General features: G+C 71.3%; 52 protein-coding genes and 1 pseudogene (2 of these 53 only partly in view). 22 read left to right on the top strand and 31 right to left on the bottom strand.

Features of this window, described 5'->3' with window-relative positions; genetic code table 11:
- Positions 1 to 99: the end of a peptide deformylase gene (gene def, locus ACFY3D_RS25570; protein ID WP_389983453.1), read on the top strand. The gene continues 378 nt to the left of window position 1, outside the view; only the last 99 of its 477 coding nucleotides appear in the window; the start codon falls outside the window, past its left edge; it ends in the stop codon at positions 97 to 99.
- Between the two features lie 215 nt (positions 100 to 314).
- Positions 315 to 518: a cold-shock protein gene (locus tag ACFY3D_RS25565; RefSeq protein ID WP_344903117.1), complete on the top strand. Its 204-nt coding sequence runs from the start codon at positions 315 to 317 to the stop codon at positions 516 to 518.
- Positions 519 to 709: 191 nt separating this feature from the next.
- Here ACFY3D_RS25565 and mshC read toward each other — a convergent pair whose 3' ends face one another.
- From mshC to ACFY3D_RS25540, 5 genes are all read right to left on the bottom strand, one after another.
- A complete protein-coding gene (mshC, locus tag ACFY3D_RS25560) occupies positions 710 to 1,933 on the bottom strand; it encodes a cysteine--1-D-myo-inosityl 2-amino-2-deoxy-alpha-D-glucopyranoside ligase (RefSeq protein WP_389983450.1) in 1,224 nt (407 codons plus the stop codon).
- A 92-nt stretch (positions 1,934 to 2,025) separates the two neighbouring features.
- Positions 2,026 to 2,754, bottom strand: a complete 729-nt coding sequence (locus ACFY3D_RS25555) for an NRDE family protein (RefSeq protein ID WP_362922687.1) — start codon at positions 2,752 to 2,754, stop codon at positions 2,026 to 2,028.
- A gap of 148 nt (positions 2,755 to 2,902) precedes the next feature.
- Complete coding sequence (locus tag ACFY3D_RS25550) at positions 2,903 to 3,664, bottom strand: SCO1664 family protein (RefSeq protein WP_350947681.1); 762 nt, start codon at positions 3,662 to 3,664, stop codon at positions 2,903 to 2,905.
- Positions 3,661 to 4,236, bottom strand: coding sequence for a DUF3090 domain-containing protein (locus ACFY3D_RS25545; RefSeq protein WP_350947682.1), 576 nt, complete (start codon positions 4,234 to 4,236; stop codon positions 3,661 to 3,663). Before ACFY3D_RS25545 ends, ACFY3D_RS25550 begins: the two co-directional genes overlap by 4 nt.
- A gap of 9 nt (positions 4,237 to 4,245) precedes the next feature.
- Positions 4,246 to 4,947: a histidine phosphatase family protein gene (locus ACFY3D_RS25540; protein WP_389983446.1), complete on the bottom strand. Its 702-nt coding sequence runs from the start codon at positions 4,945 to 4,947 to the stop codon at positions 4,246 to 4,248.
- A 65-nt stretch (positions 4,948 to 5,012) separates the two neighbouring features.
- Here ACFY3D_RS25540 and ACFY3D_RS25535 point away from each other — a divergent pair, with 65 nt between their 5' ends.
- Together ACFY3D_RS25535 and ACFY3D_RS25530 are read left to right on the top strand one after the other, a co-directional pair.
- A complete protein-coding gene (locus ACFY3D_RS25535; RefSeq protein WP_389983443.1) occupies positions 5,013 to 5,957 on the top strand; it encodes an aldo/keto reductase in 945 nt (314 codons plus the stop codon).
- A 195-nt stretch (positions 5,958 to 6,152) separates the two neighbouring features.
- Positions 6,153 to 7,127, top strand: coding sequence for a hypothetical protein (locus ACFY3D_RS25530; RefSeq protein ID WP_389983440.1), 975 nt, complete (start codon positions 6,153 to 6,155; stop codon positions 7,125 to 7,127).
- Between the two features lie 151 nt (positions 7,128 to 7,278).
- Here the strand turns inward: ACFY3D_RS25530 and fabI are convergent, their stop codons facing one another.
- Positions 7,279 to 8,043, bottom strand: a complete 765-nt coding sequence (gene fabI, locus ACFY3D_RS25525) for an enoyl-ACP reductase FabI (RefSeq protein ID WP_350947686.1) — start codon at positions 8,041 to 8,043, stop codon at positions 7,279 to 7,281.
- 1 nt (position 8,044) lies between these two features.
- Entirely contained in the window at positions 8,045 to 8,749 is a 705-nt protein-coding gene (locus ACFY3D_RS25520; RefSeq protein ID WP_350947687.1) for a beta-ketoacyl-ACP reductase, read from the bottom strand.
- 76 nt (positions 8,750 to 8,825) lie between these two features.
- On the opposite strand from ACFY3D_RS25520, the gene ACFY3D_RS25515 reads away from it, so the two are divergent.
- Positions 8,826 to 10,325, top strand: a complete 1,500-nt coding sequence (locus ACFY3D_RS25515; protein ID WP_389983437.1) for a TldD/PmbA family protein — start codon at positions 8,826 to 8,828, stop codon at positions 10,323 to 10,325.
- A gap of 62 nt (positions 10,326 to 10,387) precedes the next feature.
- Positions 10,388 to 11,755 (top strand): metallopeptidase TldD-related protein, encoded by a 1,368-nt coding sequence (locus tag ACFY3D_RS25510; RefSeq protein ID WP_389983434.1) that lies wholly within the window; start codon positions 10,388 to 10,390, stop codon positions 11,753 to 11,755.
- A gap of 44 nt (positions 11,756 to 11,799) precedes the next feature.
- On the opposite strand, the gene ACFY3D_RS25505 is transcribed toward ACFY3D_RS25510, so the two are convergent.
- Both ACFY3D_RS25505 and ACFY3D_RS25500 read right to left on the bottom strand, forming a co-directional pair.
- A complete protein-coding gene (locus ACFY3D_RS25505; RefSeq protein ID WP_389983431.1) occupies positions 11,800 to 12,873 on the bottom strand; it encodes a linear amide C-N hydrolase in 1,074 nt (357 codons plus the stop codon).
- A 38-nt stretch (positions 12,874 to 12,911) separates the two neighbouring features.
- Complete coding sequence (locus ACFY3D_RS25500) at positions 12,912 to 13,124, bottom strand: dodecin (RefSeq protein WP_350947691.1); 213 nt, start codon at positions 13,122 to 13,124, stop codon at positions 12,912 to 12,914.
- A gap of 75 nt (positions 13,125 to 13,199) precedes the next feature.
- Here ACFY3D_RS25500 and ACFY3D_RS25495 point away from each other — a divergent pair, with 75 nt between their 5' ends.
- The gene (locus tag ACFY3D_RS25495; protein ID WP_362897280.1) at positions 13,200 to 13,511 is read left to right on the top strand and encodes a DUF3099 domain-containing protein; all 312 of its coding nucleotides are present in this window, start codon (positions 13,200 to 13,202) and stop codon (positions 13,509 to 13,511) included.
- A 195-nt stretch (positions 13,512 to 13,706) separates the two neighbouring features.
- Here ACFY3D_RS25495 and ACFY3D_RS25490 read toward each other — a convergent pair whose 3' ends face one another.
- From ACFY3D_RS25490 to ACFY3D_RS25465, 6 genes are all read right to left on the bottom strand, one after another.
- Positions 13,707 to 13,958 carry a DUF6457 domain-containing protein gene (locus tag ACFY3D_RS25490; RefSeq protein WP_389983677.1) on the bottom strand — a complete coding sequence of 84 codons (252 nt, stop codon included), beginning with the start codon at positions 13,956 to 13,958 and terminating at the stop codon, positions 13,707 to 13,709.
- 2 nt (positions 13,959 to 13,960) lie between these two features.
- Positions 13,961 to 14,623, bottom strand: a complete 663-nt coding sequence (locus ACFY3D_RS25485; RefSeq protein WP_389983428.1) for a molybdenum cofactor guanylyltransferase — start codon at positions 14,621 to 14,623, stop codon at positions 13,961 to 13,963.
- Positions 14,624 to 14,653: 30 nt separating this feature from the next.
- Positions 14,654 to 15,643, bottom strand: a complete 990-nt coding sequence (gene moaA, locus ACFY3D_RS25480; RefSeq protein ID WP_362897282.1) for a GTP 3',8-cyclase MoaA — start codon at positions 15,641 to 15,643, stop codon at positions 14,654 to 14,656.
- 162 nt (positions 15,644 to 15,805) lie between these two features.
- Positions 15,806 to 16,993 (bottom strand): RtcB family protein, encoded by a 1,188-nt coding sequence (locus ACFY3D_RS25475; RefSeq protein ID WP_389983425.1) that lies wholly within the window; start codon positions 16,991 to 16,993, stop codon positions 15,806 to 15,808.
- 191 nt (positions 16,994 to 17,184) lie between these two features.
- Positions 17,185 to 17,916 carry a hypothetical protein gene (locus ACFY3D_RS25470; RefSeq protein WP_389983422.1) on the bottom strand — a complete coding sequence of 244 codons (732 nt, stop codon included), beginning with the start codon at positions 17,914 to 17,916 and terminating at the stop codon, positions 17,185 to 17,187.
- 185 nt (positions 17,917 to 18,101) lie between these two features.
- The gene (locus ACFY3D_RS25465; RefSeq protein ID WP_389983419.1) at positions 18,102 to 18,671 is read right to left on the bottom strand and encodes a helix-turn-helix transcriptional regulator; all 570 of its coding nucleotides are present in this window, start codon (positions 18,669 to 18,671) and stop codon (positions 18,102 to 18,104) included.
- Positions 18,672 to 18,724: 53 nt separating this feature from the next.
- Between ACFY3D_RS25465 and ACFY3D_RS25460 the strand changes: the two genes are divergently transcribed.
- Entirely contained in the window at positions 18,725 to 19,915 is a 1,191-nt protein-coding gene (locus ACFY3D_RS25460; protein WP_389983416.1) for an FAD-dependent oxidoreductase, read from the top strand.
- 103 nt (positions 19,916 to 20,018) lie between these two features.
- Here ACFY3D_RS25460 and ACFY3D_RS25455 read toward each other — a convergent pair whose 3' ends face one another.
- Positions 20,019 to 20,888 (bottom strand): UbiA family prenyltransferase, encoded by an 870-nt coding sequence (locus tag ACFY3D_RS25455; RefSeq protein ID WP_389983413.1) that lies wholly within the window; start codon positions 20,886 to 20,888, stop codon positions 20,019 to 20,021.
- A gap of 158 nt (positions 20,889 to 21,046) precedes the next feature.
- Here ACFY3D_RS25455 and ACFY3D_RS25450 point away from each other — a divergent pair, with 158 nt between their 5' ends.
- From ACFY3D_RS25450 to ACFY3D_RS25440, 3 genes are read left to right on the top strand one after another with little or no spacing between them, the layout of a single operon-like run.
- Entirely contained in the window at positions 21,047 to 22,360 is a 1,314-nt protein-coding gene (locus ACFY3D_RS25450) for a type III polyketide synthase (protein ID WP_389983410.1), read from the top strand.
- Positions 22,361 to 22,367: 7 nt separating this feature from the next.
- A complete protein-coding gene (locus ACFY3D_RS25445) occupies positions 22,368 to 23,024 on the top strand; it encodes an isoprenylcysteine carboxyl methyltransferase family protein (protein WP_389983408.1) in 657 nt (218 codons plus the stop codon).
- The gene (locus ACFY3D_RS25440; RefSeq protein WP_350947703.1) at positions 23,021 to 24,034 is read left to right on the top strand and encodes an NAD(P)/FAD-dependent oxidoreductase; all 1,014 of its coding nucleotides are present in this window, start codon (positions 23,021 to 23,023) and stop codon (positions 24,032 to 24,034) included. The genes ACFY3D_RS25445 and ACFY3D_RS25440 overlap by 4 nt, the downstream gene beginning before the upstream one ends.
- 32 nt (positions 24,035 to 24,066) lie before the next feature.
- Here the strand turns inward: ACFY3D_RS25440 and ACFY3D_RS25435 are convergent, their stop codons facing one another.
- Entirely contained in the window at positions 24,067 to 24,924 is an 858-nt protein-coding gene (locus ACFY3D_RS25435) for a hypothetical protein (protein ID WP_389983404.1), read from the bottom strand.
- A gap of 172 nt (positions 24,925 to 25,096) precedes the next feature.
- Entirely contained in the window at positions 25,097 to 26,932 is a 1,836-nt protein-coding gene (locus tag ACFY3D_RS25430) for an AMP-dependent synthetase/ligase (protein WP_389983401.1), read from the bottom strand.
- 179 nt (positions 26,933 to 27,111) lie between these two features.
- Here ACFY3D_RS25430 and ACFY3D_RS25425 point away from each other — a divergent pair, with 179 nt between their 5' ends.
- Positions 27,112 to 28,611 carry a peptide MFS transporter gene (locus tag ACFY3D_RS25425; RefSeq protein ID WP_389983398.1) on the top strand — a complete coding sequence of 500 codons (1,500 nt, stop codon included), beginning with the start codon at positions 27,112 to 27,114 and terminating at the stop codon, positions 28,609 to 28,611.
- Positions 28,612 to 28,672: 61 nt separating this feature from the next.
- Positions 28,673 to 29,278 carry a trimeric intracellular cation channel family protein gene (locus ACFY3D_RS25420; protein WP_350947707.1) on the top strand — a complete coding sequence of 202 codons (606 nt, stop codon included), beginning with the start codon at positions 28,673 to 28,675 and terminating at the stop codon, positions 29,276 to 29,278.
- 84 nt (positions 29,279 to 29,362) lie between these two features.
- Here ACFY3D_RS25420 and ACFY3D_RS25415 read toward each other — a convergent pair whose 3' ends face one another.
- Complete coding sequence (locus ACFY3D_RS25415) at positions 29,363 to 30,799, bottom strand: PLP-dependent aminotransferase family protein (protein WP_389983395.1); 1,437 nt, start codon at positions 30,797 to 30,799, stop codon at positions 29,363 to 29,365.
- A 75-nt stretch (positions 30,800 to 30,874) separates the two neighbouring features.
- Between ACFY3D_RS25415 and ACFY3D_RS25410 the strand changes: the two genes are divergently transcribed.
- The 5 genes from ACFY3D_RS25410 (at position 30,875) to ACFY3D_RS25390 (ending at position 37,766) form a co-directional block, all read left to right on the top strand.
- A complete protein-coding gene (locus ACFY3D_RS25410; RefSeq protein WP_389983392.1) occupies positions 30,875 to 31,519 on the top strand; it encodes a YitT family protein in 645 nt (214 codons plus the stop codon).
- Positions 31,520 to 31,528: 9 nt separating this feature from the next.
- Complete coding sequence (locus ACFY3D_RS25405) at positions 31,529 to 33,289, top strand: glycoside hydrolase family 15 protein (RefSeq protein ID WP_350947709.1); 1,761 nt, start codon at positions 31,529 to 31,531, stop codon at positions 33,287 to 33,289.
- Positions 33,290 to 33,459: 170 nt separating this feature from the next.
- Entirely contained in the window at positions 33,460 to 33,714 is a 255-nt protein-coding gene (locus ACFY3D_RS25400) for a hypothetical protein (RefSeq protein WP_386208001.1), read from the top strand.
- 181 nt (positions 33,715 to 33,895) lie between these two features.
- The gene (locus tag ACFY3D_RS25395; RefSeq protein ID WP_389983388.1) at positions 33,896 to 35,782 is read left to right on the top strand and encodes a dynamin family protein; all 1,887 of its coding nucleotides are present in this window, start codon (positions 33,896 to 33,898) and stop codon (positions 35,780 to 35,782) included.
- A 58-nt stretch (positions 35,783 to 35,840) separates the two neighbouring features.
- On the top strand, positions 35,841 to 37,766 hold the full coding sequence (locus ACFY3D_RS25390; RefSeq protein ID WP_389983385.1) for a dynamin family protein: 1,926 nt from the start codon (positions 35,841 to 35,843) through the stop codon (positions 37,764 to 37,766).
- A 128-nt stretch (positions 37,767 to 37,894) separates the two neighbouring features.
- Here ACFY3D_RS25390 and ACFY3D_RS25385 read toward each other — a convergent pair whose 3' ends face one another.
- The 3 genes from ACFY3D_RS25385 to ACFY3D_RS25375 form a co-directional block, all read right to left on the bottom strand.
- Positions 37,895 to 40,570, bottom strand: coding sequence for an Hsp70 family protein (locus ACFY3D_RS25385; protein ID WP_389983382.1), 2,676 nt, complete (start codon positions 40,568 to 40,570; stop codon positions 37,895 to 37,897).
- A 346-nt stretch (positions 40,571 to 40,916) separates the two neighbouring features.
- The gene (locus tag ACFY3D_RS25380; protein WP_350947714.1) at positions 40,917 to 41,846 is read right to left on the bottom strand and encodes a hypothetical protein; all 930 of its coding nucleotides are present in this window, start codon (positions 41,844 to 41,846) and stop codon (positions 40,917 to 40,919) included.
- Between the two features lie 39 nt (positions 41,847 to 41,885).
- Positions 41,886 to 42,812, bottom strand: coding sequence for an LD-carboxypeptidase (locus ACFY3D_RS25375; protein WP_350947715.1), 927 nt, complete (start codon positions 42,810 to 42,812; stop codon positions 41,886 to 41,888).
- Between the two features lie 30 nt (positions 42,813 to 42,842).
- On the opposite strand from ACFY3D_RS25375, the gene ACFY3D_RS25370 reads away from it, so the two are divergent.
- The gene (locus ACFY3D_RS25370; protein WP_362897298.1) at positions 42,843 to 43,730 is read left to right on the top strand and encodes a sulfotransferase; all 888 of its coding nucleotides are present in this window, start codon (positions 42,843 to 42,845) and stop codon (positions 43,728 to 43,730) included.
- Positions 43,731 to 43,993: 263 nt separating this feature from the next.
- On the opposite strand, the pseudogene ACFY3D_RS25365 reads toward ACFY3D_RS25370, so the two are convergent.
- From ACFY3D_RS25365 to ACFY3D_RS25340, 6 genes and pseudogenes are all read right to left on the bottom strand, one after another.
- Positions 43,994 to 44,272: pseudogene (locus ACFY3D_RS25365) on the bottom strand (transposase); the annotation flags it as partial.
- Between the two features lie 39 nt (positions 44,273 to 44,311).
- Positions 44,312 to 46,186, bottom strand: a complete 1,875-nt coding sequence (locus ACFY3D_RS25360; RefSeq protein ID WP_389983378.1) for an ABC transporter ATP-binding protein — start codon at positions 46,184 to 46,186, stop codon at positions 44,312 to 44,314.
- A gap of 307 nt (positions 46,187 to 46,493) precedes the next feature.
- Positions 46,494 to 47,297 (bottom strand): enoyl-CoA hydratase/isomerase family protein, encoded by an 804-nt coding sequence (locus ACFY3D_RS25355; protein WP_389983375.1) that lies wholly within the window; start codon positions 47,295 to 47,297, stop codon positions 46,494 to 46,496.
- Positions 47,298 to 47,428: 131 nt separating this feature from the next.
- On the bottom strand, positions 47,429 to 47,644 hold the full coding sequence (locus ACFY3D_RS25350) for a helix-turn-helix domain-containing protein (protein WP_030904785.1): 216 nt from the start codon (positions 47,642 to 47,644) through the stop codon (positions 47,429 to 47,431).
- A 114-nt stretch (positions 47,645 to 47,758) separates the two neighbouring features.
- Entirely contained in the window at positions 47,759 to 49,357 is a 1,599-nt protein-coding gene (locus tag ACFY3D_RS25345) for an ABC-F family ATP-binding cassette domain-containing protein (protein WP_362897301.1), read from the bottom strand.
- A gap of 358 nt (positions 49,358 to 49,715) precedes the next feature.
- Complete coding sequence (locus ACFY3D_RS25340; RefSeq protein ID WP_389983372.1) at positions 49,716 to 50,372, bottom strand: acVLRF1 family peptidyl-tRNA hydrolase; 657 nt, start codon at positions 50,370 to 50,372, stop codon at positions 49,716 to 49,718.
- A 131-nt stretch (positions 50,373 to 50,503) separates the two neighbouring features.
- Here ACFY3D_RS25340 and ACFY3D_RS25335 point away from each other — a divergent pair, with 131 nt between their 5' ends.
- From ACFY3D_RS25335 to ACFY3D_RS25325, 3 genes are all read left to right on the top strand, one after another.
- On the top strand, positions 50,504 to 51,601 hold the full coding sequence (locus tag ACFY3D_RS25335) for an EAL domain-containing protein (RefSeq protein ID WP_350947722.1): 1,098 nt from the start codon (positions 50,504 to 50,506) through the stop codon (positions 51,599 to 51,601).
- Positions 51,602 to 51,750: 149 nt separating this feature from the next.
- Positions 51,751 to 53,079 (top strand): aminotransferase class V-fold PLP-dependent enzyme, encoded by a 1,329-nt coding sequence (locus ACFY3D_RS25330; protein ID WP_389983367.1) that lies wholly within the window; start codon positions 51,751 to 51,753, stop codon positions 53,077 to 53,079.
- Positions 53,080 to 53,129: 50 nt separating this feature from the next.
- Complete coding sequence (locus tag ACFY3D_RS25325) at positions 53,130 to 53,978, top strand: siderophore-interacting protein (RefSeq protein ID WP_389983364.1); 849 nt, start codon at positions 53,130 to 53,132, stop codon at positions 53,976 to 53,978.
- Positions 53,979 to 53,985: 7 nt separating this feature from the next.
- Here the strand turns inward: ACFY3D_RS25325 and ACFY3D_RS25320 are convergent, their stop codons facing one another.
- The 3 genes in view from ACFY3D_RS25320 to ACFY3D_RS25310 are tightly spaced (each overlapping or abutting the next) and all read right to left on the bottom strand, a layout consistent with a single transcriptional unit that may run on beyond the window.
- Positions 53,986 to 54,591: a response regulator transcription factor gene (locus tag ACFY3D_RS25320; RefSeq protein ID WP_350947725.1), complete on the bottom strand. Its 606-nt coding sequence runs from the start codon at positions 54,589 to 54,591 to the stop codon at positions 53,986 to 53,988.
- Positions 54,588 to 55,748 carry a sensor histidine kinase gene (locus ACFY3D_RS25315; RefSeq protein WP_389983360.1) on the bottom strand — a complete coding sequence of 387 codons (1,161 nt, stop codon included), beginning with the start codon at positions 55,746 to 55,748 and terminating at the stop codon, positions 54,588 to 54,590. The genes ACFY3D_RS25320 and ACFY3D_RS25315 overlap by 4 nt, the downstream gene beginning before the upstream one ends.
- On the bottom strand, positions 55,745 to 56,350 hold the 3' portion of the coding sequence (locus tag ACFY3D_RS25310) for an ABC transporter permease (protein ID WP_389983357.1). Its footprint extends 129 nt past the window's final position; 606 of the gene's 735 nt are visible here — the last part of the coding sequence; its start codon lies off the right edge, out of view; it ends in the stop codon at positions 55,745 to 55,747. Before ACFY3D_RS25310 ends, ACFY3D_RS25315 begins: the two co-directional genes overlap by 4 nt.

Raw genomic sequence — 56,350 nt, 5'->3', positions numbered from 1 at the left:
CGCGTCCTGCAGCACGAGGCCGATCACCTCGAGGGCACCCTCTTCGTCGACCACCTCCCCGAGGAGGATCGCGAGCGCTTCCTCGACTCCATTTCGTGACTTGCGCATCACTGCGACCTCGGATAGGATTGCATGGTTGCAGTCGTAGCTCTCAGTTTAGCCTTATCATCTCAAGTGCTTATGAGAAGTCCGCCGACAGCGGACGTTACACAGTTTCTCCGGATGGTTTCCGCGGGTGCATGGTAGGGTCCGCAACGCAGCCCCGTGCCGCCGACCTGGTGGTTCGGTGAGGCTCCCAATGAGGAGAAGTAGTTTTGTCTGAGGGCACCGTTAAGTGGTTCAACGCCGAAAAGGGCTTCGGATTCATCGCACCGGATGACGGCACCGCCGATGTCTTCGTGCACTACTCGGCTATCAACTCCGGCGGCTACCGCAGCCTGGAGGAGAACCAGCGTGTCAGCTTCGTCACCACGCAGGGCCAGAAGGGCCCGCAGGCCGACCAGGTTCAGGTCATCTGATCTGGTTTGACCTCAAAGGCTTCAGACTGAGCCCGCACCGCTCGCGCGGTGCGGGCTCAGTCGTCTCTTGGGCCCGGACCTCTCTTGGGCCGCCCTCCGAGCGCGGGGACCCGTTGGTGTCGGGGATGCCCGTGTCACCGGGCATCCCCTAGGCCGGAGCGGGAGTGCCCGGCACGGACGACCACCGGCCCCTAGAGTTCGACCCCGAGCAGCGCGTCCACGGTCTTCCTGACCAGGACCGGCGCGTCCGGGTCACTGCCCCCCTCCGACAGGGCCCCCTCGGCCCAGTCGTCGACGGCCGCGAGGGCTCCGGGAGCGTCCAGGTCGTCGGCGATCCGGGCGCGTACCCTTTCGAGCACGACGCCGGCGTCGGGGCCGGTCTGCAGCCCCGCGGCCGAGCGCCAGCGCGCCAGCCGCACCTCCGCCGAGGCCAGCTGCTCCGGGGTCCACTCCCAGTCGGCACGGTAGTGGTGGGCCAGCAGGGCCAGCCGGATGGCCATCGGGTCGGTCTCCTGGCGCAGGCGGGAGACGAAGATCAGATTGCCCTTCGACTTGGACATCTTCTCGCCGTCCAGGGCGACCATGCCCGCGTGCACGTACGCCCTCGCGAACGGCCACTCCCCGCAGGCCACGTGGCCCTCGTGGGCGCCGCACTCGTGATGGGGGAAGATCAGGTCGGAACCGCCACCCGCGACGTCGAAACCACTGGACAGGTTCGCCAGGGCGATCGCGGTGCACTCGATGTGCCAGCCGGGTCTGCCCACGCCGAAAGGGGAGGGCCAGGACGGCTCCCCCGGGCGCTCCGCGCGCCAGAGAAGCCAGTCGAGCGGATGCTTCTTGCCCGGCCGGTCCGGATCTCCCCCGCGCTCGCCGAACAGGGCGAGCATGTGATCCTCCGAGTAGCCGGAGACGGCGCCGAACTTGGGGGCCGCGGCCACGTCGAAGTAGACGTCGCCGTCGAGCTCGTAGGTGGCGCCCTTGTCACGCAACGACACGATCAGGTCGGCGACCTGGTCGATCACCTCGGTCACGGCGACGTAGTCGCGCGGGGGGAGGACGCGCAGCGCCTCCATGTCGGTCCGGAACAGCTCGATCTCGCGTTCGGCCAGGTCACGCCAGTCGATGCCGGTCCGCCCCGCACGTTCGAGCAGGGGGTCGTCGACGTCTGTGGCGTTCTGGGTGTAGTGCACCTCATGACCGGCGTCGCGCCAGGCACGATTGACCAGGTCGAAGGCGAGGTAGGTGTTGGCGTGGCCCAGATGGGTGGCGTCGTAGGGCGTGATGCCGCAGACGTACATCCGTGCCGTGGGACCCGGCTTTGTGGGGCCGACCTCTCGCGCGGCGGTGTCGAACAGCCGCAGCGGGACACCGGCACCGGGAAGCCGAGGAACCTTCGGCTCAGACCACGATCTCATGAAATGCAGCCTATCCAGCAGACAGACCACCCCGGTTGGCGCGGGGTGGTGGGTGTACGGGGCACTCACCTCAACTCCGGAAGCCGACCGGATCATTCCGTGAGGATCTCGCGGAAGGCGCCGGGATCGCGAGGGTCGGCGGTGAAGTCGTAGCGCACGCCGCCGGGTGCCAGGGCCAGCAGGGTGACGGACCCCGAGCCGAAGGTCCGTCCGTCGGGCAGCTCGTGATGGACGATCATCGTGCGAGGGTCCTCGGAGGAGATGCCCGCTCCCGTGGCGAGTTCCCGCCACTCATCCCATGGACCGTCGAGCTTCGAGGGGCGGCCCGCCCCGGCGAACAGGGGGCGGAAGAACGCCACGCGCTCGTTCTCCTCACCGCGCTCCCATCCGCTGTTGACGATCATGTGGGTTCCCGGGGGAAGGTCGTCCCTCTTCAGGGTGATCCCGTCCCAGTGCCACAGCCGAGCCCCGCCGGGATCGGCGCGTAGCAGGTGGAAGGGGTCGTAGTGCCCGAGTTCGCCCTCCGTCGGCCGGTCTCCGGCGGCCGCCAGGAGAGCCAGGTCACCCCGTGAGCGGCGGGTCTCCTCCGGAGCGAGCACGCCGAGCCCGTTGAGGAGGGCGCCGACCCTCCGGGCCCCGGGGTCGACGGCCAGCCAGGTGCCGCCTCCCAGGAGATCGCACCCGCCGATCAGGCCGGGCCGGCTCTGTGGCCAGTGCCGGGCCGGGGGAACCCAGGGGCGGGCGGTGAACTCGTCGCGCACCCCGACCACGATCAGGGGGATCTCGGCGCTCGGATCGATACTGACGACAACCGTGCACATGCCCGGAGGCTACGCCCTCGCGGGAGGCGGGCTCGGACCGGGGTCACGCGCCCACGGGAAAGCCCACAGCAAGGCCACAGCAAGGCCGCGGTAGGGCCGCCGACAGGACAAGGGCGCGGGCGTCGCCGCGCGAGGGCGACAAGGCCTCTCAGATCGGCGGCCAGGGGATGGCGGGCCAGTCCTTGGAGGGCACGGGGTGCAGGCCGGTGTCGAGGAGCCTGCGGACCCGCGCCCAGGTGGCCTCGACCTCGTGGAGGGTGAGGAGCTCACGGAGGCGGCGGCCGAGGCGGCCCTGCTCCAGGTCGGCCTCAAGGCGGGTCAGGGCGTTCATCGCCTCGCGGGACAAGGGCTTGCCGCGCCACTGCCAGAGCACGGTGCGGAGCTTGTCCTCAGCGGAGAAGGAGACCCCGTGATCGACGCCGTAGACATGGCCGTCGGCGAGCGGCAGCAGGTGGCCTCCCTTCCGGTCGGCGTTGTTGACGACCGCGTCGAAGACGGCCATCCGCCGCAGGGAGGGCTGGCGGCTGCGGATCAGCACCATCAGGTCGATCTCGGGGTCGGTGTCGATCCACAGCTGACACATTCCCGGGCCGAAGGGGCCGTCGCGGTAGACGGTGGGCGGCACGATCCGCCAGCCGATCGCCGCGGAGACCTCGTAGGCGGCGACCTCGCGGGCGGCCAGGGTGCCGTCGGGAAAGTCCCAGAGGGGGCGTTCGCCCCGTACCGGCTTGTACACGCAGGCCGCCGCGAGCCCGCCGAGCCGGACCGAACAGTAGAGCGTCATGTTGGTCGCCTCGACCAGGCGGCCCGCCACATCCAGTTGGCCGTCACGGAGCAGACGCGTCGCGGTCTCGTCGTCCAGCCCCGCGGCCGGCGCCGCACTCAGCGTCGGCTCGCTCTCAGCACTCATTCGCCTCCTCCAGCAGATGAAGCGCTACTACCCCGGTAACCGTTGAGCCGCACACAGATATGCCCCTCGGCGTCGAGAGGCTGGGCGCAGAGCGGGCAGGGCGGTCGACCGGCGGCGACGAGGGCCATGGCCCGCTTGGTGAAGGCCCTCGCGGCGCCGGGACTGATGTGCACGCGCAGCACCGTGGGCTCGACGAGCGGGGACGGCTCGAACTCCTCATCCTCGGCGGTGGCCTCCTTGGCCTCGATGACCACCTGGGCGGCCTCGGAGTCCCAGGCCAGGGCCATGACACCGACGCGGAAGTCCTCGCTGATCGGCACATCGAGGGGGGCGTTGTCCGTCAACGCGGCCGGGGCGACGGCGGGGACGGCGGCACCGCCCTCACCTCGCCGCAACACCTCGTCGAGCAACTCGTCGAGACGATCGGCCAGCGCCGCGACCTGGAACTTCTCCAGCGCCACGGTGGTCAGCCTGCCCTGGCCTCGCGCCTGCAGGAAGAAGGCTCGTGAACCCGGTTGCCCCACGGCACCGGCCACGAACCTCTCGGGTGGATCGTAGTCGAAGACCGGCATAGCCTGACCCTACGTGGTTCCGGATCCGCCGCCGACTGCGGCATCGCTCCCGGTGGGATTTTCTCCCCCCTCCGCACCGTCCGAACCCTCCGGAAGGCGTAATCCGGCCACATCTCCGCCCAGGTCGTTGAGTCTGAGCACGAAGGGGCGCAAGGGGGTGTAGCGAATGGCGGTGAGCGACGCCGGATCGGCGGTTATCCGCTGGAACTGGTCCAGATGGAGCCCCATGGCGTCGGCCACGATGGCCTTGATCACATCTCCGTGGCTGCAGACGAGATAGACCGCCTTCGGGCCGAGGCGCTCGTTCCACTCCCTGACGGCCGCCACGGCGCGATGCTGGACGGCGGCCAGGGACTCTCCCCCGGGGAACGTCACCGCGCTCGGGTGGGCCTGCACGACCGGCCAGAGGGGATCCTTGGCGAGCTCGGCGATCGGGCGGCCCGTCCAGTCGCCGTAGCGGCACTCGCCGAAGCGCTCGTCGGTCAGCACCTCCGCCTCCCGTCGTCCCTCGGCGACCGCCTGCGCGGTCTCCTGGCAGCGTTCCAGCGGGCTGGAGACGATCGCGTCGAGTTCCAGCGAGGTGAGCCGTGCGGCGAGCGCCTCCGCCTGGGCCCGTCCCGCGTCGCTGAGGTGGACATCCGGGGTCCAGCCCGCGAGGACCGGGCCGGTGAGGTGGGTAAGGCCGTGTCTGGCCAGCAACAAGGTCGTCACGCGGGCAAGTCTTGCAGTCCTCGCTCCACTACTTTTAAGTGGCCGGGCGGTAATCTGGCCGGATCATGGAGCAGCGCTATGTGGGCCGGAGCGGCTTGTCGGTGTCCCGCCTGGGACTCGGGACGATGACGTGGGGACGTGACACCGGCGCCGAGGAGGCCGCGGCGCAGCTTCGCACGTTCGCCGAGGCCGGCGGCACGCTCATCGACACCGCCGACGTCTACACGGGCGGCGACGCCGAACGGCTGCTCGGGCGGCTGCTGCGCGACTCCGTGCCGCGTTCCGAGCTGGTGCTGTCCACCAAGGCCGTGCTCACCCCGACCGGGCGCAGGCCACGCGACGCCTCCAGGAAGCACCTGGTGGCCGCGATCGACGCCTCCCTGACCCGCCTGGGCGTGAACGAGGTCGACCTGTGGCAGCTGCACGCCTTCGATCCCGACGTCCCGCTGGAGGAGACCCTGGCGGCCGTGGACGCCATCGTGTCCTCGGGGCGGGCCGCGTACGCCGGGGTGTGCGACTACGCGGGATGGCAGCTGGCGACCGCGGCCGTGGGGCAGCGGGCGGTGCCCGGCAGGGTGCCGATCGTCGCCGCCCAGGTCGAGTACTCACTTCTGGCCAGGGAAGCCGAGCGCGAGCTGATCCCCGCCGCCGAGCACGTCGGCGCGGGGGTGCTCGCCTGGTCGCCTCTCGGGCGCGGAGTCCTCACCGGGAAGTACCGTACGGGCATCCCCGCCGACTCCCGGGCCGCGACCCCGCACTTCGCCGACTTCGTCACCCCCTACCTCGACGAGCGGTGCCGGCGGGTGGTGGAGTCGGTGGCGACCGCCGCCGACGGGCTCGGCGTCTCACCGCTGTCGGTGGCCCTGTCGTGGGTACGCGACCAGCCGGGGGTGTCCTCGGCCATCGTCGGCGCCCGCACCCACGCGCAGCTGTCCGGGGTCCTCCAGGCCGAGGATCTGACGCTGCCCGTGGAGATCAGGGAGGCACTCGACGACGTGTCCGCGGACTGAGGGAAGGGCCGGGACAAGGACGGTCCGCCGCGAGAACCGAACGAGAATTCGTCTCGCGTATCACTAGTCGATACCGAATGGAAACTTTCCGCGGAAAAAGCGGGCCTCCCTACAAAACTGTCAAACAGGTGGCGGGGGCACCCGGATGTCGGTGAGACGCCATGGCCGATGCCCGCCCCGGGGTGAAGGAGACGAGTGCGAGCTGCGATGGCGGCAGGCGTTCTGGCGCTGGCGCTGGGAGGTGGGGTCCCGGCGGCCGCGATCGCGCCCGTGAGCGCCGCACGGGCGAGCGCCGTCCCGCGCGTGGACGACTGTGATCACACAGGGCCGCTCGGCCCCGTGACCGGCGGAGTCTGCCGGGTCGTGGACGGCGTCACGAAAAAGGTCGAGGGCGGTGTGGGCGACGTCGTCCACGATCTGGAAAAAGGTGTCGACGACCTCGGAAGCCGTGTTGGGGACGCCGTCTCCCCGTCCTCCCGCGGAGACTCCGGCCGGAGTGACGCCGGGACGAACACCCCGGCACCGGCCGCCTCGGCGTCCAAGAGCCCACCGGACAGGCCGTCCACCGCGCAGGAGAAGAAGGAGCCCTCCGGTGACGCGCGGACGCCCCGGCCTCAGGGCACCGACGCCTGCCGGTCCGCGGCGGCCTCCACCGGCTGCGCGGAGACGTCGGCGACCACCTCTGCCGGGGAGCCCGACCAGGCCGCCTCGTCCAAGGTGTCACCGACCCCCACCCCTTCGGCGCCCCCCTCCCCGCCCCCTTCGGCGAGCCCTTCGCCGCACGAGGACGCCGCACCCGCGCGCAAGAGCCCGGTCCCCGCGCCGACCGACCGGGCGGTCCCCGAGACGGAGACGTTCTCCCCGGATGTCGGCAGGCCCACGACCGACGTGGGTGGGCCGATGGCTCCCAGGCCGTCACCCGTGGTCGACGCCGAGGCGCCCCGGGTGGAGCTGCTGTGGCCCGCCCCGGTGATGGAGAAACTCCAGCGGCAGATGCCCGGCGAGCGGCCGGTGAAGCCCAGCCGGTCGTCCGACACCGCGAGCACCGTGCTCAGCACCGCGGTGCTCGTCGCGGCGATCCTCGCGGTCCGCCTGCTGTACAGCAGGCGGAGGTTCAGGGAGTCGATACCGTTCGAGCCCGCCCCTCCGGGACGTCAGCGGGCGGCCTAGTCTTCGGCGTCTTCGGCGCCCTCGGCGTCCCGGCCCGCGCCGCTCACCTCGTCATGCCACGACGGAGCCGTACGCGGCCGGGCAGCGGTTCCCCGCCGTCCCGACGGCGGCACCGCCCCGGCCGGTCGTCGACCGCCGGGACGGAAAGCACTCAGCCTCCGATGGCGTGGACGCCGCCGTCGACGTGGACGATCTCACCGGTCGTGGCGGGGAACCAGTCGGACAGCAGGGCGACACACGCCTTGGCCGCCGGGATCGGGTCGTTGATGTCCCAGCCGATCGGGGCCTTGGCGGGCCAGCTCTCCTCGAACTCGACGAAGCCCGGGATGCTCTTGGCCGCCATGGTCCTGATCGGGCCCGCGGCGACGAGGTTGACCCGGATGCCCTGCTTGCCGAGATCGCGGGCCAGGTAGCGGGAACAGGACTCAAGCCCGGCCTTGGCCACGCCCATCCAGTCGTACACCGGCCATGCCTTGGTGGCGTCGAAGTCGAGACCGACGATCGCGCCGCCCTCCTTCATGAGCGGGAGCGCGGCCACCGCGAGCGACTTGAACGAGTACGTGGAGACCTGGACCGCGGTCGCCACGTCCTCCCAGGAGGTGTTCAGGAAGTTGCCGCCCAGGGCGGTCTGCGGCGCGAAGCCGATCGCGTGCACCACCCCGTCCAGGCCGCCGAGATGCTCGCCGACCCGCTCCGCCAGGGAGTCGAGGTGCTCGGGGTTGGTGACGTCGAGCTCCAGCACCGGAGGCGGCTCCGGCAGTCGCCTCGCGATCCGCTCGACCAGGCTGAGCCGGCCGAACCCGGTGAGCACGATCTGCGCGCCCTCCTCCTGGGCCAGCTTGGCCACCGAGAAGGCGATGGAGGCGTCGGTGAGCACCCCGGTGACGAGAAGCCGCTTGCCTTCGAGAATTCCCACGTCAGTGCCCCATTCCAAGGCCGCCGTCAACGGGGATGACGGCCCCCGTGATGTAGGCGGCGTCCTCGCCGGCCAGGAACCTGACCACGCGCGCTATCTCCTCCGGGGCGGCGTAGCGGCCCAGGGGAATGTTCTTACGGATCTGCTCCTGGTACGCCTCGTCCAGCTCGGCCGTCATGTCGGTCTCCACGAAACCGGGGGCGACCACGTTGACGGTGATGTTGCGCGAGCCCAGCTCCCTGGCGGCCGACCGGGCGAAGCCGATCATGCCGGCCTTGGAGGCGGCGTAGTTGCTCTGCCCCGCCGAGCCCAGCATGGCCACCACCGAGGAGATCAGCACGATGCGCCCGCGCTTGAGCCGCAGCATGCCGCGGGTGGCGCGCTTGGCGACCCGGTAGGAGCCGGTCAGGTTGGCGTCGATGACGTCGGTGAAGGTCTCCTCCTTCATCATCGGCAGCAGCGTGTCCCTGGTGATGCCCGCGTTGGCGACGAGCACCTCGACCGGGCCGTACTCGGCCTCGACCTTCGCGAAGGCGGCGTCCACGTCGGCCGTGCTGGTCACGTCGCAGCGTACGCCGAAGAGACCCTCGGGAGGCTGTCCGGAACGGTAGGTCACGGCGACGTCGTCGCCGGCCTGAGCGAGTTCGCGGGCGATCGCGAGGCCGATGCCGCGATTGCCGCCGGTTACGAGAACAGATCGAGCCATGGTCAGACGGTATCGGCTACCGGAGGGTAACCCTCTTGTCCGGGAAGGACAAGATCACAGGGTTAGGATCGTTGACATGCGCCAGATCGACTCCGACTTCCTCGCCCTGCCTCTGCGCCGGCTCGCGGACGCGGCCCTGCAGCGCGCCCGGGACCTGGGCGCCGAGCACGCCGACTTCCGGCTGGAGCGCGTCCGCGGGGAGACCCTGCGCCTCTCCGACGCGGCGCTGGAAGGCTCCATCGACGCCGACACCCTCGGCTACGCCGTACGGGTCGTCAAGGACGGCACCTGGGGCTTCGCCGGAGGCATCGAGCTCAGCCCCGAGGCGGCCGTCAAGGTCGCCGAGCAGGCGGTGGAGGTCGCGGTCGTCTCGGCGGCGGTCAACCGCGAGCCCGTCGAGCTGGCGCCGGAGGCGGTCCACTCCGACGTCACCTGGGTCTCCTCCTACCAGGTCGACCCGTTCGAGGTGCCGATGCGCGACAAGGCGGCGCTGCTCGCCGACTGGTCGGGCGCCCTGCTCCGAGATCCCGGGGTGGACCACGTCCAGGCGTCGCTGACACAGGTCAAGGAGCAGAAGTTCTACGCCGACACGGCCGGGACCTCCACGACGCAGCAGCGGGTGCGCGTCCATCCCCAGCTGAGGGCGACGCGGGTGCTGGACGGCCGCTTCGACTCGATGCGGACGCTCGCCCCGCCCGTCGGCCGGGGGTACGAATACCTCACCGGCACCGGCTGGGACTTTCCCAAGGAGCTGGCGCGCATCCCCGAGTTGCTGGAGGAGAAGCTTCGGGCGCCCTCCGTCGAGGCGGGACCGTACGACCTGGTGATCGACCCGTCGAACCTGTGGCTGACGATCCACGAGTCGGTCGGGCACGCCACCGAGCTCGACCGCGCCCTCGGCTACGAGGCGGCGTACGCGGGGACGAGTTTCGCCACCTTCGACCAGCTCGGCACGCTGGTGTACGGCTCGCAGCTGATGAACGTGACCGGTGACCGCACCGTCGAGCACGGCCTGTCCACGATCGGCTACGACGACGAGGGGGTGGCGACCAGGGAGTTCGACATCGTCTCCGACGGCATCCTGGTCGGCTACCAGCTCGACCGGAGGATGGCGCTGCTGAAGGGGCTGGGCGCTTCCAACGGCTGTGCCTTCGCAGCCTCCCCCGGCCACACCCCGATCCAGCGGATGGCCAACGTGTCGCTGCGGCCGGCGCCCGACGGCCCCACCACCGAGGAGCTGATCTCCGGCGTCGACCGGGGCATCTACGTGGTGGGCGACAAGAGCTGGTCCATCGACATGCAGCGCTACAACTTCCAGTTCACCGGTGAGCGGTTCTATCTGATCGAGAACGGCAGGCTCGCCGGGCAGCTGCGCGACGTCGCCTACCAGGCGACGACGACCGACTTCTGGCGCTCGATGGCGGCGGTCGGCGGGCCGCAGACGTACGTGCTGGGCGGGGCGTTCAACTGCGGCAAGGGGCAGCCTGGCCAGGTCGCCCCGGTCAGCCACGGTTGCCCGTCGGCGCTCTTCCGCGGCGTGCGCGTCCTCAACACCGTCCAGGAGAGTGGCAGTTGAGCACGCGCGGCGAGCGGACGGAAGACGGTGTCGGCCGTGCGGCCCGGCAGGAGAGGAGCGGAATGACTCCCCAGGAGATGATCGAGAGGGTTCTTGAGCTCTCCACGGCCGACGACAACGTCGTGATCGTGGAGGAGGGGTCGAGTGCCAACCTGCGCTTCGCGGGCAACACCCTCACCACCAACGGTGTGTCCCGCTCCTCGCAGCTGACCGTGATCTCCATCGTGGGCCGCGGTGTGGGCGTGGTGTCGCGGGCGGCGGTCCGCCCCGACGGGCTCGACGAGGTCGTGGCCGCCGCCGACCACGCCGCGGAGGACGCCCGGCCGTCCGAGGACGCCCGGCCGCTGCTGGAGGGCACCCGCTCCGCCGACTGGGACGCCCCCGCCGAGCCGACCTCGATCGGGGTGTTCGGCGCCTTCGCCCCCGCCCTGGGCGAGGCCTTCGCCACGGCCGAGGCGGGCGGGCGCAGGCTGTACGGGTTCGCCGAACACACCGTCACGACGACCTTCGTGGGCACCTCGACCGGCGCCCGGCTGCGGCACACCCAGCCCACCGGCCGCCTGGAGCTCAACGCCAAGTCCTCTGACATGCGGCGCTCGGCGTGGACCGGCGTGTCCACCCGCGACTTCTCCGACGTCGACGTGGCGGCCCTGGACGCCTCGCTCGCCCAGCGCCTGGAGTGGGCGAAGAACCGCGTCGAGTTGCCCGCGGGCCGGTACGAGACGTTGCTGCCTCCGACGGCCGTCGCCGACCTGATGACCTACCTGTACTGGACGGCCGGAGCGCGCGACGCGATGGAGGGCCGTACGGTCTTCTCCAGGGCCGGTGGCGGCACCCGCGTCGGCGACGTCCTCTCCGAGTCACCGATCCGCCTGTACAGCGACCCGTCGGCGCCGGGCGTCGAGTGCTCGCCGTTCGTGGTGGCGCACGCCTCCGGCCGGGAGAACTCGGTGTTCGACAACGGGCTGCCGCTCGCCGCCACCGACTGGATCTCCGACGGCAGGCTGGCCAACCTGCTGCAGACCCGGCACTCGGCCGAGCTGACCGGTCTGCCGGTGACCCCGGCCGTCGACAACCTGATCATGCGGGGACCCGAGGGCGGGCGGTCTCTGGAGGAGATGATCGCCTCCACCGAGCGCGGCCTGCTGCTCACCTGCCTGTGGTACATCCGCGAGGTCGACCCGCAGACGCTGCTGCTGACCGGCCTGACCCGCGACGGCGTCTACCTGGTGGAGAACGGCGAGGTCGTGGGCGAGGTGAACAACTTCCGCTTCAACGAGAGCCCGGTGGACCTGCTCCGCCGCCTCAGCGAGATCGGCGCCTCCGAGCAGACCCTGCCGCGCGAGTGGAGCGACTACTTCAACCGCGCGATCATGCCTCCGATCCGGGTGCCCGACTTCAACATGTCGACGGTGAGCCAGGCCAGCTAGGTCCGGCTCCCCCTCCCCGCACCTTCCCGTACCGGGCGGGCCGTTCAGCGCTGGACGAGCGGGACGGTGTGCACCGTGTCCCAACGCCGGCCCGCCACCACGCGGGCGGTGGCGTCGGTGAGGTCGTAGACGACCGACCAGCGGGTGTGGGCCTGGGCCACCTTCCGGAGCAGGCCCATCGCGTCGCGCCAGTCGCGGGCGGCGGGCAGTCCCTCGGCGAGCGCGCGGTAGCGGGGGTCGGCCCGGCGCTGGGCGGTGGAGGTGCCGGTCATGCCGAAGTTGGTGAGCATACGGTCGTCGATCACGTTGAGCCTGCCCCCGGCGTACTCCACGACGGCCGATCTGCCCGCCGCGTCGGCGATGAGGTAGTGGACCTGCGGCCCGATCGTGAAGTCGACGTCGTAACGACGCATGATCGCCAACGCCTCGTCCACGGTCGCCGCCTTGTCGAGCATGATCCTGATGACGCGCACGCTGCCGACGTCGGGGCGGTCGGGAGAAGCCGGGGGCAGCCCGCCCTCGGGCGACGTGGCCATGCCGATGGCCAGGCCCTTCTCGTTCACCCCGTCGAAGGGGGCGAGCACCGCGTGGGCCATCCTGCGGCGGGCGGGCGCGGCGGACAGGTCCGGCGGGGTGGAGCCTCCGATCAGATGGAACAGGTCGACGACGGAGACCGAGGCGTAGCCGTCGGGCGGGTCGGCGTGCACGATCAGCGCCGGGTTGGGGTCCCAGTCGAAGTTTCTGCCGAACAGCGGCCGGTCGCCGCCGAGGGCGAACAGCGAGCAGGCCCAGCCGTCGGCGCGTCCCGCCAACTCCTCCTCCCCGAGGGGGGCCTCGCGGTCGTACGAGCCGTGGAAGGTCATCTCGTACAGCGGTAGATCGTCGATCCTGCGGAGGCTGTCTATCGTCCGCGCGACGTCTGTGGCGCTCTGGCGCAGCAGCGGTTCCCCTTCCGCCTCGGCCCGCTGTCCGGCGTCAGTGGCGGCGGGAGTGCTCGGTGGGACGGCTCCGCCGGCGGCGGGCGTGCCGCCCTTCGGGACGGCGCAGCCGGTGGGGAGGATCAGCGCGACGGCCAGCGCGGCACGTACCGCCGCCCGCGCGGCCCGAGTCTCCCTCATTCACGCAGTCTGCGTCACTCGGCAGCCGCCGTACAGGCTCAGTCGTCCTCCAGGCGGAACCCGATCTTCATGCCGACCTGGAAGTGGGCGATCTCCCCCTCCTCGATGTGCCCCCTGATCTCGGTCACCTCGAACCAGTCGAGGTGGCGCAGGGTCCGGGAGGCCCGGCGGACCCCATTGCGTACGGCGGCCTCGATGCTCTCCCCCGAAGTGCCGACTATCTCGGTCACCCGGTACGTTCGATCTGTCATCCTCTGCTTCTTCCCGGAAAGCCATGGTTACATGACCGTTCGCACCCAGCCGATATGAGGCCTAGATTGGGAATCGTGAAGGGATGGCGCAGACGTCCGGTGGTTCATCAGGTGACGGACGCCCAACCCTCGTTGAGCGCCGACATCGGCAGGCGCGAGAGGAGTTACTTCATCAAGATGGGGATCCGGCTGATCTGCCTGGTCCTCGCCTTCACGGTGCCCGCTCCGATGCCCGTCCGGCTGCTGCTCTTCGCCGGGGCGATCTTTTTACCATACGTTGCCGTGATCGGGGCCAATGGGCCGCCGCGCGGGGTCCCGCATGCCCCTGACGTGGAAGATTCCGGACAAAACCAGATTCCACGCCACCGACGCGAGATCGGGTCGTGACTAAGTCTTGACGCACTCCAAGGGTAGTAGGTGTACGCTTTAGCCAAGTGCCCTGGTCCCCCGTCGGGGCACTGTTGCCGGCGTTCCGGGCCCCCGTCGGAACGCCGATGAAGCGACGCCGGGTGGTTTGCCCCCGTAACCACCCGGCGTCGCCCTTTTCTCAGACTTTAACAACGAAGCGCCTTTTCTTTGGCGCTATTTGTCACCCAGTGTCTCCGTTGTCGCCTGCCCCCAGCTGCGCGCCAGCGCGGTCAGTCTCTCCACGACGTCCGGCGGCGCCGTACCCGCCCCCTGGGCCACCCCGAGCAGATAGGCCGTGAGCGGCGCGGCCGGCCGGGCCACCCCGTGGGCGACCTCCCTGGTCAGATCCAGCACCTCGTCGCGGTCCACCGTCGCGGGGTCGATGCCCAGTTCCTGGCAGACCAGCGCGGTCCATTCCTTCAGCACGTTCAACTCTCGCTCCTCGTCCGCGGTCGCGTCCATCCCATGCCGTCGTCGCTCTCGCGGCCGTCACCGGAATCCGCGCCTCCGCCGAGGCCCGGCTCCGCCGTCCGGGCACGCTGTAGATCGTCCATGGTGTCGCAATCGAACCACGGCTGCCCGGGGAGGTGAACCGTGACCGGGCGGAGCGGGGCGAGCAGCCCGTGCAACGACCGCCCCTCGTAGCGATCGAGCGCCCGCGCCAGGCTCCGCGTGTGCCACACCCCGGCGAGCCACTGCTCGCGCCCGCCGTCGTCGACGAGCACGGCCCCCGGCCCGCTCGTCCCCGCGGCACCCGCCCCTGCGGCGTCCAGCAGCATCCGCACGTGCTCGCCGGTCAGGAACGGAAGATCGGCGGCGAGCAGCACCACCCATGGCGCGTTCACCTCGGCCAGGCCGGCTCGCAGCGCCGGGACCGGGCCGCCACCGGGCGGGTCCTCACGCCGGAAGATCGCGTGTGGCAGTCCGGGGCGAGGTGGCCCGACGACGATCAGCCGTCCCGCGCCGGGCACGGCGGCGGCCACCGACTCGACCAGCGGGCGGCCGGAGACGCGCAGGCCCGGCTTGTCCCGGCCGCCGAGCCTTCGCGCGAGACCGCCCGCCAGGATGCAGGCGTCGTGACGGGCGGTCATCGGACACCTCCGGGTCTTCTGGCGGGGACCTCAGCCGCCGATGGCGGACATCGGGCGGGACGGCTGCAGGAAGGTCGGATCGTCGATGCCGTGACCGGCCTTCTTGATCCGGACCGCGGATCGCCAGCGCTCGGCGATCTCGTCGTCACCGGCACCCGCGCGCATCGCGGCCCTCAGGTCGGACTCGTCGGTGGCGAACAGGCAGTTGCGGATCTGACCGTCGGCGGTGAGCCGTACCCGGTCGCACGCACCGCAGAACGGACGGGTGACCGAGCCGATCACCCCTACCCTGGCCGGGCCGCCCTCGACGAGGAACAACTCGGCCGGGGCGCTGCCGCGCTCCGCCGAGTCGGCGTCGGTGAGGGCGACATCGGCCTTGAGCGTGGCGAGGATCTCATCAGCCGTGATCATGTTCTCCCTGCGCCAGCCGTGCTGGGCGTCGAGCGGCATCTGCTCGATGAACCGGAGCTCGTAGCCCCGCTCCAGGCAGTAGCGCAGCAGCGGCACGGCCTCGTGGTCGTTGATCCCGCGCATCAGCACCGCGTTCACCTTGACCGGTCGCAGCCCGGCGGCGTCGGCCGCCTCCAGCCCTTCGAGGACGTCGGACAGGCGGTCGCGGTGGGCGAGCCTCTTGAAGGTCTCGCGGTCGAGGGTGTCGAGGGAGACGTTGACCCGGTGCAGACCCGCGCCGGCCAGGGAGGCGGCCAGCCGGCTCAGCCCGATCCCGTTGGTGGTGAGCGAGACCTGCGGGGCGGGGTCGAGTGCGGTGGTGCGGGCCACGATGTCGACCAGCTCGCGGCGGAGCAGCGGCTCGCCACCGGTGTAGCGGACCTCGGTGATGCCGAGTCGCTCCACCCCGATGGTGACCAGCCTGACGATCTCGTCGGCGGTCAGCAGGTCGGGTTTCTGCAGCCATTCGAGGCCCTCGGGTGGCATGCAGTAGGAACAGCGCAGGTTGCATCGGTCGGTGAGAGACACCCGCAGATCGGTCGCCACACGCCCGAAGGAATCCTGCAACACCGGACGCCACCTCTCAGTCGCTCACCTGCTGGAACAGGGGACCAGCCTACGGCCGCTCCCCTCCCCGCCCTCATTGGGCCTCTTTGTCCCAACATCACCATGTGACAGTTGATTCCTGGCGTACTGGCCTTGCAAGCCCCGCTCTGGGGCCCACTCCCGTCATCAGCCCTTGATGCAGACCAGTTGCCGCAGGTGGGCGACGACCTCGACCAGGTCGGCCTGCGCCGCCATGACCGACCGGATGTCCTTGTACGCACCGGGAATCTCGTCGATCACCCCGGTGTCCTTGCGACACTCGACACCGGCGGTCTGCTCCTTGAAGTCGGCCAGCGTGAAGGTCTTCTTCGCCTTGCTCCGGCTCATCCGGCGACCCGCGCCGTGTGAGGCCGAGTTGAACGCGGCGGTGTTCCCCAGCCCTTTCACGATGTAGGTGCCGGTCGCCATCGAACCGGGAATGATGCCGAACTCTCCGGATCCCGCGCGGATCGCGCCCTTACGGGTAACGAGGACGTCCACACCGTCGTAGCGCTCCTCCGCCACGTAGTTGTGGTGGCAGGAGATGGGCTGCTCGAAGGTGATGCCCGCCAGATGGCGCCGGAGCACATCGCAGACCAAGGCCATCATGACCGCGCGGTTGCGCCGCGCGTAGTCCTGCGCCCAGAACAGGTCACGCCGGTAGGCGTCCATCTGCGGGGTGCCCCCGACGAACACCGCCAGGTTCCGGTCGGGCAGATCCCGGTTGTGCGGCAGGTGCTGGGCCTGGCCGATGTGGTACTCGGCCAGCTCCTTGCCGATGTTGCGCGACCCGGAGTGCAGCACCACCCAGACCGTACCCTCGTCATCGGCGCACACCTCCAGGAAGTGGTTGCCCCCGCCCAGGGTGCCCATCTGCACCTCGGCACGATCCCGCTTCGCGTGCACCGCCGGAGCCAGCGTGTCGAAGTCCTTCCAGAATCCCGTCCAGTCGGCGGTCTTGAACCCGTGCAACCTGGTGGGGTCGACCGGCCGTTTGTGGTGCCCGAACCCGACGGGGATCGCCTGCTCCAGCTTCGAACGCAGGGAGGCCAGGTCGTCGGGAAGGCTCTCCACCTTGAACGAGGTCCTCACCGCGGTCATCCCGCACCCGATGTCGACCCCGACCGCCGCAGGCGAGACCGCGTCGCGCATCGCGATGACCGACCCCACGGTCGCGCCCATCCCGTGATGCACGTCCGGCATCACCGCGACCCCTTGCACCCACGGCAGATTCGCCACGTTGCGCAACTGCTGCATCACGTTCGGCTCGACCTCGGCCGGGTCGGCCCACATGCGGATCGGCGCACGCCCGCCCATCACCTCGTTGTACGACATCTCCACATCGCCTCCTCCCGGTCACATCCCGAACGTGATCAATAAGGCCAGAAAGACCGACCACCCCGCAACTCAATAATCACCGAGGTACCCCCGGGAGGAGGCAGATCGCCTCCGTCACCGATCGGGACCGGACGGCCGCGCCCGCCGGCCCCGATCGGTGACGGGGACGGCGGGACGCGCCCGGGGGGTCAGAGTCCGAGCTTGGGCAGTTCGTCGCTGGTGAAGGTGAGTTTCACGACCGGGGAGGTCTCGTCGCTCATGAAGGCGTAGAAATCGAGGTCCCAGAAGGGGTTGGGAGACTCACCGGGAACGGCGTCCTTCACCCCCTGGACGCCCGGTGTGCCGCTCTTGTGGCGGGCGTACCACTGGTCGACGAAGAAGCAGTCGGACCCGTAGGACTTGATATCGCCCACATCGCCCTCACCGCGTCCCACGACGACGTAGGCATGCCCGGCGCCCCCTGTGGTGTCGCGGAAGTTGATCAGTTCCACTTTGACGCCCGAGCCGAGAAGCTTGGGCTGGTCCGCGAGCATCCCGATGACGCAGCAGGCGAAGAGCGTGCAGTTGGCACTGGCGAGTCCGCGATAGTTGGCCCGCCCGGTCGCGACGTACTTGCTCTTGATCTTCTCGCGCGCCTCGGCGAACGTGGACTGGGTCACCGGCCCGCCGAGTCCCGCCTCCCTGCCGATCGCCGGCAGGCGCACGGGCTTGAGGTCGGAGAACTGCTGGCCGTCGGGAATGATTTCTGGAACGTTCCCACCACCGGCCGAGACCTCCAGCTTCTTGATGACGACATCGTCGTCCAGCAGCTGCGGCCAGGGGTTCCACAGCTTGGCCGTGCTCATCTTCGTCTTGCCGATCGCCGCCTGCACGGCCGCCATCCGCGCCTGCTTGGGGGTCAGGTGCATGGATTGACTCATGGTGATCTCCCGGTTACTTTTCGGAGGAATCACGACACTTCCACCACATTTTTCCGGCGGCAATGAGATGGCCGCATGTGGCCAGGAGAATGGCGTCGGCAAGGATCCGGGCAGACTCCCCCGGCCGCGGGCACGCGTTTTCCGGCAGAAGCTCCGAAGAGGCGGCGTGCCCGCCGGTTCCGGCACTACATGCGATAGTCCCAGTCGAGCAGGCCCGCGCGCAGGTCGGCGACGAGGCCGCGGACATAGTCGAGTTCGGCCCCGAGCACGACCCGCTGATACTCGGACTCCACCAGGAAGACACGGGGCAGGAATCTCCCCCCCTCGGTCAGGTCCGCCTCCAGCTCCGACAGTCGCGCCCGCAGAGAGGTCAGGCGCTCCTCGAGCGCGGCGCGGACCTCCTCGGGCGGCAGCACGAGCATGAAGGCGAGCGCGGCGGGGAACTCGGGAAACTCCCGGGCCCGCTCGGAGAGCATCGTCCGCATCCACCGCCGCAGCGTGTCGCGGCCCGCGTCGGTGGGCTCGTAGACGGTCCGCTCCGGGCGGTTCTCCTCGCGCGAGGTCTCGCGGACCACGATGAGCCCGTCGCGCAGCAGCCGGTCGATGGTCTGGTACACGCTGTTGCGCTGCGCCACGTTGACCACGTCGTCCTTGTGCCGCTCCCTGATCAGACGCTGCATCTGGTACGCGTGCATCGGCGCCTCGACGACCAGGGAGAGCAACGCCATGGCCAGGGGAGATCGCCTCGTAGACATGGCGAACATCGTAGGGGGCGCCATCCAATAGTTATTCTATGTATAGTCATTTTATGACTAAGAAAGCATTGATCATCGGCGGGGGCATCGCGGGGCCGGTGACGGCGATGGCCCTGCGGCGTGCCGGGGTGGACTCCGAGGTCTTTGAGGCCTACGACCGCGGATCGGAAGGCGTGGGCGTCTTCCTCACACTCGCGGTCAACGGGATCGAGGCCCTGCGCCTCCTCGACCTGCACGACCTCGTCCGCGACCTGGGCATGGACTCCTCGCGGATGCTGATGCTCAACGGCCGAGGCAGGCCGCTCGCCTCCACCCGGCAGCCCAGCCGGACGCTGAGGCGCGCCGACCTCTACCTGGCGCTGCGCGACGAGGCCGTACGGCGCGGCGTGCGGATCCACTACGGCAAGCGCCTCACCGACACCTCGGTCACCGCGGACGGGGTACGGGCGGTCTTCGCCGACGGAGGCACGGCCGAGGGCGACCTGCTCGTCGGCGCCGACGGCCTCCGCTCGCGCACCCGCACCGTCATCGACCCCGGCGCACCTCGCGCCCGGCACGTCGGACTGCTGAACACGGGCGGCTTCGCGGACGGCGTCGAGGTACCGGGCGAACCGGGAACGAACCACTTCATCTTCGGCAGGCGTGCCTTCTTCGGCTACCTTCTCCACCCGGACGGGCAGGTGTGGTGGTTCGCCAACCCCCCGAGCCCCGTTGAGCCCACCGCCGAGGAACTCGCGGCGCTCACCCCCGGGCGCTGGCGCGCCATGCTGATGGAGTTGTTCAGGGACGACACCGGGCCGATGCTCGACATCATCGGCGCGACGGACGACATTCCGGCCGGCTGGAACACCTACGATCTCCCGACCGTGCCGAAGTGGTTCAACGAACGCATGGTGATCCTGGGCGACGCCGCGCACGCGGCCTCACCCTCGTCGGGCCAGGGGGCGTCCATGGCGATCGAGGACGCGGTGGTGCTGGCGAAGTGCCTGCGTGACATCCCCGCCACTCCTGAGGCGTTCGCCGCCTTCGAGAGACTGCGGCGGGCCAGGGTGGAACGGATCGTGGCGCACGGCAAACGCAACGGAAGCGGCAAGGCGCCGGGAGCCGTCGGCGCCTTTCTCCGCGACCTCACGCTCCCCGCCATCATGCGGCAGGTGGACAGGAGGAACGCGCTGGCCTGGATACACGACTACCGGATCTCCTGGGACGACCCGGTGTCCGCGCCACCGGCGACGACTCGCTGAACCGCGAGGGGGACGGTCTCCTCGGCCGGACCGCTTCGGGGACGGACCAGGACGCGAGCCCGCCGGGAGCCGACGAGCCGGATGAGAGCCGGGTGCGGGCCGGTCAGAGTGCGGTGATGGCGGTGCCGCGCGCGAGCAGCAGGACGACGTCGACCGCGGCGACGGCGATCGCCGCGGCGAAGGGAACACGTGAAGAGCCCCGGCCCAGTGCCAGCCCTCCGGCGGTGAAGGCCCCCGCCACGGCCAGGGCGGCCCAGCCGCCCACGCCCGGAGGGCCCGGGGGCCCCAGCACGAGCAGGACCGTCGCGGCCAGCAGGGGCACCGGGATCAGAACGCGGACGCGAGCGACGCCGAGTCTCTGCGGCCAGCCTCTCACCCCGGCGACGAGGTCCGCGGGGATGTCGGGCAGCACGTTGGCCAGGTGCGCTCCGCAGCCGAGCAGCGCGGCGGCCGTCACCGCCCACCAGGCGGGCCACGGATGTCCCGGCAGGCCCAGGGTCACGAACCCCGGCAGCGAGCCGAACCCCACCGCGTACGGCAACCAGGACAGCGCGGTCGCCTTGAGCCCGAGGTCGTAGGCCCACGCCGCGGCGACGCCGACCAGGTGGACGACGCCGGCGGCGGGCCCTGAGGCGAGGGAGAGCGGCACGCAGAGCACCAGCGCCGCGATGGCGGCGACCCACACGGTACGGACGCTCACCGCACCGGAGGCGACCGGCTTGCCGGTGCGGTGCGCGGCGGCGTCCCGCGCCGCGTCGACCGCGTCGTTGCACCAGCCGATCGAGAGTTGCCCCGTCAACACGGCCGCCGCCACCAGGACGCACCCGGCCGCGTCGCGCCCGCTCGCGACGGCCAGCGCGGTCACCAGGACGGTGACCGCGACGGTCGGCCCCGGGTGACAGGCCAGCGACAACCCCCGTACGGCCCGGAGCAACGGCCGGGTACCCAGGCGCGATGGACCGCTCGTCGTCACCCGTCGATCGTAGGCGGGAATCTCACGAAGCCCGAACGCGACTCCCTGCCGTACCTGAGCGCTTTGAAAAACGGGCACAGAGGACTTCGTGACGCATGCAGTACACAACAGGTGGGCAAGAGGGAGGTGTCCGCTGTTCGCGAGCCGGGGGTCAATAAATGACGCGAATCATCGCTGTCCGCGGTGCGCTCCCGCCGAACCGCCACTCCCAGTCAGAGATCACCGACGCGTTCGCGCGAGCGTGCCTTCCCGAGGGGGCCAGCCGACGGCTGCTCGACAGGCTGCACGCCTCCGCGCGGGTGGAGGCACGGCACCTGACGCTGCCGCTCGAACGGTACGCCAAGCTGGACGGCTTCGGTGCGGCCAACGACGCGTTCGTGGAGACGGCCGTGGAACTCGGTGCCGAGGCGGTGGGCGGGGCGCTGGAGGACGCGGGGGCCGCTCCCGAGGACGTGGACATGATTCTCTTCACCTCGGTGACCGGTGTCGCGGCGCCCTCGGTGGACGCCCGGCTGGCCGGACGGCTCGGGCTGCGCCCGGACGTCAAGCGGATGCCGGTCTTCGGCCTGGGCTGTGTCGCGGGAGCCGCGGGTGTCGCCCGCCTCCACGACTATCTGCGCGGCTGGCCGGACCACCTGGCGGTGCTGCTCTCGGTCGAGCTGTGCTCCCTCACCCTGCAGCGCGGTGACGACTCCGTCGCCAACATGGTCGCGAGCGCCCTGTTCGGCGACGGGGCGACGGCCGTGGTGGCCTGCGGAGACGGGTGGCGGCCACGGCGTTCCGGGCCGTCCGCGACCTCCCGCGCCACCGGGGCGGGCGGCGCGTCCGCGACGACGCGGCCCGCCGGGCCCGCCGGGTCATCTCCGCCGAACAGCGCACCCGCCCCGCACCACAGGCTCCCCCTGTCCAGCCCTTCCATCCCGTCGGCGTCCTCGGGATCCGTCTCGGGATTCGTGAGGTCCTCCCCCGTGACGCACCGGCTGCTCCCCGAGCCCGCCGGTTCGTACGGAGTTCCCGAGGCGCCGGTCGCGATGGCGGGACCGACGGTGGTGGCCTCGCGCAGCCACCTGTATCCCGATTCCGAGCACGTGATGGGCTGGCACGTCGGCGACACCGGCTTTCGGGTGGTGCTCGACGCGAGCGTCCCCGACGTGGTGCGCGCCTATCTGGCGGACGACGTGCACGGCTTCCTGCGCGACCACGGCCTGCGGGTCGAGGACGTGACGGCGTGGGTCTGTCACCCGGGCGGCCCGAAGGTCCTGGAGGCGGTGGCGGAGACGCTGCGGCTTCCCGAGGACGCGCTGGACCTCACCTGGCGCTCGCTCGCCGCGATCGGGAACCTGTCCTCGTCCTCCGTCCTGCACGTCCTGCGGGATACGCTCGCCCTGCGGCCACCGCCGCCGGGCACGCCGGGGCTTCTCCTCGCGATGGGGCCCGGCTTCTGCTCAGAACTCGTACTGCTGCGCTGGTAGGAGCCCGATGTCCTGGCATCTGTCGTCCTGGTATCCACTGCTCGTGCTGCTCGTCGGCCTGGAGCGCGTCGCCGAACTGGTCGTCGCCCGCCGCAACGCGCGCTGGAGCATGGCGCGCGGCGGGGTGATGTCCGGGCAGGGACACTACCCGTGGATGGTCGTCCTGCACACCGGCCTGCTCGCCGGATGCCTGTTGGAGGCGGGCCTCGCCGACCGGCCCTTCGTGCCCGCGCTCGGCTGGCCGATGGTCGTCCTGGTGGTCGCGGCGCAGGGCCTGCGCTGGTGGTGCATCACCTCCCTGGGCCCGCAGTGGAACACCCAGGTCATCGTCGTGCCCGGCCTGACGCTCGTGGAGCGCGGCCCCTACCGGCTGCGGTGGCTGCGCCATCCCAACTACGTCGCGGTCGCCGTCGAGGGCGCCGCGCTGCCACTGGTGCACAGCGCGTGGGTCACCGCGCTGGTGTTCACCGTGCTCAACGCCGCGCTGATGGTGGTGCGAATCCGCTGCGAGAACGACGCCCTGGCCTCACTCGCCGCGGCGCCACCCGTCACGACGTCGTCCACCGCGCCGGCCACCGTACCGTCCACCGGGGCGGTGACCCGGCCGTCGAAGGACGCGCCGGTCACCGACGCTCCGCCGGGCGCCGGCGGGACACCGGCGTGATCGACGTCCTGATCGCGGGCGGAGGCCCGGCCGGTCTCGCCACCGCCATCCACGCCGCCATGGCGGGGATGGAGGCGGTCGTCGTCGAGCCCCGCGCCGTCCCGGTGGACAAGGCGTGCGGTGAGGGGCTGATGCCCAGCGGGACCGCCGCCCTGGGATCGCTGGGAGTTCGGGTCGAGGGCAGGCCGCTGCGCGGCATCCGCTACCTGGACCGGCGGCACGAGGTGGAGGCGGCGTTCCGCGACGGGTCCGGCCTGGGCGTGCGGCGGACCGCGCTGCACGCCGCTCTGGCCCTGCGTGCGCGGGAGCTGGGCGTGCAGGTCGTGCCCGGCAAGGTGGACGGCGTACGGCAGGACGGCGACGGGGTCGAGGCCGCGGGCCTGCGTGCCCGATGGCTGGTGGCCGCGGACGGCCTGCACTCCCCGTTGCGCGCCCTGCTCGGGCTGGAGCTGCCGGGACGCGGGCCACGCAGGTACGGGCTGCGGCGGCACTACCCGGTCGCGCCGTGGACGGACTTCGTCGAGGTCCACTGGGCGGCGGACGGCGAGGCGTACGTGACACCGGTGGGCGAGAACCTGGTGGGCGTCGCCGTGCTGAGCTCGCGGCGGCGCGGCTACCCGGAGCACCTGGCGGACTTTCCCGCACTTCTGGAACGGCTGCGGGGACCGGCGGCGACCCCGGTGCGCGGGGCCGGGCCGCTACGCCAGCGGGTACGCGCCCGGGTGGCCGGGCGGGTGCTGCTCGTCGGCGACGCGGCCGGCTACGTCGACGCGCTCACCGGGGAGGGGGTGTCGCTCGCGCTGACGTCCGCGCGGTTGCTGGTGGACTGCCTGCGGGCCGGCACCCCCGGATCGTACGAGGCCGCCTGGTTGCGGCTGTCCCGGCGCCACCGGCTGCTCACCGGGGCGCTGGTGGGCACCCGCAGGTACCGGACGGCGGGACGGCTCATCGTCCCGGCCGCCCGGCGGATGCCCTCCCTGTTCGGTGCGGCGGTGCACGCCCTGGCCTGACCCTCACCGGTGCGGCGCGTACGGGAGAACCCCTAGCGCGAGACCTGGTGGACGATGCCCAGCCTCGGGGCGTAGTGGTTCGTGCCCTGGAAGCGGATCCGCCATTCACCACCCGTGCGATCGCCCACGGCCCTGGTGAAATGTCCCCGGGAGTCGGTCGTGGCACCGGCCACCTTCTTCCACTGGGCCTTCTCCCCCGGCCGGTGCAGGATCTCCACGGGCTGGCCGGGGAAGGGCGCGTAGTCGAGGTCCCCCTGGGGATCGACCCTGTTCAGCACGCCCGTCACCCGCACGCCCGAACCCTCTCTGACGGCCTCGACCCCGCCGAACCTGGTCAGGCGTTTCAGCAGGAAGCCCGCGTGCCCGGTCACCTCGGCGCCGTCCGCGCCTTTGGCGGTCACCGAGACCGTCCAGGGTCCCGCCGGGTACCAGCGGTTCAGGCTCCTCTCCGGGGCGAACCGCCAGGTCTCCCAGCCCGTTCCCGGACGGGAGCCGCCCTCTTGGCTCGTCGCCCCGGCCGCGCCGGGGGCGAGGCGGGCGGAGGAGGCCGGGCCGGGCACCGGACCGGGCGCGAGGGCAGGGCCCCGGCCGGGCCCCGGCCGCGCAGGCGTCCCCGGGCGGGACGCGGTGACGGGGAAGGAGGTGTGCGCCGAGGCGGGAGGCGCGCCGGGCTCGACCTTGATCCTCACCCCCTCGGGGCCGGTGACCCCCCGGGCCACCACCTCTATCACCATGCGCACGGAGTCGGCGGGCCCGACCACCGGGGTCGCGGGGCGCAGGGTCACCGAGCGGATCGTCAGGTCCTCGACGGCCGCGGCCGGGGCTCCCACCGGTACCGGCAGGGTCGCTGCTCCGGCCGCCAGGGAGGCGAGAAGAACTCTCATCGTCATGATCAGGACGCTAGGAGGCCGCCGGTAACAAGCAGGTAGAGGACACACGCCCCGTTGGGCAAAGCGGGGACCGGCCGCCGTGACCGTTTTCCGGCAGGGCCCCGCGCCCGGGAGGGAGGGTGCCCGGCGCCCGGCGACGGCGGGCGCCGGGCGGCTCGTGGACGGCCCGCGATCAGCTCTCGTACATGCCGTCGATGATCTCCGCGTACCTGGAGTGGATGACGCGGCGCTTGAGCTTCAGGCTCGGGGTGAGCTCCGCGCTCTCGGCCGTCCACTCCACCGGCAGCAGGCGCCAGCGCTTGACCTGCTGGACGCGGGCCAGCTTCTCGTTGGCGGCGGCGATCGCGCCCTCGACGGCCTTGAGGACGTCGGGGTGCTCGGCGAGGTCGGCCAGGGTGGTGAACGAGATGCCGTTGGCCTGCGCCCAGCCCGGGGCCACCTCGCCGTCGAGGGTGAGGATCGCCACCGGGTACGGCCTGCTGTCACCGTAGGCGAGGGCCTGGCCGATGAGCGGGTGCTCCTTGAGGTGGTTCTCGATGTTGGCCGGGGAGATGTTCTCACCCCCGGAGGTGATGATGAGCTCCTTCTTGCGGTCGACGATGCTGACGAAGCCGTCCTCGTCGATGGAGCCCACGTCTCCGGTGTGCAGCCAGCCGTCCTCGTCGAGGAGTTCGGCGGTGGCCTCGGGGCGCCCGAGGTAGCCGCGGGTGTTGGCCGGGCTGCGGGTGATGATCTCACCGTCCTCGGCGATCCTGACCTCGACGCCGGGACCCGCCTGCCCGACCGTGCCGAGCTTGAAGCGCTCGGGGGCGTTCGCGGTGAACGCGCCGGTCGTCTCGGTCATGCCGTACACGTCCAGGATCCGCAGGCCGAGACCGGCGAAGAAGCGCTGGACCTCCAGCGGCATGGGCGCGGCCGCGGTGGCGAGCCAGCCCGCGTTGTCGAAACCGATCATCGACCGGATGATCGAGAGCAGGGCGGCGTCGGCCTGCTCGTAGGCGGCCAGGACCTCGGGCGAGGGGGTGCGCCCGTACTGGTTGGCCTCGACGTAGGCGAGCCCGGCGGCCATCGCCCTGCGCACGCCTTCCTGCTGCTCCTCCGGCTGGGTCGCCAGCAGTGCCTGCAGGCGGGCCATCATCTTCTCCCACACGCGTGGCACGCCGAAGAACAGCACCGGCTTGACCTGGCCGAGGGTGGCGCCGAGCTGGGTGAGGTCGGTGCAGAAGTGGGTGTGGGAGAACTTGAAGAGCGGCAGGTAGAGGCTGAGCACCCGTTCGGCGATGTGCGCGTAGGTGAGGTAGGAGATCTGGGTGCCGTTGTTGGGCAGGTCGGCCATCCGGGTGGTGGCCACGACCTCGAAGAACACGTTGGAGTGGGTGAGCGGCACGCCCTTGGGGTTGCCGGTGGTGCCCGAGGTGTACAGGACGGTGAGAACGTCGTCGGCGGTCACCGCCCGCCAGCGGGCGTCGACGGCCTCGGGGTCGGCGGCGAGCGTCTCGCGGCCGAGGGCGAGGAAGTCGTCCCAGGAGAGGAAGCGGTCGCCGGCCGGGGCGCCCTCCAGCACGATGACCTTGCGCAGCCCGGGGAGTTCGTCCAGGACCGGCTCCCACCTGGCCAGGTCGGCCGGTCCGCCGAGCACCGCGATCCTCGCCCCGACGTCACCGGCCACGAAGGCCACCTGCTCCGGGGCGAAGGTCGAGTAGACCGAGCAGGACACCCCACCGGCGTGCACCGCGCCCAGGTCCGCCAGCACGTGCTCGCTGCGGTTGATCATCATGAGCGCGACCGCCTCGCCGGGCTCCAGCCCGAGGGCGGCGAAACCGGCCGCGATCTCCAGGACCCGCTGCCTGGCCTGGGAGTATGTCAGGGTCGACCAGCCCCCCTCCACCGGGTCGGAGTACGCCGGCGCGTCGGGGTTGCTCTCGGCCGCCTCCTTCAACTGATCGCAGACCGTACGGCCCGCGATCTCCCGCTCGATCGCCGCACGCTCCTCAAGGACACCGGCCATGACGTGCCTCCTGAAAGTGTTCACTTGCACGAGTGGCATGCATCGCACCACACGCCGTTCCCCTCGGACAACCCCTGCGAGAAAGAAGAAACGCCCCGTCGCACCGCCGTCTTTCCCGCACGGACAGGGGATGTACGTAGAGTTAGCCTCTGATCACGCGATGACGTTCGGGGGGACGCATGCCATCGGGGAGACGAGTTCGCGAGAAGACCTTCTTCGGGCACCCGCGCGGCCTCGCCACACTGTTCGGCACCGAGATGTGGGAGCGCTTCAGCTGGTACGGCCTGCGGGCCATCCTCGCCACCTTCATGGCCGCCTCCCCCGCCACAGGCGGCCTCGGGCTGACCCAGCAGACCGCCCAGGCGATCATCGGCATCTACGGCGCCCTCATCTATCTCGTCGCCCTGCCCGGGGGGTGGATCGCCGACCGGATACTCGGCGCCCGCAGGGCGGTGCTGTGTGGCGGCGTCGTCATCATGTTCGGCCACATCAGCATGGCCGTCCCGGTCAGCGGCGGCGTCTTCGTCGCGCTCGGCCTGCTCCTCATCATCGCCGGGACGGGGTTGCTGAAGCCCAACATCTCCACGATGGTCGGCAAGCTCTACCCCCCGAACGACGACGCGCGCAGGGACGCGGGCTTCTCGATCTTCTACCTCGGCATCAACATCGGCGCCTTCGTCGCCCCCATCGTTGTCGGCCGGCTCGCCACGGGCGACCGCTGGCATCTGGGTTTCGGCGCGGCGGCGGTCGGGATGGCCCTGGGCCTGACCCAGTACGTGCTGGGCGCGCGCCACCTCATGGGCGTGGGCGAGCGGCCCGGCCACCGGCTGACCTCGCGCGAGCGCCGGCACTTCGCCCTCGCCCTCGTCGCGGCCGTCCTCGTGGCGGGAGGCGCCCTGGCCGCGTGGGTGGCCTCGGGCACTTTCAGCCTCGACGCCTTCTCCCTGGTGATGACGCTGCTCATCGTGGCCGTGCCGGTCCTCTACTTCGGCTACATCCTGCTGGGCAGCCACAACCTGACCGACGACGAGCGCTCCCGGATGAAGGCCTACGTCTGGCTCTTCGCCGCCGCCGCCGTCTTCTGGATGATCTACGATCTGGCCCCGTCCGTGCTGCTGTTCTTCGCCCAGAACAACACGGACCTGTCGCTCTTCGGCCTGTCGATCACCCCGGCGACCACCCAGGCGTTCAACCCGTTGTTCATCATGATCTTCGTGCCGGTCTTCGCGGCGCTCTGGGTCCGGCTGGGAGACCGGGTGACCGCTCCCCACAAGTTCTCCCTGGGACTTCTCATCAACGGCCTGAGCTTCATGATCATGGCTCTCGCCGCCATGCTGGCCCAGGCCGGGAGGATCTCGGTGTGGTGGCTGGTGCTGGTCTACCTCGTCCAGGTCTTCGGGGAGCTGGCGCTGAGCCCGGTCGGGCTCTCGGTCACCACCAAGCTCGCCCCCGAGGCGTTCAAGAGCCAGATGCTCGGGCTGTGGTTCCTCTCCTTCTCGGTGGGCGACGCGGTGGGCGGGCAGACGGGACGGCTGAGGAACCACATGTCGGAGCCCGCGTACTTCCTCACCCTCGCCACGATCTCCATCGTGGCGTCACTGGCGCTGTTCGCGTTCGCCGGCAGGCTGCATGCGATGATGCGCGAGCATCGGACGCCGAGCACGGCTCCGCCACGCTGATGACCCCTTCGATCCCATGGAAAGCCCATATGTCCGGTCATGGGATGATTTATCTGTGAATATGGTGCTCGATCTCGTCGGGATCTTCGTCTTCGCCCTCTCGGGCGCCCTCGTCGGTGTACGCAGGCGGCTCGACGTGGTGGGCATGGCCGTGCTGGCCGAGATCACCGCGCTGGGCGGCGGGATCCTGCGCGACCTGATCCTGAACGTACGGCCCGCGGCCTTCTCCAGTGTCGGCTACGTGGTCGTCCCCCTGGTGGCCACGGTGATCGTGTTCTTCTGGCATCCGCACGTCGAGCGGGTGATGCCCGCTGTGAACGTCTTCGACGCCGCGGGACTCGGCCTGTTCTGCGCGGTCGGCACCGAGAAGGCGATGTACTTCGGCCTCACCCCGCTGCACGCCGTCCTGCTCGGGGTCACCACCGCGGTCGGCGGCGGCATCCTGCGCGACATCCTCGCCGGGCAGATCCCCACCCTGCTGTACGACCGCCAGTTGTACGCGGTGCCCGCCATGCTCGGCTCGGCACTGATGGCGTCGCTCTACACCCTCGCCCTGCACGGCTGGCCGGCCACGCTGTCCGCCGCACTCCTCGCCTTCGGGCTGCGGATCGCGGCCATGCGGCTGAAACTGCGGGCCCCGCTGGCCAGGGGCGTCACCTCTGAGTGAGCCGCGCGCCCCGCCCTGCCGCAGAGTGCCCCGTCGGCCCGCTCGCCGCCTCGCGGGGATTCGCAAGGCCGTTCACAGGGCCGTTCACAGAGCGGGAGTGAGAGGCTCGGCGGGCCGGGTGCCGTACGCGCCCCTGATCCTGGCCTCGGCGATGCGCCGCACCGCCTCGACGAGGACCTGAGGTGGGTGGGTGAAGGGGAGGCGGAGTCTCCCCTCCAGGGTGCCGTCCACGCCGAACCACCGGCCGGGGGCGAGACGAACCCCCTGGCAGGCGGCCGCGTCGGCGAGCGCGGTGGCCGTGGGGCCGGAGAGCCGCACCCAGATGGAGCCGCCACCCGCGGGCAACGTGAAGCTCCAGTCGGGCATGCGCGCCGCCAGCTCCGCCGCCAGGACGTCCCTGGAGGCGCCGAGGAGACGGGCCCGCTCGGTCCTGGCCTCCTCGATGTCCTCGAACAATCCGGCCACCACCAGTTGCTCGAAGAGAGGGCTCGCGATGTCCACGGAGGCGCGGAGCATCGCCAGGTGACGGACCGTGGCGGCGGTGGTGCGGATCCAGCCGATGCGCAACCCACCCCACCACAGCTTGGACGCCGATCCGATGGTGATCACTCTGCCGTCGGTGTCGAAAGCGGCCAGCGGCGTGACCTCGGGCCCCTTGTCGATCGCGAGCTCGCCCCAGCTCTCGTCGACCACCAGAGTGGTGCCGTACCGCCTCGCCGCGGCGGCCAGGGCCGCCCGCGCGGTGTCGTCCATCAGATGCCCGGTCGGGTTCTGGAAGTCGGGGATGACGTACGCGAGGCGGGCGGCCGACTGGCGCATCGCGCAGGTCAGCAGGTCCAGGTCACGCCAGCCCTCGTCCGGCACGCCGACCGGGACGATCCTGGCGCCGCGCATCCTGGCCAGGCCGATGACGTGCGGGTAGGTGGGCGACTCCAGCAGCATCGGGTCTCCCGGCGAGAGCAGCATCGCGGTCACCAGGTGGATGGCCTGCTGGGCGCCGGTGGTGACGAGGATCTGCTCGGGCCGGGTGGCCACCCCGCGCGCGGTGTAGCGGGCCGCGATCGCCTGGCGCAGCGGAGCGATCCCGACCGGGTCGTAGCCCATGCCGAGCGTGTAGCGGGGATACTGGCCGGCGGCGGCGGCGATCGCGTCGGGCAGCGACGAGATCGCGCTCGGGGCCGCGGCGTGCAGCGGCAGCAGCCCGTCGTCCACGGCGGCGATCCACGGGTTGTCGGCGCCCAGCGAACCCGCGTCGGGCAGCGCGGTCCAGCTCCCCGCCCCCTGCCTGCTCTCCAGGTATCCCTGCTCGCGGAGCAGGTCGTAGGCCGAGGTCACGGTGGTGCGGCTGACGCCCAGGGCCTCGGCGAGGTGCCGCTCGGCGGGCATGCGCACCCGCACGGGCAGTCGCCCGTCGAGGACCAGCGACCGCACGGTCCTGGCCAGGACCCGGTAGTACGGCCTGGCCGCGGGGTCGATCGCGAGGAGGCGGGCGAGCTGGGTGCCGCTGAGATACCGGTCCATGATGGCCATCGTAAAACCACTTCTCGAAATTGGCCCTTTCAATCCGGCCGCGTGGACTGAACGATTAACGCCATCATGAGCGAACTCTCCCTGTCCACCGTCGCCTCCCTTCCCAACCGGCTCACCCGCCTGTACACGGGCCTCGCCCTCTACGGCGTTGGTGTCGGCCTGCAGATCGAGTCGCGGCTGGGCGGCAGCCCCTGGGACGTCTTCCACCAGGGACTCTCCATCCACATGGGCCTCTCGATCGGCACCTGGATCATCATCGTGGGCGCCCTGGTCATGCTGCTGTGGATCCCGCTGCGGCAGAGACCGGGCGTGGGCACCCTCAGCAACGTCGTCTTCCTCGGGCTGTTCGCCGACGCGGCCATGTGGCTGCTACCGACCCCGGACGCGCTCGCCGTGCGCTGGACCTACCTCCTGCTCGCCGTCGTGGCCACCGGCGCGGCGACCGGCCTCTACATCGGCGCCGGGCTCGGCCCCGGGCCACGCGACGGCCTGATGACCGGACTGAACCGCCTCGGCCTGTCCATCCGCCTGGCGCGCACCGTCATCGAGGTCACCGTGCTGGTGGCGGGCTGGCTGCTCGGCGGGACCGTGGGGGTGGGGACGCTGGTCTTCGCCCTCGCCATCGGGCCGCTGACCCAGTTCTTCATGCCCAGGACGCGGCCGGGCGCCCGGTTTCTCCGCAGGCCGCCATGGACCGTGCGGAGGCATTAGCGTCGAGGCATGTGGATTGAGGACTACGCTCTCATCGGCGACATGCAGTCGGCGGCCCTGGTCGGCCGGAACGGCTCCATCGACTGGCTTTGCCTGCCGCGCTTCGACTCGCCCTCCTGCTTCGGGGCGCTGCTCGGCGACAGGGAGAACGGCCAGTGGTGGATCGGTCCCGCGCACGCCGAGCGGCCGCGCGCCACCCGGCGCCGCTACCGGGGCGAGTCCCTCATCCTGGAAAGCGAGTGGGACACCCCGGACGGAACGGTCAGGGTGACCGACTTCATGCCCACCCGGCACACCAACCCCGACCTGGTGAGGATCGTGGAGGGCGTGTCCGGGACGGTGCGGATGGCCACCGAGATCCGCGTCCGCTTCGACTACGGCCGCATCGTGCCCTGGGTGCGCCGCAGCGACGGCCTCCTGCAGGCCATCGGCGGACCCGACTCCGTGTGGCTGCACTCCCCCGTCCCGCTGGAGGGCGGCGACTACGCCCACCGGGCGAAGTTCGAGGTCTCCGAGGGCGACAGCATGGCGTTCGTCTTCACCTGGCACCCCTCACACGAGCCCAGGCCCGTCGAGATCGACCCGTACGAGCAACTGGCCGAGACCGATTCGCTGTGGGCCGAGTGGGTCGAGGGGTGCACCTACCAGGGGCCGTGGCGCGAGGCCGTGGTCCGCTCGCTCATCACGCTCAAGGCGCTCACGTACGCCCCCACCGGCGGCATCGTCGCCGCCCCGACCACCTCGCTGCCCGAGGACCTCGGCGGCGTCCGCAACTGGGACTACCGCTACTGCTGGCTGCGCGACGCCACCATGACCCTGGACGCCCTGATCGGCGCCGGATACCTGGAGGAGGCGGGCGCGTGGCGGTCCTGGTTGCTGCGGGCCATAGCGGGCCGCGCCCAGGACCTGCAGATCATGTACGGCGTCGCGGGAGAGCGCAGGCTGACGGAGCAGGAGCTCGACTGGCTACCCGGCTACGAGAACTCCCGGCCGGTCAGGATCGGCAACGGCGCGGTCGACCAGCTCCAGCTGGACGTCTACGGCGAGGTGATGAACTCCCTGCACCTGTCCCGCATCTCGGGCCTTGAGGCGGATCATCGGGCGTGGACCCTCCAGTACGAGCTGATCGCCTACGTCGAGAAACACTGGGAGGACGCGGACGAGGGACTGTGGGAGGTCCGCGGTCCGCGCAGGCACTTCGTCCACTCCAAGGTCATGTGCTGGGTCGCCGTCGACAGGGCGATCAAGCAGGTGGAGTCCTTCGGCAAGTCCGCCCCGCTGGCACGCTGGAAGGAACTGCGCGACCGCATCCACGCCGAGATCTGCGACAAGGGCTTCGATCCGGTGCGCCGCACCTTCACCCAGTCGTACGGCTCGCAGGAGCTGGACGCGGCCCTGCTGCTCATCCCGATCGTCGGCTTCCTGCCCCCTGAGGACCCCCGCGTGGTCGGGACGGTGGAGGCGATCCAGCGCGAGCTGATGGTCGACGGCTTCGTGCTGCGCTACCCGGTCTCCCCCGACAACGACGTGGACGGCCTGCCCGGCGGTGAGGGCGCGTTCCTGGCGTGCAGCTTCTGGCTGGCCGAGGCCCTGGCGATGATCGGCCGCAAGGACGAGGCCGTCGAGTTGTTCGAGCGCCTGCTGGCACTGCGCAACGACGTCGGCCTGCTCGCCGAGGAGTACGACCCCCGATACGGCCGGATGGTCGGCAACTTCCCGCAGGCGTTCAGCCACGTTCCGCTGATCCACGCCGCCCGCGCGCTCAGCTGAGCCGACCCCCCTCAAGCCCTTTCATCCCAATTCATCCCTTTTGTTCCGAATAAGTCGTGACGGGCAGCCGACTTTTCGGAAATTTGCTAAGAAATCTGGGATCGGGCTGCAACAATCCGGTGCGATCGTGACTCTCACCCGATGTAACACCACCGGAAAGGAACGAACCAATGAGCGATTTCGACGTGACCACCACCGATCTGGTCGACTACGACGGCGACGGGAGCACCGACGCCCAGCTGATCGACGTCGACGGTGACGGTCTCGCCGACGAGGAGCGCTACGACATCGACGGTGACGGCGTCACCGACGTCGTCTACCTCGACCACGACGGCGACGGCTACATCGACGAGACCCGCGTCGACCTGAACGGCGACGGGGTCGCCGACTACACCGAGACCGCGGGCCCCTTCCCGACCGTCTGACCGAAAGAGAACGGCACGAGCCCGTGTGATCTCACCGAGAGGGGACCCGGATCCGGGTCACACGGGCGGGCCGACGAGGAAGGCTTGCGATGAGGACGCGACCCGCGTTCCCTCCCCCGTTCCCGGTCCGGGCGACGCCCACCGAGAGCGGGAACACGCCGGGCGGCCGGGGCGGTGAGGTGTGAACACCGGACCGGCGGACCTGCTGCGCCGCCTGTGCGACACCACCTCGGCCAGGCTTTCCGGCGCCGAGCTGCGCGAGCGGGTGGGGCAGGTGCGCGCCGGCCTCGACGCGCCGCTGCGGGTCGCGGTGGCGGGCGCGGTGAGCAGCGGCAAGTCGACGCTGGTGAACGCGCTGCTCGGGCTGCCCGTCGCCCCGGTGGACGCCGGTGAGTGCACCTTCGTGGTCACCCAGTACGAGTACGGCGAGGACGACGGCCACATCACGATCGAACTCACCGACGGCGGGGTGGCCCACTCCCGGCTGTTGCCGGGGCACCGGCTCCCCTCCGAGTTCGGCGTCGACGTGGCCGGGATCCGACGCCTGCGGGTCACCCTGAACCTGCCGTCGCTACGCACGATCACCATCGTCGACACCCCCGGTATGAACACGGTGACGGCCGCCAACGAACGGGCGGCCAGAAGCATGCTGTTCGGCTCGGGAGACGAGGACGACCGCGCGCAGGCGATGATCTACGTGCTGCGTTACGTCCAGAAGTTCGACGACACCACCCTCGCCGAGTTCCGCGGGCTCACCGACGCCTGCGGAATGAGTTGTGTCAACACCCTCGCCGTGCTCGGCCAGATCGACCGGCGCGGCGACGAGGACGACCCGTGGCCGACCGCGAGGCGGCTGGCCGCCAAGGGGTACGCGGACCTGCGCACCTCCGTCTTCGACGTGGTCCCGGTGATCGGCCTGCTCGCCGAGACCGCGCGGGCCCGCCCGCTCGGCGCCGAGGAGGCCGAGGCTCTCACGGCGCTGGCCGGGCTCGACGAGGACGACCTGGAGGACTACCTCCTGGACCTGGACGACTTCCGCTCGGCGCCCGAGCTGCCCGTACCGGCCGAGGTACGGCACCGGCTGGTGGAGCGGCTGCACCGCTACGGCATCACCAGCGCGGTGGACGCGGTGCGCGCGACCGGGTCCGCCGACCCCGAGGCGCTCTCCGCCCACCTGCTGGAGCGCTCGGGCTACTCCTCCGCCGGCCGGGCCGCGACCGGCTCGGTGGCCGCGGGCATCGCCCACTTCGCCCGCCGCGCCGACCAGCTGAAGGCACTCGACGCGCTCACCCGGCTTCGCGCGATCGCCCGCACACCCGCGATGGGGGCCGACCGCGCCACCCTGGACGCGCTGGCGGCCCAGCTCGACGAGAACCGGCCGATCGCGACCTCCCTGGGCGGCCTGCGGATCTTCACCGCCGCCGAGGCGCTCGGCCGCGGCGCGCTCGTGCTGAACGAGGAGATGACCGCCGAGCTCCTGCGCCTCGCCCGCCACGACGAGCCCGCCGAACAGCTGGGCCTGCCCGCGGGAGCCCCGGCCGCGGAGATCGCCGCCGCGGCCACGGCGGCGGCGATGCGCTGGCGCACCCTCGCCATGATGAGCGAGGGCAGGACCGGCGGGCACCGGGCCAGGGACGTGCTGACCGTCCTGGAGGATCTCGTCTCGGCGGCGCTGGACGAGGTGGCTCTGCAGGAGGCGGCTCTGGAGGAGGCGTCGAACGGGGCCGCGCGGGACGGGCGGGCGTCCTCCGCGAGTGCCGGGGGCGGCGAACCGCTCCCGGTGGTCCGGGTGGACCCCGCCGCGATCGAGGCGCTGCGGGCCTCCCCGATGGTCCCCGCCGACGACCGGCGGGCCCTGGAACTCCTCCTTTCCGGATCCGAGCTGGCCACCCAGCTCGGGGCGCCGCCCGGGGCACCGCGCGCCGAGGTCGCGGGGTACGCCGCCGCCCTCAGTGCCCGGTTCCGCACCCTCACCCACCGGCCGCTCTCCCTGCGGCAGCGGCGGGCGGCCGAGACGCTGTGCGAGGCGTACGAGACCATCTGGTCGCACTACGGCGACGGTTCCTGAGTACGGCCCCGGCCCATCCCCCGCGACACCCGACCATCCCCGACAGGAGAGCACGACCATGACGACCCCCGACCCGGCAGGCCCCGTGGCCAGGCTGCTGCGCTACGCCAACGAGGTCCACGCGCTGGCCGGGCAGTGCGGCAGGAAGGACCTCGCGGAGGTGCTGGCCGCGTGCGCGGGCCGATGGAAGGACGAGTGCACCGACATCGTGGTCGCCGGGGCACAGAAGCGCGGCAAGAGCCGGCTGCTCAACACGCTGGTGTCCCACCCCGACCTGCTGCCCGTCGACGCCGACGTCGCCACCAACTGCTTCCTGTCGCTGCGGCGTGGCCCCCGGCTCACCGCCGTCGTGCACCGCGGCACCGACGCGGGGCCGGTCGAGATGCCGATCACCATCGAGTCGATCCCCGACTACGCCTCGATGCGCGGCGACGCGGGCAAGCGCCGCGACGTCGTCAGTGTCGACATCACCCTCGACAACCCGCTGCTCGACGGTCTGCGGCTGCTCGACACCCCCGGCGTGGACAGCCTGACGGTGGGCCACCGGCAGGTGACGGTGGCCATGCTGCAACGGGCCGACGCGCTGTTGTTCACGCTCAGCGCGCAGGACCAGCCGGTGCTCAGGCACGAGCTGGAGTTCCTCGCCGAGGCCGCCGAACGGGTCCAGGCGATCGCGTTCGTCCTGACGAAGGTGGAGGACTCGGCCAACTGGCGCGCTCTGCAGGAGGAGAACAAGACCCGCCTCGCGACCTTCGTCACCGAGGCGATCGCGGCGGACCCCCGCAGGGCGGCGACGCTCGCCCCGCTCCTGGAGGCGCCGTGGATCCCGGTGAGCGCCAAGCTCGCCGAGGCCGCGGAGGCCAAGCGGCGTGAGGGACGCACCGAGCGCGCCGACACGCTGCGGGCGCGCAGTGGCATGGACGTGCTGGAGCGGTACCTGCGCGGCTTCGCCGAGGGCAGGGACTCCGCGCGGGGCGCCACGGTGGTCGCCGCCGCGCTGTCGGTGCTGGCCTCGCTCGCGACCGGCGCGAAGGACGACGTCGCCGCAGGCTCCGACGACGAGGGCGACGTCACGGCCCGGCTCGCCGAGGTGGACGCCGGCCTGGCGGAGCTCGCCGAGCTGGCGGGGCGCCGCAGGGCGGGCGCGGTGGCCAACACCTTCCTCGGGCGCGAGGTGGCGGGCATCGTGGCGGCGCGGGTGTCCGAGATCCGCCAGCCGTACGAGAACACGATCGCCACGCTGAAAAAGCAGGCCCAGATCGACCAGTACATGGCGGAACTACCGGAAAGCGTGCAGCGCTCGCTGGAGGCGGCGTGGTCGCAGATCGTCTACGACGTGGAGAAGCTGTCCAGGACCACGCTGGACGCCTTCGCCCGCGATCTCGGCCTCGACCCGGTCGACCTGGCCACCGACGGGCGCGCGATGCCCAGCCTGTCGCAGGTCCAGGTCAGGGGCGATCTCGCCGCGGACGACCCCGGCAGCGTGGATCTGGTCCGCGACGTGCTGCCCTCGGCCTCGATCGGGTTGTCCCTGGGCGGATTCGCCACGGCCCTGCTCGGCCCGGTGGGCTTCATCCTCGTCGCCCCGGCCATCGGGGCGGCCATCTTCATGGGGCGGCGCTCGATGGAGAAGGTGCAGCGCAGCCAGGCGGCGATCAGGGGAGCGCTGCGCGACCAGTTCTCGGTGGTCGCCAGGGAGATGACGCTCGACCTGGAGCGGATGGTGGCGACCTGGCGGGTGGGCGTCGAGCAGACCGCGGACGAGAGCCTGGCACGGCGCCGCAGGGAGCTGGAGACCAGACGGGCCGAGCTGAAGTCCGCCTCCGCCCGCTCGGCCGCCGAGCGCCTCAAGGCTCGCAAGTCGGGCGAGGATCGCATCGCCGCGATCGGCACCCTCACCAAGCGCGGCGAGGAGCTTCGCAAGGAACTGGCCACCGCGGTGGCCGCCCTGGGCGCGGAACGGCCGGTGCCCGCCGCGACCTGACCGGGCATCTCCCGGTCGCGTGATCGCGGCCGGGGCTCGTCCCGCCGTCCGTCGTTCCGGTGGCCGCCGGAACGACGGGCGACGCCGCCGCGGCGGTCTTCGTCCCGGCCGGCCGGGGCCGCGAACGATCAGAGCGGCAGGTGCACCAGGGTGGCGGGCTGGTCGCGGGTGGTGCCGGTCGCGTCGGCGGGGCGGTGCAGGCAGAGCAGGCCGGTGGGAACCCGGGCGACCGGCTCGAACACCCCCGGCGTGCGGTGCACCTCCCGCGCCCCCGCCGGGGTGATGTGCAGCAGCCTGCTGCGCCCCGCGTCCAGCATGGTCATCCACATCGAGTCGCCGTCGGCGACGAACCTGGGGCGCTCCCAGCGATGCCGCGAGGTGAGGTGACCGGCCAGGGTCGCCGACTGCTTGCCCATCAGGAACTCCAGCGTCTGGGAGCGCTGGTCGAAGATCCCGACCGACCATCCCCTCGCGGGGCTCACCTGGTCGGTGCCGACCGCGTAGATCTGATCGCCCGCCGGGAACCAGCGCAGCGCGCCGCCCCGGGGCCGCGGCATGATCAGCCTGGTCCTGCCGTCGGCGGTGTCGGCCTCCAGCCCCGCCGAGCCGGAGGTGAACCACCTGCCCCGGTGCAGGACCACTTGATGCAGCCAGCTCCGCCCCGGCTCGCGCACCGTCGGGCGCACGACACCGCCGGGGTCGACCAGGCACAGCACCTGCCACGGCCTGAAGTCCTGGTGCCTGTTCTGGAACATCGGCTTGTTGCTGCTGAACTGCCCGAGCACCACGGTGCAGCCCGGCGCGCCCACCGAGGGCGACGGCTCGCTGCCGCCGGGTGCCTCCTGGTCGAGCAGCCGGCGCAGCCTGTTGTCCTCGTTGAGGAACCACTGGGCGTACGGGCCCAGCTCGCGCGGCTGGGGGGCCTGGAACGCGAAGGTCCCGCCCAGGTCGAGCTCGATCACGGCCAGGCTGCCGGTCTCCCCCCAGGGCAGACCCATCGTGGCGTCGACCGGGACGGGCTGCCGGGAGTTGAAGAAGACCCACGCCGTACGGCCGTGAACGATCACGGTCGGGTCGTCCCACATCTGTGCCGGGTGGGTGGCGCGAACGGCCAGGTCGGGGGTGAGGGTGCGGACCAGCACCTGCGCGGGCCCCACCTGTTCCACGGCCACGACACCTTCACCGGACGCGGCCCACTCCACGAGCCTGCCGAAGCGGAACTCCCTGTCGTGGCGGCCCCCGGCACCGTCGAGCCTGCGCAGCAGGTGGCCGCTCTCGAACGCCTGGTGGACGAAGACCCGGCCCGCCTCCGCCCGCGCCTCGAGCACGGCGTCCATGACCTTCTCGATCCCCTGGACGGTGGGCCCGCCCAGCGTGCCCCCCGTACCCGCGGCCGAGCCGGTGACGGCCCGGTGGCCGCCGGTGGCGCCGCCCCCGGGGCCGGCGAGCACCCGGTGGTCCCCGGTGGCACCGCTCGCCGGGCCGGTGAAGGCCCGCTGCGCCGCGGCCGGGGCGGCGACCGACGTCCCGGGAGGCAGGTTGCCCCCGGCCCCGAGGGCGGCGCCACCCGCGAGGACCGGGGAGTCCGCCACCTGGCCGGGGAAGGGCCGCTGCCCCGCACCGGAGAGCCGCCCGGCACCGGGAGGGACCGGATGACCGCCGGTGGCGGGCGAGACCGGATGGCCGCCGGTGGCGGGAGCGGAGCCCCTGCCCGGCTCGCGGTGTTCGACCTTGAGCTTCCAGGCCAGCTGCGCGGCGCCGTACGCGACCACGATCTTCGGGTCGTCGTAGGTCCTGACCCGCTCGCCGAAGCGCTCACGCACGGCCTTCTGGACCAGCGGCATCCTGCTGGGCCCGCCGGTCATGAACACCGCGGCCAGCTCGTCCATCTCGACCCCGGCGCCGCGGATCGTCTCGTCGAGGATGTCCACCGTCCTGCGGATGTCCTCGCCGATGAGATCCTCCAGGTCGGCCCTGGTGATGTGCACGTCCTCGTTGATGCCCACCACGTAGTGGGAGGAGGTGTCGAACTTCGACAGCGTCTCCTTCGCCTCCCTCGCCATCTTGAGCAGGTCGGCGGCGTAGCTGACGTAGCGACGCTCGGGGTTGGTCGTCACCTGCTGCCACCAGTCGGCGTCGATCCGCTCGATCTGGGCGCCGAGGAACGCGAAGACCTGCTCGTCGAAACCCTCGCCGCCGATCTCGTCGCTGCCCCCCGGCTCGCCGACGACCGCGAAGTCACCGCCGTCCACGGTGAGGACGGCCGCGTCGAACGTGCCGCCGCCCAGGTCGTAGACGGCGAGCCGCGACCCGCCGACCGCCCGCCCCGCGGACGCGAAGTATCGGGCCGAGGCCACGGGCTCGTCGATGAGCGCGATCCGCACCCCGCTCACGACCTTCCTCGCCGCCGCCAGCAGCACCGCCTTGCGGTCGGCGCCCCAGGCCACCGGGTGGGTGAGCGCGATGCAGTCGGGGTCGGCGCCGTCGAACCGCCGACGCCCCTCACTGACGAACGGTTCGAGCAGCGCCGCGAGGGCGTCGGCCACGTCCACCGGGACGCCTCCGAGCAACATCCGCTTCCGGCCGACATAGCGCTTCGGGTTGCGCTCGACACGCTCGGGATTGGTCGCGATGCCCCGCTGGGCGACCCTGCCCGCCACGAGCGTCCCCCGCTCGTCCAGCATGACCGCGGAGGGAATGCGCCGCTCTCCCTCGACTTCCAGGACGTCGAAGCGTCCTTCCGCCGCTATCACCCCGGCGGAGAAACTCGTCCCCAGATCGACACCGAGGCACCACTGCGCCATGTCCACTCCTTTTGAACTCCTCCCCGGCCGGATCGACCGGAGACTCTCCCCTCACGTCGCGGTCAAGCGGCGCGAGGGGGTTCACGCCGCGCGGACCGGACAACCCCGGGGTCTCCACGTCCCGACATCGGCGTTCCGACGGCGTTCGTAGATCCAGATCCCATCATTCCGCATCCGGCGACGACGGTCGGAGCACGAAAGGAAACGTTCGGGGACCGGAAAGGCGGGGCGGTCGCGTCCCCATCCTCTCGCGACCGCGCCGGTTCCGTCTCCCTCACGGTCCGCCGCGGCGCGAGAGGGCCCCGGAACGCGAAGGGCCGGGCGCGGGTGACCGGCTTCGCGGGGATCAGCCGCCGATGCCGCCGTCGGGGCGGACGGCCAGGGCGGCGATGACGCGGGCGAAGTCCGGCGGGGGCGCGACCACCAGCCGGGTCTGCCCGTCCTGACTGACCAGGTCGGCTCTGATCAGGGAGAGACGGCCGGCGTGCCACCAGTAGACCTGAGGGCTGAGCGCCCCGGCGCGCATGTCGAACTCCCGCTGGGCGAACAGCCGAAGCCGCTCGATCGCGCGGACCACGCCGATGCCCTCGACCGGGTGGACGATGAGCGTCGCCGGGTCGGGCAGGGCGACGAGGACCCCGTCGGAGGGAACCGGCAGGTAGTCGCCCAGCCTGCGGAGGTGGGCGGCGGCGCCCTCGGTGGGACCGGTGAGCCTGCGCACGGCCACCCCGCCGAGATCACCCTCGGTGACCGAGAGCCGCTCGTCCCCGCGCGCGTTCTCCAGGGCCAGGTCGAGGGCCTGGGCCGCGGTGATCGGCCAGCAGCCGACCTCCTCGGGGCGGACCGGGCGCCCGGCGTCGCCGTCACCGACGGTGAGCACCTCGACCAGGTCGGCGGTGAGGTGGCGCCCGACCACGCGGGCCGGATCCAGGTCGTCGTCGAGCTGGATCCGGGTGCGCAGCAGCGGGCGTACCTGCTCCAGGTCGCAGGCGTCGAACGGCTCGTCCACCGTGGCCAGGGTGTGCGACAGGTACGCGGAGACGATCACCGGCCAGTCCTCGCGGGAGCGCCTGAGAGCCTCGGCGCGCAGCCCGGCCAGGCGCACCACGACCCGGCGCGGGCCGGTGAGCGTGAGGGTCCCGCCGCCGGGGTCGAAGGAGCAGGCGTAGCCGAGATTGTCCGCGACCAGGGCGAGCAGGGAGTCGAGATCGACCTCTTCGACCGGACGCCTCGGCGTCTCGGTCCGCCGGTCACGGTGCCGCCGGAACAATCTCACGCGTGCGCCCCCTCTGCCGGTTTCCTCCTAGGTTCGCACCTAGAGTGCCTTGCCGACGCCCCCTGTTGAGTAGGCCAGAGAGCACGATTTTGCATCAATAGCACCAAGTGCCCCGAGCAATACAGAGAACTGTGGCTCTCCATGCCCTATCGGAAGCCCTGCGACAACGGGCACTCCGAGCGGTGCGAGCAGCTCCTCCAGCACCGGGTAGGGGTCGCCGCAGCCGACCCAGGACCCCAGGACGAACCCGGCGGCCCCGTCGAGTGCCCCGGTCTGCAGCAGCTGGACGAGCATCCTGTCGATCCGGTACGGCGCCTCGGCGACATCCTCCAGCAGGACGATCCGGCCTCGCGCCGACAGCGCGTACGGAGTGCCGCAGAGCGCGGCCAGCAGGCTGAGGTTGCCGCCGGTGACCGGCGCCGTGACGTCGCCGGGAACGATCACCCGGTCGCCGGTGATCGTCGGCGGGGCTCCGGCGAGCGCGGCCGTGAAGTTCTCGAAGGTGCGCGGCTCGGGCCCCTCGGGGTCGCTGATCGTGGAGCAGGCCGGCATCGGCCCGAACCAGGAGGCGAGGCCCAGTTCCACGGCGAACGCGCTGTGCAGGGCGGTGATGTCGCTGGAGCCGACGAGCGCCTTGGGACCGGCGGCCCGCATGGCGTCCCAGTCGAGGTGACCGAGGAGACGGGTCGCGCCGTAACCGCCGCGGGCGCAGAACACCGCGCTCACCGCGGGATCGCACCAGGCGTCCAGCAGATCGGAGGCGCGGGCGGCGTCGGAGCCCGCCAGGTAGCGGTCCCTGTCGAGGGTGTGGGCGCCGATGACGACCTTCAGCCCGAGCCCTTCCAGGACGCGAACGCCGCGCGCCAGCCGCTCGGAATCGGGAGGTCCGGACGGGGCCACCACCGCCACCGTGTCGCCGGGACGCGGCGGAGGCGGGACCGGTATCCCGGCAGCCGGTTCGTTCACTCCGCAAACGGTGCCACACTGGGCTTTCATATGCGACCTCCGCCCCACATCCTGGTGGTCAACGGCATCAAGGTCCGCAGGCCGGTATTCGTGCTCGCCGCCCCGCACTCCGGCGCGGATCTGCTGGCCCGCGCCCTGAAACGCTCCCCCGGGTTCCACGTCACCATGGGGCGGGCGGCGGTGGCGCACGTCGTCTACGCCTTCGCCCGGCGGCCCTCGATCGCGGGACGGGGCATGGGCGCGACCCGCGTGCTCCGCGACGCCCTGGCCGAGTCCTGGCAGATCGTCCCCGGCGCCTGCGGGGAGTGCCCGCCCACCTGCCGGGAGGCGGGCGGCGTGACCGGGGCGGGCCCCTGCGCGGCCCCGGGTTCCGTGGTCCGCTTCGGAGACGCGAGCCCCGACCTGCTCTACAGTGCCTCGGTGCTGCTGCAGGCCTTCCCCGACGCCCGCTTCGTCCAGCTCATCAGGGACGGCCGCGACGTGGCCGCCGACATGCTGGCCGACCCCGAGTCCCTGAGGTGGTTCAAGCCGGCTCTGCTCAGCGACGAGACGGAGTTTCCCAACCCCTTCCTCGGCGTCAACTCCGGCGAGCACCGCGAGCGCTGGAAGGCGATGCCCACGGCGGGCAAGTGCGCGCTACGCTGGCGCAGCGCGGTGCGGCTGTCGGCCTCGCTCCACCAGGAGCTGCCCCGGGAGCAGATGCTCACCCTGCGCTACGAGGATCTGGTCTCCTCCCCCGCCGAGTCCCTCGACGGGCTCTGCCACTTCCTGGAGACGCGGGTCCCGAAGATCGCCCTGCTGGGCAGGAGTGTGCCGAAGGTCGGTGTCTGGCGCACCCGCCTGCGCGGCCAGGACGCCGAACTGGTGTCCAAGGTCGCCCGCGAGGAGCTCACCCGCCTGGGCTACGCGTCATCCTGACGTCGGCCCCGGCCGAGGATGCCTCCGGCTCGCCGGGCGAGCCGGAGCCGTCGTGCGCGCTCCGGCGCCGAACCTCTCCTGCCGGCGACCGGGCACGGCCGCCCCCTGCCGTCGCCGCCGTCCGGCCGGTTACCACGGGCTTCGGGGCGCGGTCACCAGTTCGGGATCTCGAACGTCGCGCCGGGCCGGATGTCCCCCGGCCGACGCACGGGGACCGCGACGGCCGTGGAACAGGTGCCGGACGTCGGGGCACCCTCGCCGGTCCGCAGCGTGTCCAGGATCGTCTCCCAGGTGCCGTCCACCGACCACCGGCGGTGCCGGTTGTAGACGGTCTTCCAGTTGCCGTAGGCCTCCGGCAGCTTGCGCCAGGGAGAGCCGGTCCTGCTACGGAAGAACACCCCGTCGATGATCGTGCGGTGATCGGCCCACCGGTTTCCCCGCCGGGCGTGAGCGGGCAGCAACGGCGCCAGCCGTGCCCACTCGTCGTCGGTCAGGTCATCGCGTTTCAACCGGTCGTCCACGTTCTTATGATCTAACACCATCTGTACCGGAAGATCCACTCGGTGACGCGGCGCCGGGAATCAGGAGGTATGGCTGAACTGGGTCCGGTAGAGCTCGGCGTAGACCGACCCCATGGCCAGAAGCTCCTCATGGCGGCCCCGCTCGACCACCTGGCCGTCCTGGACCACCAGGATCTGGTCCGCCTCGCGGATCGTGGACAGGCGGTGGGCGATGACCAGCGAGGTGCGCCCGGCCAGCGCGATCTTCAACGCCTGCTGGACCGCGGCCTCGGACTCGGAGTCGAGATGCGCGGTGGCCTCGTCGAGGACGACCACGCTGGGCGCCTTGAGCAGCAGCCTCGCCAGGGCCAGCCGCTGCTTCTCGCCGCCGGACAGCCGATGACCACGGTCGCCGACCACGGTCTCCAGGCCGTCGGGGAGGTCGAGGACCAGGTCGGAGATCTGGGCGGCGCGCAGGGCGTCCCAGATCTCCTCGTCGGTCGCCTCCGGCCTGGCGTAGCGGAGATTGGCCCCGATGGTGTCGTGGAACAGGTGGGCGTCCTGCGTGACGACCCCCACGGTGTCGTGCAGAGAGGCCAGAGTGGCGTCGCGCACGTCCAGGCCGTTGACGCGGACCGCGCCCTCGCCGACGTCGTAGAGGCGCGAGACCAGACCCGTGATGGTGGTCTTTCCCGCGCCCGAGGGGCCGACCAGGGCGACCATCTCGCCGGGGTGGGCGGTGAAGGTGACTCCGCGCAGCACCTCCTGGCCCGGCCCGGTGTCGGGGCGGGCCACCGCCTCCAGCGAGGCGAGCGACACCTCCGAGGCCGACGGGTATCCGAACCGGACGCCGTCGAACTCCACGGAGGCCGGGCCGGCGGGAACGGGCCGGGCGTCGGGGCTCTCGGCGATCATCGGCTTCAGGTCGAGGACCTCGAAGACCCGGTCGAAGCTCACCAGCGCGGTCATCACGTCCACGTGCACGTTCGACAGGCTCGTCAGGGGGCCGTACAGGCGCATCAGGAGGGCGGCGAGCGCCACCAGGGTGCCGATCTCGAAGACGCCGGAGACGGTCAGCACACCTCCCACGCCGTAGACCAGGGCGGTGGCCAGCGCCGCGACCAGGCCGAGCGCGACACGGAAGATCGTCCCGTACATGCCGACGGTGACGCCGACGTCACGCACCCGCCCCGCCCTGCCCGCGAAGGCGGCGGCCTCGTCGGCCGGGCGGCCGTACAGCTTGGCGACCATGGCCCCGGCGACGTTGAACCGCTCGGTCATCATGGTGCTCATCTCCGCGTCGAGCTCCATCTGCTCACGGGTGAGCCCGGACATCTTCCTGCCGACCCACTTCGCGGGAAAGATGAAGATCGGTAACAGCACGAGGGCGACGAGGGTGATCTGCCATGAGAGCACCAGCATCGCGCCGAGGACCAGCACCAGCATGACCACGTTGGACACCACCGACGACAGGGTGCTGGTCAGCGCGCGCTGGGCGCCGATGACGTCGGTGTTGAGCCGGGAGACGAGGGCACCGGTCTGGGTGCGGGTGAAGAAGGCCACGGGCATGCGCTGGACGTGGTCGAAGACCTCGGTGCGCAGGTTGTAGATGAGGCCCTCGCCGATTCGTGCGGAGAACCAGCGCTGGGCCAGGGTGAGCGCGCCGTCGGCGACCGCCAGGCCCGCGATGACCAGTGCGAGGGCGATCACCACCCCCTCGCGCCTGGGGGTGATGCCGTCGTCGATGATCGCCTTCATCAGCAGCGGGTTGGCGATCACGATCACCGAGCCGACCACGACCAGCGCGAGGAAGGCGGAGATGTGCCGCGAGAAGGGGCGCGCGTAGCGGGCGATGCGTCTGACCGTGCCCGGGGCCAGACGCTGCTTGGTCACCGACCTGTCACGCCGGAACGAGAACATCGCCTGGGGACCGAGTCCCCCACCCATCATCGCCATACGGCCTCCTCTGCCGATGCGAGCACCAGGAGAAACGCGATCATTCCCCTGTCAGCTCGGGGCGAACACCGTCGTCCTTCGGCGGGCGCCCCGACGTGGAACGGGCGCTCCGGCGTGGACGGGCGCGGCGAGTCGAAGACGGGTGCCACGGGTTCGGGACAGGCGCCGCGGGCCCCAGGACGAACACCGCCGGCTTGGTACGGGCACCGACAGTCCGAGGTGGGCGCCCTCGGCCCGAGACGGGCACCACCGGCCTGACGGGGAACCGTCGTGGGACGGACGCCCGCGGCCCCCTGGGCGGGACGGCCTATCCGAAGAGCGCCTTGACACGCTTGGCCTGCTCGCGCGCCTCGGCCGCGCTCTGTTCGGCCAGCGTGCGCCCCGAAGCCCCCTGAAGCAGCCGCTTGGTCGCCGTCGCGGCGTCGCGGTCGGTCGCCAGCAGCGCGTCGGTCAGGTCGCGCACGGCCTGTGTCAGCTCGTCGGGCGCGACGACCAGCTCCGCCAAGCCGATCCTGGCCGCCTCCCGCGCCCCCACGACGCGGGCGGTCAGACAGATCTCGATGGCCCTGGACAGGCCCACCAGGTCGACCAGCGGCTTGGTGCCGGTCAGGTCGGGAACCAGCCCGAGGGCGGGCTCCTTCATGCACAGTTTGGCGTCGTCCGCCAGGACCCGCAGGTCACAGGCGAGCGCGAGCTGGAATCCCGCACCGATCGCGTGGCCGTGAACGGCCGCCACGGAGACGATGTCGGGACGCCTCAGCCAGAGGAAACCCCGTTGGGCCAACGCCACCCGCTCGGCGAAAGAAGCCTCGTCGAGTGTCGCGGAGGACGCGAACGACCCCTGCCCGGGAACTCCCTCCGGTGTGAACATCCTCAGATCGATCCCCGCGGAGAAGGACGGCCCCTCACCTCTGATCACGACGACCCTCACCTGCTGCGGCAGGCCGTCACCGATATGAGCCAGAGCCGACCAGGTAGCGAACGTCTGAGCGTTTCGCTTCTCAGGACGGTCCAGCGTGATCGTCGCGATCTCGCCGTCCACCTCGCAGCGCAGACCGACCTCCTCGAGAGAGATCTCCTCCGCACTCCCCCCGAACATCGCTTCCACCATCGCCTGTTCTCCCACCTTCGGTATCCGCCTCGCCCGAGCCTATCGATCCCCAGAATGAGGTTCTACAGGATCGGGCGGGGGCGGCGTCAGCGTGGGGGACGGCGGCTGCGGTCGCGCGTTCCGAGGCGGGGTCAGCGCTTGGACTTGCCTCGGGTGGCGCCACCGCGCCCGCGCAGAGTCACACCGGACTCGCTCAGGATGCGGTGGATGAACCCGTACGACCTACCGGTCGAAGCGGCCAGGGCGCGGATGCTCTCACCCGCGCTGTAGCGCTTCTTGAGATCGGAGGCCAGTTTTTCACGGTCGGCCCCGGTAACCCGGGTGCCCTTCTTGAGAGTCTCGGCCACGAGTACCTCCTGTAGTGCCAGACTTCCGCAGCGTTACACACGCCATGATCAGTCATTTCAGCGAGATCGGCTACCTACTCCACGGGAAAAGATCCGTACCCGCTCAAATTAAGATCAGGCAAGTGCCACAAGATCGGAAAATTCGTCGCTCCACGCGTCTTCAACTCCGTCAGGCAGCAAGATCACCCTATCGGGTCGTAGAGCCTCTACAGCACCCTCATCATGCGTGACAAGCACAATTGCCCCAGAATAGGACGTTAGCGCCGAAAGAACCTGCTCTCTGCTCGCCGGATCGAGGTTGTTCGTGGGCTCGTCGAGGAGGAGGACGTTCGCCGCGGACAACACCAGCGTGGCCAGCGCCAGCCGCGTCTTCTCCCCGCCCGACAGCACCCTCGCGGGCTTGTCCACGTCGTCCCCGGTGAACAGGAACGAGCCCAGAACCTTGCGCAGTTCCACGTCGGGAAGCTCTCCCCCGGCCGAGCGCATGTTCTCCAGCACGGTGCGCTCGGGGTCGATCGTCTCGTGCTCCTGCGCGTAGTAACCCAGCTTGAGCCCGTGTCCCGGCTTGACCGCGCCGGTGTCGGGCTCCTCGATGCCGCCGAGAATCCGCAGGAGAGTGGTCTTGCCCGCGCCGTTCAGGCCCAGGATGACGACCCTGCTCCCCCTGTCGACGGCCGCGTCGACGTCGGTGAAGACCTCCAGGGAGCCGTACGACTTCGACAGCCCCTCCGCCATGATCGGGGTGCGCCCACACGGGGCCGGCTGGGGGAAGCGCAGCTTGGCGACCTTGTCGCCGCGCCGCTCCACCTCCAGGCCCGACAACAGCCGCTCGGCACGGCGCTGCATGTCCTGCGCGGCCTTCGCCTTGGTGGCCTTGGCCCGCATCTTGTCGGCCTGCGACATCAGGGCCGAGGCCTGCTTCTCGGCGTTGGCCCGCTCACGCCTCCTGCGCTTCTCGTCGGTCTCACGCTGGGCCAGATAGGCCTTCCAGCCGACGTTGTAGGTGTCGATCACCGCGCGGTTGGCGTCGAGGTGCAGGACGCGGTTTACCGTCGCTTCAAGAAGCGAGACGTCGTGGCTGATAATGATCAAGCCGCCCTGGTGAGATCGTAAAAAATCACGAAGCCACCCGATTGAGTCCGCATCTAGGTGGTTTGTCGGCTCGTCAAGCAGGAGAGTCTCCGCCCCGCTGAAGAGGATCCTGGCCAGTTCCACCCGCCTGCGCTGCCCTCCGGAGAGGGTCTCCAGCGGCTGGCCGAGCACCCGGTCGGGCAACCCCAGGCTGGAGGCGATGGAGGCGGCCTCCGACTCCGCGGCGTATCCGCCCAGGACGTGCAGCCGGTCCTCCAGGCGCCCGTAGGCGCGGACCGCGCGGTCCCTTGTGCGGTCGTCGGCCGAGGACATGCCGAGCTCGGCCTCACGCAGCTCACGCAGCACCTGATCGAGCCCCCGCGCCGACAGGATGCGGTCGCGGGCGAGGATGTGCAGATCACCCGTACGAGGGTCCTGCGGCAGGTAGCCGACCTCGCCGCTGATGGTGACCGTGCCCGAGGCGGGCGATCCCTCTCCGGCGAGGACCCGGGTCAGCGTGGTCTTCCCCGCCCCGTTCCGGCCGACGAGCCCGATCTTGTCACCGGGGTTCACCCGGAAGGACGCGCCCTCGATGAGCAACCGGGCCCCGGCCCGCAGTTCGATGTCAGAAGCTACGATCATGGTTGGAGAACACTCCCAGCAGGAAATACACAGGCTCACATCACTGTGGCCGAACCCGCCGCGCCCTGTGTCTCCCGGCTCTCGGCTCGGCCGTCTCGCCTTCATGGGGACGACGGTCAATCGGGAGTGCGCATACCGATCAGTGTACGGCGCGGCACCGGCCGGCTTCTCCACGATTATGTGAGTCCAGCTCAAGCGGGACCGGCTCGCGCGAGAGCCGGTCCAGCCCTCACTCACGCCTGTTCCCTGTCACCACACCCGCCTCACGGGCCCCCGTAGTGTCCCCTCACGCGACGCCCGCTCACGCGGGATCGCTCACCGCACCCGCCTCGCAGCACGCCCGGCCACATCCGCCCGGTCAGAGGGGGGCGCTCACCCTGATGCGTACCGCGCGGAACTGGGCGGGGGTGTCCTTGAGGATCACCAGCCGAGGATCGGGGACCGTCAGAAAGGGCTCGGTCTCCAGCGCGAAGACCGGGGCGAGCCTGCGGTCGGGCCGCAACGCGTCCATCGCGCGCCGGTCCCCGCCCAGCACGACGGCCTCCAGCTCACCCACGTGCGGGCCGAGGACGCGCAGCGCCACCTCCGCCGCCGCCTCGTGCGCCTGGTCCACCTGCTTCTCCCTGCGCCGGGCGAAGCGCCGCTGTGACCAGCCGCCCGCCGCGCTGCGCCCGTGGACCTGCCGTGAGCCGACCTTGGAGGAGAGCAGCTCCTCGCCCTGGAAGATGCCCGCCGCGTGGCCGCCCAGCCGTACGAGCAACACGCCGATCCTGCGCTCGGTGCGCACGTGGGTGACCAGGCGCGCGATCGGGCCACCCCCGGCACCGGTGAGCGGAGGGAACGGTACCTGGCACTCGGCGACCGCGCCGTCCGCGCCGTCGAGGCGTACGACGGAGGCCGAGGCCGTCACGCTCGGCGGACCGTGCCGGTCGACGAAGCCGTCGATCCAGCGGTTCAGGCGTTCGGGCGCCACGGAGACCCAGCGGCCTCCCCCCTTGGCCGGTCGCGACGTCATGGAACGCGACACTACCGGCCGACCTCGCCGGACACACGATCCCCCCGGTCAAGTCCAACGAACGGCGAAAAGTCGGTGAACATCACAGTGCGTTACTTATGCACCGTCAAAGGATGCCCCATGCTCGGAACGTGACCACCAGAGCGCGAGCCGTCCCGCAGTCCTCCGCGGCAGGCACGGGTGTCACGCCTGTCGTCGATCTCGACACCGGAGGCGTCATCGCCTTCCAGGCCGACGGCGGAAGCCGCGGAAACATCTCCTCGACCGTCCAGACGGTGCGCGAGGTCGCCGCGAGCGAGATCCTGCTCCCCCTGGTGCTCACCCTGCCGGCGGCCGCGGTGATCGGCGGCTCGGCCGCGCTCGCGCCGCTCCACGAGGCCCTGCGCGCCTCAGGCCGGCGGCCCCGCGAGGTGATCCTCACCGTACGAGGCGACTTCGCCCAGTTCGAGCGCCGCTCCCTGCTCACCGGGCTGGACGGCCTGCGCGCCATCGGCTACCTCATCGCGGTCGGCGACCTGGGCACCGGGCACGTCCCGCTGGACCTGGTCGCCGACGCGGCGCCCTACCTGGCGGTGATCTCACCGGACCTGATCGCCCAGGTTCCCCACGACCCGCGTCGCGCCGCGATCGGCGAAGGCCTGGCGAGGCTCGCGCGGGGGACGGGGGCGCACGTGCTGGCCCCGGGGGTGAGGGACGAGGCGCAGCTCTCCGCGATCCGCGGCTGGGGGGTGCGGCTGGCCCAGGGCCCTCTGCTGGTCCCCGGCCCGTCGGGGCGGGTGCACGTACCACTCCCGGTCGTCGAGCAGGAGTCCTCCCGGCTGGTCCTCGGGCCCCGAGTCCACGAGTTCCTGCTGCCCGCGGTGACCCTCCCCTACGACGCCACCGCCGAGGCCGTGATCGACGCCTTCGGCAGCGAGCCGTCCATCACCAGCGTGATCCTCGTCGACGAGTACCAGCGCCCGAAGGGCAGCCTCGACCGCAGTCGCTTCCTGCTGTCGATCGCCGGGCGCTTCGGCCACGCCCTGCACGGCAGGAAGGCCGCCGGACGACTGGCCGACCCCGCCCGCACGGTTCCCAGGACCACCCCCGCCATAGCGGCCATGCAGGTCGCCGGCCGCGACGCCGAGCGCGTCTACGACGACCTGGTCGTCACCGACGAGGTGGGGCGCTGCATGGGCGTCGTCCGGGTCTCCGACCTGATCCGCCAGGTCGCGGCCATGCAGAGCTGAGGAGGTCGCGTCCGCGAGCGGTGCGATCCTTCTCGACCCGGCCCGACGCCTTTACATTGTAGATCTTAATATCCGCCGCGCCCTCTTGGCAGGCGGGCATGATCACGGTAGGAAGGGGCACAGGGCGGGACGACGGCGAGGGGTGCCAGATGGGCGAGCGCGGACCTCGGGTCGGGCGGCGAGGGCTGCTCGGCGCGGGACTCCTGGCCGGAGCCGGGGCCGCGCTGTCCGGCTGCACCCCGGGCGAAGAAACCGCCGCCCCCACCGCGTCACGGCCTCCGTCGTTCGACCCCGCCAGCTGGGAGTCGGTGCGGGCCCAGTTCCCGCTCGACCCCTCCTACTCCCAGTTCGCCGCCTACGTCCTCGCCGCCCACCCCGCCCAGGTGCGGCGGGCGATCGAGGAGCACCGGCGCGGCCTCGACACCGACACCGACGCCTACCTGCACGGCGAGAACAGGGAGCAGGTGGTGCGCGAGGCCGCCGCGGCCTACCTGGGCGCCGACGCACCCGACGTCGCCCTCACCGACAGCACCACGATGGGCCTGGGCCTGCTCTACAGCGGCATGCGCCTGCTCCCCGGCCAGGACGTGCTCACCACCGAACACGACTTCTTCGCCACCCACGAGAGCCTGCGGCTGCTCGCCGCGAGGACCGGCGCCAAGGTCGGCAGGGTCCGCCTGTACGACGACCCGGCCAAGGCCTCCGCCGACGAGATCGTCTCCCGGCTGAAGGCCGCGCTCACACCGAGGACCCGGGTGGTGGCGATCACCTGGGTGCACTCGGGCACCGGGGTGCGAATGCCGGTCAGGGCGATCGCCGACATGGTCGCCGAGGCCAACCGCCCCAGAGACGTCGAGGACCGGGCGCTGTTGTGCGTGGACGGGGTGCACGGCCTGGGCGCGACGGCCGACGGGGTGGAGGAGCTGGGCTGCGACTTCTTGGCCGGCGGCACCCACAAGTGGCTGTTCGGCCCTCGGGGCACCGGCGTCCTGTGGGGAAAGGGGCGGGCCTGGGGCGCGCTGCTGCCGGTGGTCGCGAGCTTCTCCAACGTGACCGTCGACCCGGGGACGGGCGACGAACCGTACGGTCCGGGCGGGCTCCTGCACACCCCCGGCGGCTACCACAGCTTCGAGCACCGCTGGGCGCTGAACGAGGCGTTCGCCTTCCATCGGGCCATCGGCAAGGCGCGGGTGGCGGCCAGGATCACCGAGCAGGCCACCCAGCTCAAAGCGGGGCTCGCGGCCCTGCCCAACGTACGGCTGATCACCCCGGTCTCCCCCGAGTTGTCGGCCGGCCTGATCTGCTGCGCGATCGACGGCGTGGACGCCCCCGCCGCGGTGGGCAGGCTCCGCAGGGACCACCGGATCATCACCAGCGCCACCCCGTACCGGGACGTCTACCTGCGCTTCGGGACCGGGATCGTCACCACCCCCGAACAGGTCGACCAGGCGGTGAAGGCCGTCGCCACGCTCCGGTGACATATGGTACGAGTTAGGTTCACCTAACTTAGACCCTCACGGAGTGACATATGGCAGACGAGAAAGCCGAGCGCCGCAACCGGAAGGTGACGAGCGGCCTGGTCCGGCGGGTCGAGCGGCTCACTCCCCACATGATCCGGGTCGTGGTCGGCGGCGAAGGGCTCTCCGGGTTCCGCACGGACGGCTACACCGACCACTACGTCAAGCTGCTGTTCGCCCCGGCCGGGGTGAGCTATCCCCGGCCGTTCGACATGGAGGCGATGCGCGCCCTGCCCCGCGAGCAGTGGCCCACCACCCGCACCTACACCGTGCGCCGCTGGGACGCCGAGGCGGGCGAGCTCACACTCGACTTCGTCCACCACGGCGACGCCGGCCTGGCCGGACCGTGGGCCGAGCGTGTCCGGCCCGGTGAGGAGGTCCACTTCTTCGGCCCCGGCGGCGCGTACGCGCCCGACCCCGAGGCGGACTGGCACCTGTTCGCGGGGGACGAGAGCGCGCTGCCCGCCATCGCCGTCTCCCTGGAGAACCTCCCCGCCGGCGCCCGCGCCTGGGCCTTCATCGAGGTCGCCGGCCCCGAGGAGGAGCAGAGGATCGACTCCCCCGGTGACGTGAAGATCGTCTGGCTGCACCGGGGTCCCGCCCAGTACGGCGAGAGGCTGGTCAAGGCCGTCCGCGAACTCGACTTCCCCGCGGGAGACGTGCACGCCTTCGTCCACGGAGAGGCTGGCTTCGTCCGCGATCTCAGACGCCACCTGCGCACCGAGCGCGGTATCCCGCTGGCGAGACTCTCCATCTCGGGCTACTGGCGTCTGGGCCGTGACGACGAGGCGTGGCGCTCCTCCAAGCGCGAGTGGAACGAGCGGATCGAGGCCGAGGAGGCCGCGGCGCTCTCCTCGTGAACCCCGCTCAGAGCCAGCCCTGGGTGCGGGCCCGCTCGACCGCCTCGATGCGGTTGCGGGCGTGCGTCTTGCGGATGGCCGAGGAGAGGTAGTTGCGGACCGTCCCCTCCGACAGGTGCAGCCGTGCGGCGATGTCGGCGATACCGGCTCCGCCCGAGGCCGCGACCAGGACGTCACGCTCGCGGGGCGACAGCGGGTTGGGGCCTGCGCTGAGCGCGGCGGCTGCCAGGCCCGGGTCGATGACGCGCTCGCCGCCGTGGACCCGCCGGACGGCGGCGGCGAGTTCACGGGCCGGACTGTCCTTGACCAGGAAGGCCGTCGCGCCGGCCTCCATCGCCCTGCGCAGGTAGCCGGGGCGGCCGAAGGTGGTCAGGATCATGACCCGGCAGCCGGGCAGCGCCTCGCGGATCCGTGCGGCGGCGACGATGCCGTCGTCGCCGGGCATCTCGACGTCGAGCAGCGCGACGTCCGGCCGGATCCGCAGGGCCACGGCGAGCGCCTCGACGGCGTCGGCGGCCTCCCCCACCACCTCGATGTCGGGCTCCAGGCCGAGGAGCGAGGCCAGGGCGCCCCGCACCATCGCCTGGTCCTCCACCAGCAGCACCCGGATCACCGGCTCCCCTCCTTCGCCGGCGGGTGAAGGAGGCCGGTGTGCGGCACCGTGACCAGGAGGACGAAACCGCTCGGCCGCGGCCCGGCGGACACCGTGCCGCCGGCCGCCCGTACCCGTTCGGTGAGCCCGGTCAGCCCGCTGCCCTGCCCGTCCGTGGCCGTGCCGCGCCCGTCGTCCGCGATCTTCAGGGTCGCGGCCGTCTCGTCCATGGTCACCTCGATCTCGCACCGGGTCGCCCGCGCGTGCCGGATGACGTTGGTGACGCCCTCCCGCACCGCCCAGCCCAGCAGCTCGTCCAGTTCCTCCGGCAGTGGGGGGCCCGCGAGCCGGATCGTGAGCCTCGTCCCCGCCGCCTCCAGGGCGGCGCGGGCCCCGTCCAACTCGCCGGAGAAGCCGCGCTGGCGGTAGCCGGTGACGGTGTCGCGCACCTCGACCAGCGCCTGCCTGGCCACCGACTCGATGTCGCGGATCTCGGCCACGGCCCGTTCCGAGCCGCTCTCCGCCAGCCGCCCGGCCAGCTCGCTCTTGAGCACGATCAGTGACAGGCTGTGGCCGAGCAGGTCGTGCAGGTCCCTGGCGATGCGCAGCCGCTCCTCGCTCGCGGCGAGCCGCGCCACCTCCTCCTGTGCCTGGCGGAGCCTCACCACCAGCATCCGGGTGTTGCGCACCCCCATGAACAGGACGCCGAGTGTGATGACCTGGAAGACGAGTACCAGGGTCGCACCGGGGTCGTTCTCCTCGAGCAGGCCGATCAGCGCGACGGCGAGGCCCATCGCGAGGACACCGGCCACCGAGAGCCGCGGACGCAGCGCCATGCCGTAGACCACGGCCATGTAGATCGGCAGGGTCAGCCAACCGCCGCCGAAGGCCACCGCCAGACCGACTCCCAGCAACGTGGTCACCCCCAGCAGCCAGTACGTCAGGCGAGTGGGGTCCCCGAAGTTCCTCGGGCTCAGCACCGTGGCGATGTAGAGGGCGACGAAGGCGGCCAGACCGGCACCGCCCCAGACGGCCCCGGCTCCCGACAGCTCGCCGGTGACGATCTCCAGGACGGGAAAGCACAGGTAGACCAGGCCGATGGAGATCCCCAGCAGACGCCGGAGGCGGGACGGGCGCTCGCCCGTCCCGCCGAAGGTGAGCGCGGAGACGCGGATCATACCCGGACGAGCGCCCTGCGGTAGGCGAGCACCGCGGCGGTGCCGAGCGCCGCGGCCCAGAGCGCGACGATCACCATCTCGGACGGCGGCGCCGCGTCGCCGGCGACGAGGTGGTGGCCGATGTCGACGTAGGAGAATGAGGGCATCGCGTGCACGACGCTTTTCATGGCCTCGGGCATGATCTCCACAGGGAACCACAGCCCACCCAGGATCGCCAGCCCGAACGCGCTGATCATCGCGGCCGACTGCGCGGCGTCCGCGGGCAGCAGCGAACCGATGAGCAGGCCGAGCGCGGCGAACGGCAGGGCACCGATCCACAGAGCCGGGACCAGCACGAGCCACTCCCCCACCGGCAGCCGGACGCCCTGGGTGAGGATCGCGGCCAGGCAGACCAGCGCCATGGACGGCAACACCAGCAGCAGCGCGGCGACCAGCTTGGTGACAATGATCGCCCAGCCGGGCAGCGGGGTGACCCGAAGCTGGCGGAGCCAGCCGGACTGCCGCTCCTGCGCCCACGGCACGGCGGTGCTCATCAGGCTGGCCGCGATCGCCCCGTACGCGGCCATGGAGACCATGAGGACGACCGCGGCGCTCACCCCGCC

The organism is Streptosporangium sp. NPDC000509 (assembly GCF_042898365.1).
In the GTDB taxonomy this organism is placed as follows: Bacteria; Actinomycetota; Actinomycetes; order Streptosporangiales; family Streptosporangiaceae; genus Streptosporangium.
The sequence above is the reverse complement of the archived record's forward strand: the minus strand, read 5'-3'. Positions and strand labels throughout refer to the sequence as shown.

Coding starts and splice junctions, on each gene's coding strand:
- ACFY3D_RS25510 (WP_389983434.1), top strand. CDS start 10,388: ATGACTCCCCAGGAGATGATCGAGAGGGTTCTTGAGCTCTCCACGGCC.
- ACFY3D_RS25465 (WP_389983419.1), bottom strand. CDS start 18,671: ATGTCTACGAGGCGATCTCCCCTGGCCATGGCGTTGCTCTCCCTGGTC.
- ACFY3D_RS25535 (WP_389983443.1), top strand. CDS start 5,013: ATGGAGCAGCGCTATGTGGGCCGGAGCGGCTTGTCGGTGTCCCGCCTG.
- ACFY3D_RS25445 (WP_389983408.1), top strand. CDS start 22,368: ATGTCCTGGCATCTGTCGTCCTGGTATCCACTGCTCGTGCTGCTCGTC.
- ACFY3D_RS25330 (WP_389983367.1), top strand. CDS start 51,751: ATGGGCGAGCGCGGACCTCGGGTCGGGCGGCGAGGGCTGCTCGGCGCG.
- ACFY3D_RS25550 (WP_350947681.1), bottom strand. CDS start 3,664: ATGAGTGCTGAGAGCGAGCCGACGCTGAGTGCGGCGCCGGCCGCGGGG.
- ACFY3D_RS25415 (WP_389983395.1), bottom strand. CDS start 30,799: ATGGACCGGTATCTCAGCGGCACCCAGCTCGCCCGCCTCCTCGCGATC.
- ACFY3D_RS25430 (WP_389983401.1), bottom strand. CDS start 26,932: ATGGCCGGTGTCCTTGAGGAGCGTGCGGCGATCGAGCGGGAGATCGCG.
- ACFY3D_RS25405 (WP_350947709.1), top strand. CDS start 31,529: ATGTGGATTGAGGACTACGCTCTCATCGGCGACATGCAGTCGGCGGCC.
- ACFY3D_RS25400 (WP_386208001.1), top strand. CDS start 33,460: ATGAGCGATTTCGACGTGACCACCACCGATCTGGTCGACTACGACGGC.
- ACFY3D_RS25500 (WP_350947691.1), bottom strand. CDS start 13,124: ATGACAGATCGAACGTACCGGGTGACCGAGATAGTCGGCACTTCGGGG.
- ACFY3D_RS25370 (WP_362897298.1), top strand. CDS start 42,843: ATGCGACCTCCGCCCCACATCCTGGTGGTCAACGGCATCAAGGTCCGC.
- ACFY3D_RS25505 (WP_389983431.1), bottom strand. CDS start 12,873: ATGAGGGAGACTCGGGCCGCGCGGGCGGCGGTACGTGCCGCGCTGGCC.
- ACFY3D_RS25345 (WP_362897301.1), bottom strand. CDS start 49,357: ATGATCGTAGCTTCTGACATCGAACTGCGGGCCGGGGCCCGGTTGCTC.
- ACFY3D_RS25355 (WP_389983375.1), bottom strand. CDS start 47,297: ATGGTGGAAGCGATGTTCGGGGGGAGTGCGGAGGAGATCTCTCTCGAG.
- ACFY3D_RS25515 (WP_389983437.1), top strand. CDS start 8,826: ATGCGCCAGATCGACTCCGACTTCCTCGCCCTGCCTCTGCGCCGGCTC.
- ACFY3D_RS25340 (WP_389983372.1), bottom strand. CDS start 50,372: ATGACGTCGCGACCGGCCAAGGGGGGAGGCCGCTGGGTCTCCGTGGCG.
- ACFY3D_RS25460 (WP_389983416.1), top strand. CDS start 18,725: ATGACTAAGAAAGCATTGATCATCGGCGGGGGCATCGCGGGGCCGGTG.
- ACFY3D_RS25315 (WP_389983360.1), bottom strand. CDS start 55,748: ATGATCCGCGTCTCCGCGCTCACCTTCGGCGGGACGGGCGAGCGCCCG.
- ACFY3D_RS25385 (WP_389983382.1), bottom strand. CDS start 40,570: ATGGCGCAGTGGTGCCTCGGTGTCGATCTGGGGACGAGTTTCTCCGCC.
- ACFY3D_RS25475 (WP_389983425.1), bottom strand. CDS start 16,993: ATGTCGTACAACGAGGTGATGGGCGGGCGTGCGCCGATCCGCATGTGG.
- ACFY3D_RS25555 (WP_362922687.1), bottom strand. CDS start 2,754: ATGTGCACGGTTGTCGTCAGTATCGATCCGAGCGCCGAGATCCCCCTG.
- ACFY3D_RS25520 (WP_350947687.1), bottom strand. CDS start 8,749: ATGGCTCGATCTGTTCTCGTAACCGGCGGCAATCGCGGCATCGGCCTC.
- ACFY3D_RS25450 (WP_389983410.1), top strand. CDS start 21,047: ATGACGCGAATCATCGCTGTCCGCGGTGCGCTCCCGCCGAACCGCCAC.
- ACFY3D_RS25485 (WP_389983428.1), bottom strand. CDS start 14,623: ATGACCGCCCGTCACGACGCCTGCATCCTGGCGGGCGGTCTCGCGCGA.
- ACFY3D_RS25545 (WP_350947682.1), bottom strand. CDS start 4,236: ATGCCGGTCTTCGACTACGATCCACCCGAGAGGTTCGTGGCCGGTGCC.
- ACFY3D_RS25325 (WP_389983364.1), top strand. CDS start 53,130: ATGGCAGACGAGAAAGCCGAGCGCCGCAACCGGAAGGTGACGAGCGGC.
- mshC (WP_389983450.1), bottom strand. CDS start 1,933: ATGAGATCGTGGTCTGAGCCGAAGGTTCCTCGGCTTCCCGGTGCCGGT.
- ACFY3D_RS25360 (WP_389983378.1), bottom strand. CDS start 46,186: ATGGCGATGATGGGTGGGGGACTCGGTCCCCAGGCGATGTTCTCGTTC.
- ACFY3D_RS25435 (WP_389983404.1), bottom strand. CDS start 24,924: ATGACGATGAGAGTTCTTCTCGCCTCCCTGGCGGCCGGAGCAGCGACC.
- ACFY3D_RS25420 (WP_350947707.1), top strand. CDS start 28,673: ATGGTGCTCGATCTCGTCGGGATCTTCGTCTTCGCCCTCTCGGGCGCC.
- ACFY3D_RS25425 (WP_389983398.1), top strand. CDS start 27,112: ATGCCATCGGGGAGACGAGTTCGCGAGAAGACCTTCTTCGGGCACCCG.
- ACFY3D_RS25470 (WP_389983422.1), bottom strand. CDS start 17,916: ATGAGTCAATCCATGCACCTGACCCCCAAGCAGGCGCGGATGGCGGCC.
- ACFY3D_RS25410 (WP_389983392.1), top strand. CDS start 30,875: ATGAGCGAACTCTCCCTGTCCACCGTCGCCTCCCTTCCCAACCGGCTC.
- ACFY3D_RS25390 (WP_389983385.1), top strand. CDS start 35,841: ATGACGACCCCCGACCCGGCAGGCCCCGTGGCCAGGCTGCTGCGCTAC.